This is a genomic window from Nonomuraea basaltis (assembly GCF_005893125.1).
In the GTDB taxonomy this organism is placed as follows: Bacteria; Actinomycetota; Actinomycetes; order Streptosporangiales; family Streptosporangiaceae; genus Nonomuraea; species Nonomuraea basaltis.
Map to the genome: position 1 here is coordinate 1 of NZ_VCJS01000097.1, position 46,541 is coordinate 46,541.

Annotated in this window: 41 protein-coding genes; 19 read left to right on the forward strand and 22 right to left on the reverse strand. The window is 67.8% G+C overall.

Going from position 1 to position 46,541, the window contains the following annotated elements:
- Nucleotides 1-128: 128 nt before the first annotated feature.
- Nucleotides 129-464, reverse strand: coding sequence for a hypothetical protein (locus EJK15_RS36245; protein ID WP_138714997.1), 336 nt, complete (start codon nt 462-464; stop codon nt 129-131).
- Nucleotides 412-1,041 (reverse strand): hypothetical protein, encoded by a 630-nt coding sequence (locus EJK15_RS36250; protein ID WP_138714998.1) that lies wholly within the window; start codon nt 1,039-1,041, stop codon nt 412-414. Before EJK15_RS36250 ends, EJK15_RS36245 begins: the two co-directional genes overlap by 53 nt.
- A gap of 670 nt (nt 1,042-1,711) precedes the next feature.
- On the opposite strand from EJK15_RS36250, the gene EJK15_RS36255 reads away from it, so the two are divergent.
- The 4 genes from EJK15_RS36255 to EJK15_RS36265 all read left to right on the forward strand — a co-directional run bounded on the left by EJK15_RS36255 (nt 1,712) and on the right by EJK15_RS36265 (nt 3,751).
- Nucleotides 1,712-1,942 (forward strand): hypothetical protein, encoded by a 231-nt coding sequence (locus EJK15_RS36255; RefSeq protein ID WP_138714999.1) that lies wholly within the window; start codon nt 1,712-1,714, stop codon nt 1,940-1,942.
- A 64-nt stretch (nt 1,943-2,006) separates the two neighbouring features.
- Complete coding sequence (locus tag EJK15_RS36260) at nt 2,007-2,369, forward strand: STAS domain-containing protein (RefSeq protein ID WP_171074719.1); 363 nt, start codon at nt 2,007-2,009, stop codon at nt 2,367-2,369.
- 170 nt (nt 2,370-2,539) lie between these two features.
- Nucleotides 2,540-2,713 carry a hypothetical protein gene (locus tag EJK15_RS71115; RefSeq protein ID WP_171074720.1) on the forward strand — a complete coding sequence of 58 codons (174 nt, stop codon included), beginning with the start codon at nt 2,540-2,542 and terminating at the stop codon, nt 2,711-2,713.
- Between the two features lie 546 nt (nt 2,714-3,259).
- Complete coding sequence (locus EJK15_RS36265; RefSeq protein ID WP_138715001.1) at nt 3,260-3,751, forward strand: hypothetical protein; 492 nt, start codon at nt 3,260-3,262, stop codon at nt 3,749-3,751.
- Nucleotides 3,752-4,187: 436 nt separating this feature from the next.
- Here the strand turns inward: EJK15_RS36265 and EJK15_RS36270 are convergent, their stop codons facing one another.
- The gene (locus EJK15_RS36270) at nt 4,188-4,751 is read right to left on the reverse strand and encodes an NADPH-dependent FMN reductase (RefSeq protein ID WP_138715002.1); all 564 of its coding nucleotides are present in this window, start codon (nt 4,749-4,751) and stop codon (nt 4,188-4,190) included.
- A 168-nt stretch (nt 4,752-4,919) separates the two neighbouring features.
- On the opposite strand from EJK15_RS36270, the gene EJK15_RS36275 reads away from it, so the two are divergent.
- The gene (locus EJK15_RS36275) at nt 4,920-5,852 is read left to right on the forward strand and encodes an AraC family transcriptional regulator (RefSeq protein ID WP_276615461.1); all 933 of its coding nucleotides are present in this window, start codon (nt 4,920-4,922) and stop codon (nt 5,850-5,852) included.
- A gap of 701 nt (nt 5,853-6,553) precedes the next feature.
- On the opposite strand, the gene EJK15_RS36280 is transcribed toward EJK15_RS36275, so the two are convergent.
- Nucleotides 6,554-8,023: a site-specific integrase gene (locus EJK15_RS36280; protein ID WP_138715004.1), complete on the reverse strand. Its 1,470-nt coding sequence runs from the start codon at nt 8,021-8,023 to the stop codon at nt 6,554-6,556.
- A gap of 263 nt (nt 8,024-8,286) precedes the next feature.
- On the opposite strand from EJK15_RS36280, the gene EJK15_RS36285 reads away from it, so the two are divergent.
- On the forward strand, nt 8,287-9,279 hold the full coding sequence (locus tag EJK15_RS36285) for a DUF4236 domain-containing protein (RefSeq protein ID WP_276615462.1): 993 nt from the start codon (nt 8,287-8,289) through the stop codon (nt 9,277-9,279).
- A 31-nt stretch (nt 9,280-9,310) separates the two neighbouring features.
- On the opposite strand, the gene EJK15_RS36290 is transcribed toward EJK15_RS36285, so the two are convergent.
- Together EJK15_RS36290 and EJK15_RS77810 are read right to left on the reverse strand one after the other, a co-directional pair.
- Nucleotides 9,311-10,291: a hypothetical protein gene (locus EJK15_RS36290; RefSeq protein WP_138715006.1), complete on the reverse strand. Its 981-nt coding sequence runs from the start codon at nt 10,289-10,291 to the stop codon at nt 9,311-9,313.
- Nucleotides 10,292-10,748: 457 nt separating this feature from the next.
- Nucleotides 10,749-11,333 carry a GMC oxidoreductase gene (locus EJK15_RS77810; protein ID WP_420847120.1) on the reverse strand — a complete coding sequence of 195 codons (585 nt, stop codon included), beginning with the start codon at nt 11,331-11,333 and terminating at the stop codon, nt 10,749-10,751.
- Nucleotides 11,334-11,368: 35 nt separating this feature from the next.
- Between EJK15_RS77810 and EJK15_RS36300 the strand changes: the two genes are divergently transcribed.
- From EJK15_RS36300 to EJK15_RS36310, 3 genes are all read left to right on the forward strand, one after another.
- Nucleotides 11,369-11,605: a FitA-like ribbon-helix-helix domain-containing protein gene (locus EJK15_RS36300; protein WP_138715007.1), complete on the forward strand. Its 237-nt coding sequence runs from the start codon at nt 11,369-11,371 to the stop codon at nt 11,603-11,605.
- Nucleotides 11,602-11,988: a type II toxin-antitoxin system VapC family toxin gene (locus EJK15_RS36305; protein ID WP_138715008.1), complete on the forward strand. Its 387-nt coding sequence runs from the start codon at nt 11,602-11,604 to the stop codon at nt 11,986-11,988. The genes EJK15_RS36300 and EJK15_RS36305 overlap by 4 nt, the downstream gene beginning before the upstream one ends.
- 511 nt (nt 11,989-12,499) lie before the next feature.
- Nucleotides 12,500-13,111 (forward strand): hypothetical protein, encoded by a 612-nt coding sequence (locus tag EJK15_RS36310; protein WP_138715009.1) that lies wholly within the window; start codon nt 12,500-12,502, stop codon nt 13,109-13,111.
- Here EJK15_RS36310 and EJK15_RS36315 read toward each other — a convergent pair.
- From EJK15_RS36315 to EJK15_RS36340, 6 genes are read right to left on the reverse strand one after another with little or no spacing between them, the layout of a single operon-like run.
- Nucleotides 13,096-15,927, reverse strand: coding sequence for an alpha-L-rhamnosidase-related protein (locus EJK15_RS36315; RefSeq protein ID WP_138715010.1), 2,832 nt, complete (start codon nt 15,925-15,927; stop codon nt 13,096-13,098). The genes EJK15_RS36310 and EJK15_RS36315 overlap by 16 nt on opposite strands.
- 9 nt (nt 15,928-15,936) lie before the next feature.
- Nucleotides 15,937-16,980, reverse strand: coding sequence for a glycoside hydrolase family 76 protein (locus tag EJK15_RS36320; RefSeq protein ID WP_138715011.1), 1,044 nt, complete (start codon nt 16,978-16,980; stop codon nt 15,937-15,939).
- A gap of 4 nt (nt 16,981-16,984) precedes the next feature.
- Nucleotides 16,985-18,886 (reverse strand): glycoside hydrolase family 76 protein, encoded by a 1,902-nt coding sequence (locus EJK15_RS36325; protein WP_138715012.1) that lies wholly within the window; start codon nt 18,884-18,886, stop codon nt 16,985-16,987.
- Between the two features lie 9 nt (nt 18,887-18,895).
- Nucleotides 18,896-20,185 (reverse strand): ABC transporter substrate-binding protein, encoded by a 1,290-nt coding sequence (locus EJK15_RS36330; protein WP_138715013.1) that lies wholly within the window; start codon nt 20,183-20,185, stop codon nt 18,896-18,898.
- 24 nt (nt 20,186-20,209) lie between these two features.
- Nucleotides 20,210-21,070: a carbohydrate ABC transporter permease gene (locus EJK15_RS36335; RefSeq protein WP_138715014.1), complete on the reverse strand. Its 861-nt coding sequence runs from the start codon at nt 21,068-21,070 to the stop codon at nt 20,210-20,212.
- On the reverse strand, nt 21,067-21,963 hold the full coding sequence (locus EJK15_RS36340; RefSeq protein ID WP_206061308.1) for a carbohydrate ABC transporter permease: 897 nt from the start codon (nt 21,961-21,963) through the stop codon (nt 21,067-21,069). The genes EJK15_RS36335 and EJK15_RS36340 overlap by 4 nt, the downstream gene beginning before the upstream one ends.
- Nucleotides 21,964-22,170: 207 nt before the next feature.
- Between EJK15_RS36340 and EJK15_RS36345 the strand changes: the two genes are divergently transcribed.
- On the forward strand, nt 22,171-23,316 hold the full coding sequence (locus EJK15_RS36345) for a GntR family transcriptional regulator (RefSeq protein WP_138715016.1): 1,146 nt from the start codon (nt 22,171-22,173) through the stop codon (nt 23,314-23,316).
- Nucleotides 23,317-23,369: 53 nt separating this feature from the next.
- Here EJK15_RS36345 and EJK15_RS36350 read toward each other — a convergent pair whose 3' ends face one another.
- Nucleotides 23,370-23,870 carry an alpha/beta hydrolase gene (locus EJK15_RS36350; RefSeq protein WP_138715017.1) on the reverse strand — a complete coding sequence of 167 codons (501 nt, stop codon included), beginning with the start codon at nt 23,868-23,870 and terminating at the stop codon, nt 23,370-23,372.
- A 385-nt stretch (nt 23,871-24,255) separates the two neighbouring features.
- On the opposite strand from EJK15_RS36350, the gene EJK15_RS36355 reads away from it, so the two are divergent.
- The 3 genes from EJK15_RS36355 (at nt 24,256) to EJK15_RS36365 (ending at nt 26,932) form a co-directional block, all read left to right on the forward strand.
- Complete coding sequence (locus EJK15_RS36355) at nt 24,256-24,762, forward strand: phosphorylase family protein (RefSeq protein WP_276615463.1); 507 nt, start codon at nt 24,256-24,258, stop codon at nt 24,760-24,762.
- A gap of 6 nt (nt 24,763-24,768) precedes the next feature.
- Nucleotides 24,769-25,437 carry a hypothetical protein gene (locus EJK15_RS36360; protein WP_240777440.1) on the forward strand — a complete coding sequence of 223 codons (669 nt, stop codon included), beginning with the start codon at nt 24,769-24,771 and terminating at the stop codon, nt 25,435-25,437.
- 274 nt (nt 25,438-25,711) lie between these two features.
- Complete coding sequence (locus EJK15_RS36365) at nt 25,712-26,932, forward strand: cytochrome P450 (RefSeq protein ID WP_206061310.1); 1,221 nt, start codon at nt 25,712-25,714, stop codon at nt 26,930-26,932.
- On the opposite strand, the gene EJK15_RS36370 is transcribed toward EJK15_RS36365, so the two are convergent.
- On the reverse strand, nt 26,933-27,274 hold the full coding sequence (locus EJK15_RS36370) for a hypothetical protein (protein ID WP_138715019.1): 342 nt from the start codon (nt 27,272-27,274) through the stop codon (nt 26,933-26,935).
- A gap of 31 nt (nt 27,275-27,305) precedes the next feature.
- Entirely contained in the window at nt 27,306-27,659 is a 354-nt protein-coding gene (locus EJK15_RS36375) for a hypothetical protein (RefSeq protein WP_138715020.1), read from the reverse strand.
- 87 nt (nt 27,660-27,746) lie between these two features.
- Here EJK15_RS36375 and EJK15_RS36380 point away from each other — a divergent pair, with 87 nt between their 5' ends.
- Nucleotides 27,747-28,481: a TetR/AcrR family transcriptional regulator gene (locus EJK15_RS36380; RefSeq protein WP_138715021.1), complete on the forward strand. Its 735-nt coding sequence runs from the start codon at nt 27,747-27,749 to the stop codon at nt 28,479-28,481.
- A gap of 212 nt (nt 28,482-28,693) precedes the next feature.
- Here the strand turns inward: EJK15_RS36380 and EJK15_RS36385 are convergent, their stop codons facing one another.
- On the reverse strand, nt 28,694-29,101 hold the full coding sequence (locus EJK15_RS36385) for a RidA family protein (protein ID WP_138715022.1): 408 nt from the start codon (nt 29,099-29,101) through the stop codon (nt 28,694-28,696).
- 143 nt (nt 29,102-29,244) lie between these two features.
- On the opposite strand from EJK15_RS36385, the gene EJK15_RS36390 reads away from it, so the two are divergent.
- Nucleotides 29,245-29,625, forward strand: a complete 381-nt coding sequence (locus EJK15_RS36390) for a winged helix-turn-helix transcriptional regulator (protein ID WP_138715023.1) — start codon at nt 29,245-29,247, stop codon at nt 29,623-29,625.
- Between the two features lie 262 nt (nt 29,626-29,887).
- Here EJK15_RS36390 and EJK15_RS36395 read toward each other — a convergent pair whose 3' ends face one another.
- Both EJK15_RS36395 and EJK15_RS36400 read right to left on the reverse strand, forming a co-directional pair.
- Nucleotides 29,888-30,769 (reverse strand): alpha/beta hydrolase, encoded by an 882-nt coding sequence (locus tag EJK15_RS36395; protein ID WP_138715024.1) that lies wholly within the window; start codon nt 30,767-30,769, stop codon nt 29,888-29,890.
- On the reverse strand, nt 30,766-31,617 hold the full coding sequence (locus tag EJK15_RS36400; protein WP_138715025.1) for an MBL fold metallo-hydrolase: 852 nt from the start codon (nt 31,615-31,617) through the stop codon (nt 30,766-30,768). Before EJK15_RS36400 ends, EJK15_RS36395 begins: the two co-directional genes overlap by 4 nt.
- 75 nt (nt 31,618-31,692) lie before the next feature.
- Between EJK15_RS36400 and EJK15_RS36405 the strand changes: the two genes are divergently transcribed.
- The 3 genes from EJK15_RS36405 to EJK15_RS36420 all read left to right on the forward strand — a co-directional run bounded on the left by EJK15_RS36405 (nt 31,693) and on the right by EJK15_RS36420 (nt 34,751).
- Nucleotides 31,693-32,019, forward strand: a complete 327-nt coding sequence (locus tag EJK15_RS36405; protein ID WP_138715026.1) for a winged helix-turn-helix transcriptional regulator — start codon at nt 31,693-31,695, stop codon at nt 32,017-32,019.
- A gap of 1,077 nt (nt 32,020-33,096) precedes the next feature.
- Entirely contained in the window at nt 33,097-34,218 is a 1,122-nt protein-coding gene (locus EJK15_RS36415) for a helix-turn-helix domain-containing protein (RefSeq protein ID WP_138715028.1), read from the forward strand.
- Nucleotides 34,215-34,751: a hypothetical protein gene (locus EJK15_RS36420; RefSeq protein WP_138715029.1), complete on the forward strand. Its 537-nt coding sequence runs from the start codon at nt 34,215-34,217 to the stop codon at nt 34,749-34,751. The genes EJK15_RS36415 and EJK15_RS36420 overlap by 4 nt, the downstream gene beginning before the upstream one ends.
- Nucleotides 34,752-34,842: 91 nt before the next feature.
- Here EJK15_RS36420 and EJK15_RS36425 read toward each other — a convergent pair whose 3' ends face one another.
- From EJK15_RS36425 to EJK15_RS36440, 4 genes are all read right to left on the reverse strand, one after another.
- Nucleotides 34,843-35,919, reverse strand: coding sequence for a WxL protein peptidoglycan domain-containing protein (locus EJK15_RS36425; RefSeq protein WP_138715030.1), 1,077 nt, complete (start codon nt 35,917-35,919; stop codon nt 34,843-34,845).
- Between the two features lie 65 nt (nt 35,920-35,984).
- Nucleotides 35,985-36,611 (reverse strand): hypothetical protein, encoded by a 627-nt coding sequence (locus EJK15_RS36430; protein WP_138715031.1) that lies wholly within the window; start codon nt 36,609-36,611, stop codon nt 35,985-35,987.
- A 96-nt stretch (nt 36,612-36,707) separates the two neighbouring features.
- Nucleotides 36,708-39,854, reverse strand: coding sequence for a family 43 glycosylhydrolase (locus tag EJK15_RS36435; protein ID WP_206061311.1), 3,147 nt, complete (start codon nt 39,852-39,854; stop codon nt 36,708-36,710).
- Nucleotides 39,855-39,918: 64 nt separating this feature from the next.
- The gene (locus EJK15_RS36440; RefSeq protein ID WP_206061312.1) at nt 39,919-44,658 is read right to left on the reverse strand and encodes a discoidin domain-containing protein; all 4,740 of its coding nucleotides are present in this window, start codon (nt 44,656-44,658) and stop codon (nt 39,919-39,921) included.
- A 690-nt stretch (nt 44,659-45,348) separates the two neighbouring features.
- Here EJK15_RS36440 and EJK15_RS36445 point away from each other — a divergent pair.
- Nucleotides 45,349-46,500: an NAD(P)/FAD-dependent oxidoreductase gene (locus tag EJK15_RS36445; RefSeq protein ID WP_240777441.1), complete on the forward strand. Its 1,152-nt coding sequence runs from the start codon at nt 45,349-45,351 to the stop codon at nt 46,498-46,500.
- The last annotated feature ends 41 nt before the right edge of the window (nt 46,501-46,541 follow it).

Genomic DNA, 46,541 nt, shown 5'->3' on the forward strand with positions numbered 1-46,541 from the left:
GTGGCAGAACGGCCGTTCTCACGCGCAACGCGTTACGCGATCGCTACCACCCTCCATGCAGCCCCGGCCTCACTCGCGCCTGGAAGTCGCACTCCGTGACCGCTCCCCGGCAAATGCACCAGACCCAATTATCGCTGGAACTCACAGATGGTGTCACTGTAGGCATTCCACCTTCTCGCGCTGGTCTTCATGCCGCTGGCGCGGTAGGCGTCGGCGATGTCGCGGCAGACGTCGCTGACGATGGCGCCGCACAGCCGGTCGCGGACGGTGAGGTCGGGCAGGGTGAGCCTCAGCTTGCTGTTCACGCGGGCGGCGCACTGGAGGAACAAAACGCCTTCTTGGGGGGCGTCGTTGTTGATGAGCAGGATGCCGAGCCTGAAGGCCGCCAGGGCGTCCTGGTCGTCCTGGTCGTCATCGCAGGCGCTGAGAAGTTCTGGGCCGCGCGGGCCGAACCAGCTGCGCATGCGATCCGCTGCGGCCTGTCCGGGGGGGCGAGCTGCCCATGAGGGCCAGGGCGGCCTCCTTCTCCACGGGCTGAGTGTCGTCCTTCAGCCGGCGAGATGGGTCAGGCCGGTGCTGGGTGTGGCGGGCAAGGTCGGGCGTCGCCAGGTTCTCTGTTCCACGAGGGGCCGGGTTCGGCGCAGGCTGGTCCGTGCTCGGCATCGGCCCGCTGGGGATGTCCTGCGACGCGGGCCAGGGCTTGTCCGCCGGGCCGTTGGGTTGGGGCAGCGTGTCCAGCCCGTCCAGGGGCATCGCCGGTGCGGGGCTGAGCGAGGTGCAGGCGTCGGGGGAAGGCACGGGTGGCGGGATCGTGAGCGCCGTGCCGGGCGGGAGGCCTCCGGAGGCCTCCGGGGTGCAGGCCTCCGGGGTGGAGACCGGCGGCGGGGAGGGCGAGGCCCTCGGTTCCGCCGGGGCCTCGGTCTGCGCCGCGTCGACGGCCTGCTGGTGGAGCAGATACAGGTCCTGCTTGGTGCCGAGACTGTCGGCGCTCACGCCGGTGCTTTGCAGCTCGGCGTGCAGGACGTCGTACACGCTGGCCACGCTCTCCCAGCATGGAGGCCCCTTACGGCCCTGGCCGGTGAAGATGCCGCCACGGTGGTTTTGCTCAGGCCAAGCGTGTTCTTCTTGGCGATGCACCCGTAGGAGACATTGCCAGCCTTACGGCGCAACCGCCGCAGTTCTTCATAGAGCCGCTCCAGGGGAGCGTCGACCGCACGGCCAGTCATCGTGGCGGTCACCGCCAATCACAGAGTGCGCCTTGAGGTAAACGGAAAGCAAAAGTCTCTCGCACTGCGCGGAGCGCTGAAGCCCACATGCTCGCGGCCGCCGCATCCGGAACGACACGGCACGACATGGTCATCTCCCCAACTTTCGATCGGGCTTCCGCGCAGGCCTCCATCGTTCCGGATCGTTCCGGAACGGTCCGCGCGGGCCGTTCCGGAACGCCTGCCGGGAGACGTTCCGGAACGACGCGGGACGCGATGTGGGGGCAGTCCGGCGAGCCTTCGGAGGGCGTGGCACGCCGCCGAGGCCGAATGTCCCGCAGTGGACTTGGGAAACCCGTTCGACGGCACGGGTTCGTTCCGGAACGACCCGGTTGTGATCTGTCCGGCCGGCTGCGGAAGGGCGAGGCACTAGGCATGGAGGGGACCGCATGCCCGGGGGGCACGGGCACGCTCCGGCGCCGCTGTACACCCCCAAAGGGGTGCGTGTGGCCGATGACCTTGACCCCCTTCACAACGCCGTGAGGAACGCCATGAACAACAACCGGGGACTGTGGGTGGCCGTGATCGTCACCGCCGGTCTCTTCGTCGCCTTCGCCGGCGGCGGCCTCGCCTGGCTGGGCGGCACCCCGGTGCCGCTGGCCGTCCTGGCCGGGGCGGCCGGCTTCGCCGGCCTCGCCCTGGCCGTCATGACGTTCCTGACCCGCGCGCAGGACTGAGCCCATGGCCACCCTCACCCGTTCCCGTCCCGCAAGAAGGTCCACCCGCTGCCGGGGAGCCACGATGACCCCGCCCACGTTCGCCTGCCAGCACATGCCCGGCGTCACCGTGATCTCGGTGGCCGGAGACCTGGACACCGCCAACGCCGACCAACTGGACGCCTTCATCAGCCGCGCCCGCCAGCAGCCGGGCGACCACGTGGTGCTCGACCTGAGCGAAGTACCGCTCGTGGGCCACTCCGGCCTGCGCGTCCTGCTCAACGTCCGGGCCCTGACCCGCCAGCACGGCGGCGACCTGCACCTGGCCGCCCTGCAGGAGTCACCCACCCGCCTGCTGAACAACACCGGGGCCAAGCCCGTCCTGACCGTGCATCACAGCGTGGAGCAGGCCATCCTCACAGCGCTGCACGCGTCCTCATCGCGGTGATCGGTAGTGGGTTGTCTACCGGCCGCCAGCCCGGGACAGCCCGACCACCGCGGCGGTCACCCGGGTCTGGCTGGTGCGGAACCGGGGCTCGGCGTACCGTCGCGGTCGTGACCGCCGCCTGGCCGGTGACCCGGTCGACGTCGCCGGCGTCGCGAAGGGAGTCTCCCCCGATGAGTGAGATGCCGCCGAGCGAGTCGAAGTGGGGACGGCGGGTGCGCCTGGCCGCCGAGGCTGTGCTCATCGCGCTAGGCGCGTTCCTGCTGGTGGGGCTGTCGTTCACACAGATGCTGGCGTGGGCCCAATCCCCCGAAGGCCCACAGACCAAGTACGCCGGAAAGGGCTAGTGGGTCGACATAAAGTCTGATATTGAGCATCGCGACCTGCGGAAACGCTGCGGTGATCGTTATCGCGCCGGACTTATCCCGCCATGTTCGAGCCGTAACTCTCGCCCGCACACCCGCCGTGACCAGGGGACTGTCCCTTTCGGCGTTACTTGGTCTGCGCCCCTACCCGGCCGCGTGCGCGGCCGCGCCTCGCCGCGTGGTGAGTCTGGCCCCGGCGGTGGCGGGGTCGGTTCCGAACAGCAGCCGCGCGGCGGCGGCCAGGTCGCGGTGCTCCAGCCGGTCGAGCTGTTCGCGCAGCAGCGCGTCCAGTGCCCGGACCCGGCTGTCGGGGTCGTCGCCGTGGGCGCGGGCCCGGTCAGAGAGATTTGGAACGGAATCCGGCGTTAACGGGGTTCCCGCTGGTCAGTGAGTCCCTGCCGTTGCGGTCCTCCGGACATGGTTAACGCCGGATTCCGTTCCATCGCACATGGTGTGGGAGGCAGTCCAGGGTCTCGATGTGGTGAAGGTGCGGCGGGCGGCCGGCGGGGCTCTGGGACGATCTGAGGCATGGCGCGTGGTGATGGTGGCGGCAGGGACGGCCGGGGCGAGCCCGAGTGGCGGCCGGTGAGCGACATGGACATGATGACCGCGGTCGTCCTGGAGCAGCTGGGCGCCAACCGCGATCAGTTGCGGACTCTGGAGCCGGCGCGGCGCGCTCCGCATCTGCTGGACGACCACACCGTCGGGCGGATCAAGCAGGTGTTCGGGCAGCAGCGCGATGACCTGTGGCTGTGGGTCGAGACCGGCGAGCGCCGGCAGGCCCAGGACCTGACCGCGGCCGAGGCCGCGAAGGTCGATCAGTACGTGGCGGCGGTGGAGGCGTTCGCGGCGAGCAACACGGTCATCCTGGCGCTGGCCGACGAGCTGGCCGCAGGCACGATCAACAAGACGCTGGCCAAGTCGGACCTGGAGCTGGGCGTGGGGACCTTGGCGGGGGCGCTGGCCCGGCAGGCGAACCCGTTCCCGGACGCGTCGCCGGTGCGGTCCGCCACCCGCTGACGGCCGACGACACCGATGAGAGGTCGTGGCCGTGGCTGACGGGGCTGGTGGTGGCCATGGTCGCCCCCGGGCGAGTGGGAGATCGTGGTGATCGATGACCGGCTGGTCGTGGGGCTGGACGCGGGCGGGAACCCGGTGTACCCGGTCTGCCGCCGCGCGGCCGAGGCGATCCGCCTGCTGAGAAATATCTCTTGAGTTCCGCAGGGCTTTTTCAGCCTCCCAAGCCGCAGGACCTGGGCTTATCCGCTAGCGCTCGGGCCAATTGGGATGTTGATGAGATTTCAGGGATCGTGAAGGTCTATCAACCTGGTCGTTCAGCTTGCGGTGATGGTGAAGGCGCTTCGTGCCGCTTGCAATCAGATCAATACTTGCCGAGATGAGCACGTACAGGCGGAGACATGCGGCCTCATCAAAGGAACCAAACGGTCGTCGGTGGTCAGCTGTCGCGCAGGGGCTTCAGCGCGCGGCCCCAGGCGATGACGTCTTCCAGCATGGCGCTTACCGCGTCGTCCTGGTGGGCCTGCGGCTTGAGCTCGGTGAAGTCGACGAAGTCGTGGTGCATCTGCAGCGCCACGTGGTGGCGGACGTCAGCGATTCCGAGCGCGGCCATGGTGCTGCGCAGGTGGTGGATAGCCCGGCTCGCGCCCTCCATGCCGTATCCGACGAAGCCCGCCGCCTTGTTACCCCACTCATGGTAGATGAAGTCAAGCGCGTTCTTCAGTACCCCGGGAAAGCTGTGGTTGTACTCGGGGGTGACGAAGACGAAGGCGTCCAGCGAGTCGACTTTCTCGGCCCAGCGGCGGGTATGCGGCTGGCTGTAGTCTGCTGCCATCAGCGCGGGTACCGGCTCGTCGAGTTGCGGCAGCTCGTAGTCCTTGAGGTCCACCAGCTCGAACTGCGCACCGCCCTGCCGCTTCGCGCGGTCGAGGACCCAGCGGCCCACCGCGTCACCGACGCGTCCGGGGCGGGTGCTCGCGACGATGATACCAATCTTGATCATGAGATCACCCTTCGTTCAAGGTGCCGTGCGGGTCCGGCGTGCTGACGTCGGCGGCAGCCAGCGTACGGAGAGCCACCGAGATGATCCATGCGTCAGAATCCTTCATGGATACGTCATCGTCCTCATTGATCGCCTGGCGAAGGACTCCGGTAGCCTGCGCTGGTGGACGTGCTGAGTCAAGTGATCGATTCCATGCGCTCGGGTCGACCGCGGTTTGCTCGCGTCACGGGGCATGCGGTGTGGGGAGGCCGGTTCCAGCCCGTCGCAGGCGTGACGTTCCATGTGGTGCTGCGCGGGGCCTGCACGCTGATTCCCAGTGCGGGCGATCCCGTCGCGCTGGGTGTGGGCGATGTCGTGCTACTCGCCAACGGGCACGGCCACGGGCTGGCCGACAGACCCGGGATGGAGCTGGAAGATGTCCCTCTGACACGGAGGGACGAATTCCGGCTCGAACCGCGGACGGTCTCGCTGGGACCTTCCGGCCAGCCGGTCTCCGCCGTGGTGCTGAGCGGAATGTTCCCCGTTGACGACAAGCGCTGCCATCCGATCATCAACGACCTGCCCGACATCATTCACCTTCCGGCCCAGTTGGGCCACGAGCCACCATTGCGCAATGTGATCGACCTTCTGGGCGGGGAGCTGGACAAGCCAGGCATCGGAACAGAGTCGGTGATCGGCTCGTTGCTCGACGCTCTGCTGCTGTTCGCACTACGCGCCTGGTACGGGTCACGTGGCGCCTGGGTCGGCTGGGGGCCGGCCTTGAACGATCGAGTGATCAGCCACGTGCTGTGCCGCATCAACAACGACCCTGGCCGGTCATGGACGGTTCACGACCTCGGCGCGGAGGCGGGGTTGTCGCGGTCCGCGTTCGCCCGCCGCTTCACCTCGCTCGTCGGCCGGCCGCCGCTCGGCTATCTCACCTGGGTGCGGATGAACGTGGCGGCTCAGCAGCTCCGCGAGTCCGATGAGCCGCTGGAGGCGGTGGCGCGGAAGGTCGGCTATGGCTCGGAGTATGCGTTCGCCACCGCCTTCAAACGGCACTTCGGCACCGCTCCCGGCACTTACCGCCGACAGAACTCGGCGATCTCGAAAGGGGCGTAACGCCAGCCCTGCGATCGGGAGACCGGACACCTCCCGCCCTTTGGGAGGAGGCTGGAGCAGTCATGGGCACATAACACCAGAACAGTCCTGACGACCGCCGCCGAAGAACACCGCCCTTGGGTTCACGAGAACCCAAGGCGCGGAATGGTCCATGAAGAGCGAACAGCCTCGGGTTCCTCCTGAACGCCCATCAGTTCGCCGGAACTCTGGGATTTCAAGGGGTCTTGGGACTATCTAGCCGGAATTGAACGATAAGCCTCCCGCCGCAGGTCAGGCAGGTTGTGAACGGGCGTGGGTGGATGAGGCCGCCCACGATGCGATACGCCTGTCCTATCTGTAGGTGATCGGCCTGGAAACGACCGCTACGATCGGGAGAAGATCACGAGCTGTCACGCGGGCGTGGCACGAGGAGACTTGTTGAGCGGCCCGATGGCTGGCCTGACTGGCTCCGGGTGCTGGTCATATCCGGCCGGATTTTCCCGCTTGCTGTCCGGCCGCTGTTCTCTGAAGTGCTGAGCTGGTCGTACGTCGCGCCCTGGACCTCCGTTCTCAGAAGTCCGCGCGTCGAGAGCTTCCGGGAACACGGTCTTCTCGGAAGCTGCTGGCCTGCGGAGACAGCCGGTAGCGGGAGTTTCGGCCGGATATGACCACGACCCCGTTATAGATGGCCCGGTGGGGATCGGTGGAACGTCAGGCAGGGCTCAGGTGGTGCTGTACTGCCAGGGACCGCACGAATCCCCGAGGATCTTGTTCTCGCTGTAGTCCCCTAGGCAGGTGTAGAAGGCGATCGCCCGGCCCTCGGCGACATCGCCGTACGAACGTTCGGTGCATCCTCCGCCGCCGCCCGTGTGCCACTTGTCGGACTGGGAGTCGCCCCCGATCCAGGCCTTCGTCACGATCGAGTAGCCGTCGGCGGCCCGATCGCAGACCCACATCTTGTCGCCGTCGGCCACCCAGCGGGAAAAGCCGGAGCCCCAGCCGTCTCCGGTGTAGCAGCCGAAGGCCGTGCAGGCGTCACCGCCCGCCATCGATTCGCTCGGGGGCGCCGGATCCTGAGCGTGCGCCGGGGCGGCGGAGAGACCCAGGGCGAGCACGCAGGTAAGGGTAAGGAGAACTTTCTGCACGGATCCACCTCTCGTGCGCAAGGCTCCCCTCTCGGTATTGGGAGCGGTGCTCCCAGTCTCGGCGAGGGGAACAAGGTGACCATCAAGGTGCTGATCTCGGTGGACATGGAGGGCATCGCCGGCATCGTCCACCACCCTGAGCGGCAGCTGACCGCCTGGGAAACGCCCGAAACCCTGGGCCGGCTCACACAAGACCAGCCCATCATCGGTGTGCACCGGCTGATGCGCCACGGTGAGCTCACGCCGCCCCAAGTCGACGTCCAGCCAGCGCAGCCCGGCCACCTCGCCACGCCGCAGCCCACGCAAGGCGACCAGCCACCACAGCACGAACAACGGGTCTTCGTGTGCGAGACGCAGGAAGGCAGCCAATTGCTCCACCGTCCACACCGCCACAGGCGGCCGCTCTCCTCCGTGCCGCCAGGCCGCCTCCCGCCGAGCCGTCCACACCACTGGATGGATTCGCACCGGCGCAGGCAATCGCAACTCCTGCGCGGGGTTGGCGATGATCAGGTCCTCGCGCACCGCATGGTTCAAGGCCGCCCGCAGCGTCGCCCGGATCCGCTCCAACGTGGATGCGCTGATCGGCTGGCCGTACCGATTCCGCCGCCGCCCCAGCGCCACGAACGTCCGCGTCACGTCCCACCGCAACAACTCCGCCAGCCTAATCCTGCCCAGATACGGGACCAGATGCAGCCGCACGTGATCCCGGTAGGCCCGGTGCGTGGTCGGCCGTAACCGCGACTCCACCACCGACAACCAGTACCGCAACCACTGCCCCACCGTGCACCCAGCAGAGAGCGGCCCCTCTTCCTCCGCCAGCAGCAGTTCACCGCCCGCACACCGCGCCGCCTCCGCGCTTGCGAACCCACCGCGCCGAACCCGCTCCCGCCGACCCGGCGCCCCCACAACCTGGACCGCGAAATACCAGCTCCCATGCCCCACCTCGGCCAAACGGCCACAGCGACCACCTAACCGCCTGCCGCTGACCTCGTCGCTGCACCCGCACCGCTTGTAAACCACGCAATGCCTGTCGTCGCTGCCCGTCATCGCTTACCTCCAGCGTCCGTTCAAGAGCAACGTACGAGTCGAGCAACGACAGACCCAGACAAGAGGAACATTTAGGTAGGTAGCCCAGCAAGTGGGCACATCAAGTGCAATCAAGAACCGAAGTTAAGGCAGGGCCATAGACCCACGGTCAACGCGCCCTAGGTTCACACGTGTAGGCCCAGTGGGCTTCGGCCGTCCGACCTCTCGATCTGCCGCGGTAACGGGCACCCGGGTCGGAAGGATTCCTCATCGTGGGTTTCTATGTGCGCACCAGCCTCAGGGTTGGACCGTTCCGTTTCACCCTCAGCCAGGCCGGGATGGCAGTCTCGACCGGAATCCCGGGCCTTCGGGCGGGGATGGGCCCCCGCGGCAACGTCGTGAGCATGGGACGCGGAGCGATCTCCTACCGCACCATCGCGCCCGACCATGTGGTCATGCACGATGTCGTCAGCCTGGTCCCGGCCCAGCCGAGTGACGTCGTCCAGCAGTTGCAGAAGGCCGCCGAACGCCGACCGTACTGGCCGTTCGCCCTGGCCGCCCTGCTCCTCGCGGGGCTGGTGACAGGACGCTTCGGCCTGGTCATCATCGCTGTCGGGCTGCCTTGCGTGCTCTGGGTGGCGTTGCGCGATCGGGCAGCACGCGCGGTCGTCGTCATGTACGACGTGACCGACGAGGCCGCTTGGCGCTTCGATCACCTCGTCAGCTCGATCACCGACCTCCAACGAGCCCACGGGTTCTGGCTGATCACCGCATCCGGCGCGATCACCAGCACCTACCAGTTCAAGCTGAACGCCGGCGCCTCCAGGCTGCTGCGCAGGATGACCGCCTCGGCCCGGTTGACGGGACCGCGGATACTGATCACCAACGTCGCCGTCCCAACCCTGACCGCAGGCAGCCTGTCGGTGCACTTCCTCCCCGACCGGGTCCTGTTCCGTGACGGCCGCCACGTCGCCGACCTCGCCTATCAGCACCTCCAAGTCGGCGTGGAACACGCCCGCTTCATCGAAGAAGGCCCGGTGCCACCCGACGGTACGGTCGTGGACTCCACCTGGCGCTACGTCAACGTCAAGGGCGGCCCCGACCGCCGTTTCAAGAACAACGCCCGCCTGCCCATCCTGCTGTACGGCAGGCTCATCCTCCGCAGCCACAGCGGTCTCAACCTCGTCTGGGATGCCTCTCAGGTCCCGCTCGTCCACGCTGTGGCGAACGCGCTCCACCAGTCCATCGCCGCTCGCCCACCTGTGATCCACCCCTGAGTGACATGCGGCGGGTGCCATCGCAACCCGGTCAACGGGACGACGTCATGACGCTGGCGATCGCGGCATGAACCAAAGCTTCCTCATCGCCGGTCAGGTCCATGGGGCGGTGTGTGAAGGTGTTGTCCGTGTGGACGTGCACCTGAAGCCCCGACAACCTGGCACCGGCGCTCAGGATGTCGGTGAGGCCGAGCAGGAGGGATGCCGACTTGGTGGCGGAGTCCACGTCCTGATGCTGATCGAACTCCGCCGCGAGAGCACGCAGACCTTCGGCGAGGTCCGGCTCTGGCACGGTGAAGGCTCCGGCAACCCGGTGTGCCTGCTCGGCGGACCTGTCCCTCCAGTTCGTCCAGTGCCAGCCGGGCCACCGCTGCTCGGCGTCCAGCAGAGCACCACGCAACGTCGAAGAGGTCCAGACGCCGGCGGTCTGGTCATCAAGGTCGAGGTGGACACCGGCGACGACCTTCTCGGGGCAGGTAGTGATTGTCGGCCAGGCAGAGCGGTAGTCGTCGAGGAACCTCGCCCCATTGCAGATGACCGATTCGGCCGAATCAACGAGGTAGGCCCGCGTCCAGCCTTGGTGGATCATGGTGACCAACACGTCGCACCATACTTCGCCCGCCTGCGGAGCGCGAGGGGATGATGGGGTGACCTCGGCGGCGTGGCCGACTGCCACCTGAATCTGCTGAAGGCCGTCATAGGCCCACTCCACACGCCAGCCGGGCCAGGTCCGGGCGAGTGTGGCCAGGGCCGCGAGCCGGTAGCTTTGATCACCGTCGCAGTGGCAGAAGAACAGCAGTCGCCGTTCGTCATGGTCAATCAGGCATGCGCCGTCACATTCGGCCTCCCACATCCATGAGCTCTCCTCGCGCTGGCGGCGGGCGAACCGAGTTGCCGGTTCAGGGCCGGGCAAGAGGTCGAGTTCGAGATGGTGGGCGCCCCATTGCGAGCAGTAGAGCCCGAAAGTGCCGTCCTGCAGAGTGGCATAGTGTGCACGACTCCCCATGGCCATACCGTATTTGAGGCGCCACTAACTGTGATGGCCGTTCTGAAATCTCGTGCTGGGATATCGCGCCGCGCCCGAGTCCCCAGGATTCGGGGACGGCAGAGATACATCACGACATCGGCCGCCGCCCAGGTGGCTTGGACATCGGCGGCACTGTTCGCCTATGCCCGAACTGTACGGCCCGTCAGAAGTCGCGCAGGAAGGCGGTCAGCTCGCGGGCCACCGTCTCTGGGCTTCCACCCTGGCTGGGCCGCTGATGGGACCGGTGGCATCGTGGCCCCCGGGAACGCAATGCGGATCACTAAATATTGCTCTCAGCTCATAAATAACGCGATAAGGCCAAGCGGCGGGACACATAAGCACCATGCCGACATGAATCACACGCTCGGCGTCGGCCTCAGAATTGATCGGTCTGGCCGACTCCGGATAAGGGGAAGGCGCCCTCAGGATCGGCCCATGAGCTCTATGATCTTGTGGTTCTGTCCGAACCCCGCATGGAGGACGGCTCACGATGAAATACAAGATCACCACGGCGGCCGTGTCGTCGCCGGACGCTCCGATGCGGCAGGTGCCGGAGGGGTAGTAGACGGTCTGGTGCGTCGCGCGGGCGATTGCCGAGAGCTCCTCGTCGTCGGTGACAGTGGGGCCGGGAAACACGCTTGACCCACGACTTCATCGGTTCGACCGACGCGATCCGGCGGGCGAGACGAATGCCTGCGAGCAGCATCGCCTCGTCGTGCCCGCCGGGGTCGGTGAATGAACGGAAATCGATGGCCGGCGGCGCGTCGGGGTCGCCGGAGCGAACCCGGACTCGACCTCGGCTGTGCGGACGGGCGACGTTGGGGGCGATCGCGACCGTCGCGGTCGGCAGCGGAGGGGCTCCCGTCTCCTCGAGGAAGCGTTCTGCGTGCACCGCCCACGGTTCGACGGGGAAGTGGATGAGAATGTCTGGACGTCCGTCGCCTTCGCCGGGTTCTCCGTTGCTGTCGAGGCCCCCAGCTTGTGATGGAGATCCTGCGTGACCATGGCCGGCAGTGGCTGTCTGCATATCTCACATGGACGAAAAGCATTATGCTTTACATCATGGATGCCACCTTGCAAGTCAGAGGGCTGGACGCGGAAGTGGTCGCCGAACTGAAAGCGCGGGCCGCACGTAAGCGCATGTCGCTGTCCGCGTACGTGGCCGACATCCTCACCGAGGTCGCCGCTACTCCCGCCCCGGACACGATCAGAGAACGGCTGGAGGCGCTCCGGTCGCTCGGCGGCGGGGCGAGTCACGACGACGTCGTAACGGAGATACGGAAGATCCGCGAGTCGTGATCGTCATCGACAGTTCGGCCCTCGTCGAGGCCCTGGCCGGAGATGCCCCCGCAGACGAACTGCTCGCGCGCGTCGCCGAGAACCGGCTCCACATCCCTCACCTGCTCGACTACGAGTTCCGCAACGCCATGCGCGGTCTGCTCCTCGGCGGGAAAATTAGCGAGGCCCGCGCCGAGGGAGCCCGGATCGTCAAGGCGGGCCTGCCCTTCACCCGTCACGCGGACGACCTGACCGCCGATCGCGCCTGGGACCTGCGAGCCAACTTCAACGGTTACGACGCCACCTACGTCGCCCTGGCCGAAGCGCTGGACTGCACCCTGGTCACCACGGACGAGAAGATCTACAAGGTGGCCCGCAAGTACATCGACGTCGATCTCTGCTGATCTCTCGACCGATCGTGAATCTCCGCCGCGAAGCTCATGCCCGCGGCCTCACCACCTTTGGTCCGGCTGCCTCGGACCCGCCTGCCGGGCGTGATCGAGCACGTCGAACGTCGTCCTGGACTCCCAGGGGCTGCTGGGCCTCGCCACTAACGCGTCTACGATAAGCGGTTATGCCCTCTGGAATCCCGAGTCGCGAAGGCGGCCGAGGCCGCGCTGGACGAACAGGGGTTCGTGGACCCCATCGGCGTGCTCGTCGGGATGGGCCGGCTCACCCCCGCGGGGATCGAGAACTGGCGGCGCGCCCGCGTGCCGTACCTGGAGAAGATCGTCGACGCCAACCTCGGCAAGCTGTCCAGCGCGTTGCGCATCCTGCGCTGCTGGGCTCAGGCCCGTGAGCTGAGACCGTCTACCTTTCACGCACCCGCGATCGCCGTCCGCTGCGCTTCTCCAAGACCGGAGATCGAGGTTTGGAGCGCGCTTACCGGACCCATTGGGTGCCGGCACGCCGGTGATGCCGTTCATCGCCCTTCTCGACCTGCTCGAACGGCAGTGGGCCGCGCAGCTGCGCCAGGTGTCGCTGGTGTCGGAGGCCGACGTTCCCGAGGAGATGTCGACGGCTGCGGCCGAAGCGCTCGGGCACGTCTACGGCCATGAAGAGGTCGCCGTCCGCTGGCCCGCCTGCATGGCGATCTCGCTCACCCGCATGGCGGCGGCCCGCGAGGCGTTCTGGCCTCGCTGGAGGGTGGCCACCAAGCGCCGGGGCAACGCAGCGGGCTGGGGCAAGGCGTTCCTGGCCGCGCTGGAGGTCTTCGGGCTGCCGCGTGAGGCCACCGCCACCCAGTCGATCATGTTGCATGACATCGGCGGGGCGAACGGCCGACAGCGGCCGACCGTTCACCCCGCCGACGCCCACGCCGCCATGGAAACTGGGCGCGAGCGGGAAATTCGTTGTCATCACCTGACCTTGCGATCCCGGGGCGGAGCGAGCGTTGTGCTCGGGGGGCCGGTGCTGTCCAGGGCTGGAGGCGGCGGCCGTCTCGTGCTGGTGGCCGGAGACGAGCGCGGCCCATCGGTAAGCTTCCCCCATCCCGTTTCAGGAGCAGGTGGTCAGGGCGTGAGGTAGCACGACTTTTGGACGCCGGGGAGTGGATCAGAGCCGAACGCGGCCGTGGTGCAGGGTGTGGCGCCGGTGAAGGATCTGAACAGATAACGACCTCGGGCGCCCATGGCGACGGTCCTGGTGCCGGTGAAGGCGCAATTGTTCCCTTCGACGGCGCAGGCCGTGCTGAAGCCGTTTGGCCCGCCCGCCTTGACGTAGCAGGCCTTGACCTCGCCGGGGACGGCCTCGCCAAAAGTCTGGTTGTTACAGGTGACGGGGCCGGTCACCGTCTTGTAGACGAACGATCCGAACGCCCCGTAGGCCACCGGCTGGCCGTTGGCTGCGGTGCAAGTGCCGTTCTCCGCCGCGCATTGGGTCCATCCGCCGGGGGGTGGTCCTGCCGGTGCCACGTGGCAGGCTTTCCCGAGCCGGTCGATGGGGTCGCCGAACACGGCGTTCGTGCAGGGCGTCGGACCGGACGCGACCTTGGTGTAGAAGGCGCCGTTGGCGCCGTAGGCGATGGTCCTGCCGTACCCGGTGAAGGAGCAGGTCTGGCCCTCCTCCGCGCACTGCGTGTAACCGGGCGGCCCGCCCATCGGGGCCACGTAGCAGGACTTCAGCACCCCGGAGGCGGGGTCGCCGCCGAACGCCGCGCTCGTGCACGCGGTGCCCGACCCGGCGATCTTGTACGTGTAGGCGCCCGCTCCGTAGGCCACCACCCGGTTGCCGCTGAAGGCGCACTGCTCCCCTTCACCGGCGCACTGTGTGAAGCCCGGTGGCAGGTCGCCGTCGGCCGTCGGAGGCGGCGGCGGGTTGCCCAGGCCGGTGGCGCTGATGTCGTAGGCGCCGGGCGCTACCTGGTCGAGGTAGACGTACCTGGCGTCCTGTGTGGCGCCGCCGATCCTGGTCCCGCCGAGGAAGGTGCCGTTGTTCCAGACGACCGACCCGTTGACGGTGATCGTCAGTGCGGTGCCGCCCAGCTTGGGGACGCCGATCCTGCCGACGGTTCCGCCCGGACTGGTCAGGCGGGCCGTGTACGTGCCGTTGGTGGGGTGACGCGACCAGGACGCCCCGACCGAGCCCTGCGGCATGGTGATCCGGCCTTCGACGCTGGTCAGATCTCCGGGGTGGGGGACGAACCGGTACCGGCCCGGGTCCGGCTCCGGCGACAGGCCCAGGACGTAGAACGTCAGGGCCGACGTCGGGCCCGTGGACCAGCCGTGCGCCAGGCTCATGAAGGCGCCGCCGTACGGGAACCCGCCCTGCGGGTCGATGCCCTCCCAGAAGGTGCTCTTGGTGCCGATCGGGCTGTCCAGCATGTAACCCCAGGTGCGGCGGATCTGCGCCAGCCCGGTGTGGTCGTCGTTCGCGGTGAAGTGGGCGTTCACCTCCATGGAGCCGGTGAACGGGTGGGCGCCGCGGACGTCCCATTCCGGGGTGATCCCCCCAAAGGGGCCCCAGCGCGCCGCCAGCTTCCTGGCGATGCTCGACGACTTGCTCTCCGAGTCCGTCAGGCCGTACCAGACCGCCAGGGCGTTGCCGTCCTGCGGGTAAAGGTCGCTGGTCGGATTGTCGCGATACATCCCGGCGCCCGGCACCCACAGCCGGGCGTTCACCGCCGCCTTCAGTGTCGCGGCGCGGCTGGAGTAGCTCGCCGCCAGGGCCGTCTCGCCTTTGATCGTCGCCAGCCGGCTCGCGCCGGCCAACGCGGCGTAGAGGATCGCGTTGGCCTCGATGTTCTCCCCTCCCATCCCCTGGCGGGCCCAGTCCTGCGTGGCCGTCACGTTCAGCAGGCCGTTGCCGTCGATCTTGCCGATGATGAAGCTCATGCCGAGCTTGAACTTCGGCCACACCGAGTCCAGCCAGGTCCGGTCGCCGGTATAGCCGTAGTACGTGGACGACATCAGCAACGTCCAGGTGTGGTAGGTATCCGACCCGGTCAGGTTGAACACCGGACCCGACCACGGGATCTCCCCAGAGCTGGACTGCACGCCGAACATGGTCGTCAGCGCGTTGCGCGAGGCCACCAGGTCGTTGGTCGAGACATACGCCGTGGGTACGGCGATGCCCAGGTCGCCGGGCCAGACGGTCCTGTCCCGCTTGGCGCCGTCGACGAGCACGCTGTCGCCGACGCCTACAACGGCGCTGTTGTCCCAGAGCGACGACGGCGGCGGCCAGGCGCGGCCCTGGTCGGAGGCGATGGTGTTCGTCTGCACGGTGTAGGCGCCCGCGTACCAGATGCGGTTCAGCAGGTCGTCGTTGGAGGAGAAGTAGTTGGCGTAGTCGGCCGGGTTCGCCTTGCCCGGAGCGGGGGTGAAGGCGAGGCTCACCCCGGTCAGGTCGATCCAGCCGCCGGTCCCCATGAACACGGTCAGGTAGCGGAATCCGCCCCTGAGCCGGGCCGTCGGCATGGTGTAGGAGCCACCGGCTGCCGCCGAGGCGGTGAGGGCGCCGTCAGGAGGGGTGTCGTAGCCGGCGCTCTTGTCGCTGCCTGTCCCGACGTACAGGGACGACTCGGTGAAGGCCAGGCCCACCTGCTGCCCTGCGGCGCTCGTCGCACCGAAGGAGAGCGTCGCCACTCCGCCGACCTCCTTGCCGAAGTCCAGCGTGAGGCTGGAACCGGTGCCGGACAGGCGGGTGGCCTGGTTGGTGAGCACGTTCTGCGGGTTGCTCACCGAGCCGGTCGTACGGAAGATCGCGGTCGGCCGCACCGTACGGGAGGTGGGTGAGAAGTTGGGCACCGCAGGATCCGCCGCCGCGCCGAGAGGAGCCGCGACGAGATGGCCGGTCACCGGCAGCACCACGGTGAGCAGAACCAGGAGTTTCCTTCGTAAGGACATGTCGCACCGTCACTCTCGATGCGCGATGGCCGCGCACATCTCGGTGGCCATGATCGCGCTTAGCTGGGTGGAGTAAGCGATCTTTCCTTGAGGAGGGCTGCGCCAGTCGTCGTTGGCCAGCAGGGACTCGCCCCGCAGGCACGATTCCCACAGCCGGGTGGTGCTGGCCAGCAGGAAGTCCCGCAGCCGCGGCTCATCACCGGCCCTGACGAGCTCGGCGGCGTACCGGTAGAAGATGCCTTTGAACAGGCCTTCGTCGCCGCCGTCCCCCTCGCCGGCGAAGACCCCTTCGTCGGTCAGCTCGGTGATGGCGGTGCTCGCCGTACGCGAGGCCCTGCGCAGGTAGCCGGTGTCGCCGGTGACCCGCGCCAGCTCGACGCAGGCACCGATGTAGACGCCCTGGTTGTAGGTGAAGCGCCACTGGGTGTCGACGGCGTGGTCACCGAGCCGGTTGATGCCGTCCTGGACGAACCCGTCCGGGCTGACCAGGACCTTCTCCAGCCACCCCATCGTGCGCTTGGCCGCGGCGAGGTGGCCGGGGTCGCCGGTGCGCCGGTAGAGCCGCGCCGAGAGGATCACGAAAGGCCCGTTGGCCGGAGTGTTCTTGTAGGCGGGTTGTGAGGCCCGCCAGGCGATGCCGCCTCCTTCGTGGTCGTTCCAGCCGTGCTCGAAGACGTGCGCCCATATCCGCGCCGCCTGCGCCCGCAGCTCGTCGTCCCGGGCGGCTTCCGCCAGCCGGTCGGTCGCCAGGGCGAGCCACAGCATGTCGTCGAAGTAGTCGTTGAACAACGAGCCGCTGTTGCGGCGGCGGATGTTGTCGTAGATCACCCGCGCCTGCTTCAGCCACCGCTCCTCGCCGGTGCGGTGGTAGGCGTCGATCCGCACGTCCATGACGTGTGCCAGCCACCAGAAGTTGAACACGTCGTTGTCACCCGGCTCGCACGGATGCCAGTTGTTGAGCAGTTGCCCGCCCGGGGCGCCGAAGTACCGGTCGAGGCTCTGCTGCAGCAGGTCGGCACGTGCGCCCCAGGCGCCGAGGTCGGCGGTCGTCATGTCCTCACCCGGATCCGGTGTAGCGCAGGGTCAGCTCGTCGAAGTTGAGCCAGTTGGTGCTGCCTCGGGAGCCGTTGAAGATGACCGAGATGGTGTTGGCGCCCGCCTGGAGCTGGACGTTGGTCAGGGTCTGGGTGCCCCACGTCGTCCACGCGCCGGTCGAGGGGAAGGCGAAGTTGCCCGCGACGCCGGCCGAGTTGACGTAGATGTAGCGGGAGGCCGCCCCGGCCCCGGCGGCGTACCTGAACGTGAGGTCGTAGCGTCCCGAACGGCTGACGTTCGCGTTCAGGTCCACCCACTGGCCGTCGGCGTTCCACCCGGCGAGATAGCCGCTTCCGGTGTATCCGGCGTGCAGGGACTCGGTGTTCAGGCCGTGCAGCGTGCCCGCCTCGGCCTGCAACTGCGCGAAGACCTGGAGGGAGTCGAGGTTGAGGTAGTTGCCGTTGCCCGCGGCCTGATCGAGCTCGATGCGGATCGTGTTGTAGCCCTGGTTGAGTGCCACCGCGTTGAGGGTGACGGTGCTCCAGGTCGCCCAGCTCGCGGTGCCGGGGAACGTGCGGTTGGCGGCGATCACGTTGCCGTTGACCACGATCTTGCGTCCGGCGTCGCCCGCCGCCCCCGCGTACCTGAGCTGGAGTTTGTGCGCGCCCGCCGACGGGACGTTGACGTGGAAGGTCACCGCCTGCCCCTGCGCTGACCAGCCGGCCAGGTAGCCGCGCCCGGTGAAGCCCGAGTGGATGCTTTCCGCGCCGAAGCCTGCGACGGCGTTCTCTGCCTGGTAGAGGCCGTTCTCCGGCTGCAGGCCCGGGTATCCGTCCGGTGGGACGACCTGCAGGGCGCTCACCGCGGCAGCGGCGGTCAGGCTCTGGATGTATCCGGAGCCCGTGGGCGCCGACCAGTCGGGGCCGACCAGGTTGTCGCTGGTACGCCGGTGGTTCCAGGCCTGGGTCGCGTTGCGTTGCAGGTACGGCAGGTACTGCGCCTGGCCGTATCTGGTGACCAGGCGGGCGAGGCTGCGAACGAGGACGGTCTTGAAGCCGCCGGCGTCGTTGACGCCCTCGTAGAGGGGGGTTCCGCCGTTGGTGAGGTAGGTCGTCGCCCAGTCGGCCGCGCCCGTCGCGTCGGAGAGGTAGGTGTTGTCGCCCGTCGCCGTGTGGAGCGCGGCGGCCGCGCTGATGTAGTTGCCGAAGTTGTAACTGAAGTCCCACTTGACGAGGGTGCCGGAGCCAGAGCCTTCGAGATGGTCGTAGACGTGGCCGGCGGACTGGAGGTTGGTCTTGATCCAGGAGAACAGGCTCTGGGCGCGAGTGAGGTAGGTGGTGTTCCCCGTGGCCGAGTAGAGCCTGGCCGCCGTCGCCGCCGCGACGGCGTTGGTGGCGACGTTCTTCTGGTTCTGCACGCTGCGCCGCCACCAGATCCCGCCGCCGTAGGTGGCGTCCTGGTAGGCCCAGATCGAGTTGAAGAGGTTCTGCGCCGTGGTGAGGTAGGCGGTCGTTCCCGTTATCTCGTAGGCCCTGACGCTGGCCTGTGCCCACCAGGCGAGGTCGTCGTTGAAGTCGTTGCTGAAGGTCGGGTAGTACGCGACGAACCCGGTGTAAACGTCATCGATCATCTGCCGGTACGTGGAGCTGCCGGTGCGCTGATAGGCGTCCATCACCAGCTCCCAGAGCTGGGCCTCCCACCAGAAGTCGGTGTACCTGCCGCCCTCCGGTCCGTGGGCGTGTTCGGCGTGGATCTGATGGTCGCTGTTGACGTAGAAGTACTTCTTCGCCGGGTCCCAGAACGCGTTGACGTAGGCCGTCATGGCGGCGTCGGCGTTGGCCGCGGTGGCCGCCTGCGCGGGTTGCTGAAGCCCGGCCACCAGTAACAGCAGCGACAGCAGGGCCGCCGCGATGCGTGGTTTCATGATCCTCACCTACTGGGTGATGTTGTTGCTCGTCAGGACGCTGTCGCCCTGCTCCTGTGCCTTCGTCAGCGTCTGCTGGGCGGTGGCCTTGCCGTTCAGGAACGACTCCAGGGCGGGGATCAGCGCGTCGGTCTCCATCGGGGCGTAGCCCGCGCAGGTCGGGCGGATCTTGGCGTACTGCAGGGTGTCGAGGACCGGCTTCCAGAAGGGGTCGGCGGTGAAGAAGGGGTCCCGCGTCGCCGTGACGGTGCCTGGGATGTTCAAGCTGGTCTTGGCCCAGGTCAGGGCGTTGTCCTTCTCGGCGGTCCACCACTTCACGAACTCCCACGCGGCGTCCTTCTGCTTGGACGCCGTCGGGATGACCAGGCCGAAGCCGCCCATGACGCTGCCGGTGGCGCCGCCGGGTCCGGTGGGCGGCGTGACGATGCCGAAGTCGAGGTTCTTGCCGTACTTCTTGAAGGTGGTGATGTCCCACGGACCGGTGATGGTCATGGACACCTTGCCCGTGGCGAACGCGTTCGTGCCCTCGCCGAGGCCTTCCTCGAAGCCGGGCTGGTAGACCCCCGCCTTCAGGAGCCGGTCCCACAGGCCCAGGACCTGGAGGCCCTGCGGGGTGTTGAACGTGGTCCCCGCACAGTCGGCGGAGACCATGTCGCCGCCGGCCTGACGCAGGTACATGCTGAACAGCCCGGCGTCCTTGAGAGAGAGCCCGGCACGTTCGAGCTTGCCGCCGCCGTCGCGCTTGGTCAGCTTGATCGCGGCCTGCTCCAGTTCGGCCCAGGTCATGGGCGGCTCGATCCCGGCTTCCCGGAAGTGGGCCTTGTTGTAGAACAGCGCGCGGGCGTCAACCGTCAGCGGCAGGCCATACAACTTGTCCTTCCACGTGAGCTCTTTGAGCGCCTCGCCGTAGAAGCGGCTCTGCTCGATGGCGTCCTTTTTCAGCAGGTCGTCGACGGGCTGCAGGACGCCCTTGGGGGCGTAGCCGGCCGTACGCCACCGATCCCAGAACATGACATCGGGCGCCTGGCCCGCGGTCGACGCGGTGAGGAACTTGGTGAGCATGTCCTTTTGAACGACGTATTCGACCTTGATGCCGGGATGAGCCTTGTTGAAGGCGTCGGTCATGGTCCGGAACTGCTGCTCGCCCTCTCCCGACCAGTCGCCCCAGAACTTGAGGTTCACCACGCCGCCGGACGCGGTGGTGCCTGACGGAGTGGATCCGGTCGAGCAACTGGAGAGGACCACGGCGAGTGCGGCGACTGCCGTAATGATCAACCGCCTGGGGGGTGCGGGTCTCATGGGCGGTTACTCCGTTTCGTAAATTCAGCGGGTCCCGGTGAAGGCGATCCCCCGAGTGAGGTAGCGCTGCGCGAAGACGTACAGCAGCACTGTGGGGAGCATGGCGACGATCGAGCCGGCCATGAGCGGCCCGTAGTCGGTGCTCTTGTTGTAGGAGAAGGCCGCGAGGCCCATCTGGACGGTGCTCATCTGCGGGTCGTTGAGGACGATCAGCGGCCAGAGGAAGGCGTTCCAGCCAGCGAGGAAGGTGAACACGGCCAGCGTGGCGAGCGCCGGTTTGCAGAGCGGGAGGTAGATGTTCCAGAAGATGCGGAACTCCGGGCAGCCGTCCACCCTGGCCGCCTCGCCCAGTTCCCTGGGCAGGTCGAGAAAGAACTGCCGCATCAGGAACACAGCGAACGCGCCCACGGCACCGGGCAGGATCACCGCCCAGTACATGTTGAGCAGGCCGGTCCCGCCCTGGCCGAACAGGTCGTTCCCGCCGGTCAGCGGCATCGAGCGGACGATGAGGAAGGACGGCACCAGGGTCACCACCGGCGGCACCATCATCGAGGCGAGCAGGAGCCGGAACAGCATGCGGTTGCCCCTGAAGGGGAGCCTGGCGAACGCGTACCCGGCCAGGGCCCCGAGCAGAACGTTGGTGGCGACCCCGATCAGGGCGAACGCCATGGAGTTGGCGATGTAGCGCCCGAAGGGCACCGAGGTGAAGGCGTACTGGTAGTGCTCCAAAGTGGGGTGGCTGGGAATCCACTGGATCGGGATGGAGACGATCTCGTCGTCCGGTTTCAGCGACGTCGACAACGACCACAGGAACGGAAGCAACATCACCACGCCGAACAACGTGAGGACGCCGTAGAGGGCGGAGCGCCTGACCAAAGCGATCATCGGCTGTTCTCCTCCCTGTTCACCCGCATGTTGATCACGGTCACCGCGACGATGACCAGGAAGAGGCTGAACGCCTGCGCCGAGGCGTATCCCATCTGCAGCCGGTTGAAGCCGGTCTCATAGATCTGGTAGACGGGCGTCAGCGTCGACTGGGCAGGGCCGCCCTTGGTCATCACGTACGCCTGGTCGAACAGCTGGAACGCGCCGATCAGCGAGAGCGTGGTGACGAAGAACGTGGTGGTCCGCAGGGAGGGCCAGGTGATCCGCCGGAAGGCCTGCCATCGGCCCGCCCCGTCGATCGCGGCCGCCTCGTACAGGTAGGCGGGGATGCCCTGCAGCCCTGCCAGGTAGATGAGCATGTTCCAGCCGACGCCCTGCCAGAGCGTGACAAGCACGATCGAGGCCATCGCGGTGTCGCTGTCCCCGAGCCAGGCGGGCCCCTCGATCCCGATCAGCCGCAGCAACTCGTTGACCGGCCCGTAGTGGCCGTTGAGCATGAACCCCCACACGGTCGCCGCCGCGACCGGCGAGGTGACCACGGGGACGAAGAAGACCGTCTTGTAGATCACCATCCCGGGGAGCCGGAGGTTGAGCGCGAGCGCGAGCAGCAGCGACAACACGATCATCGCCGGCACGAACATCAGGCAATACAGCAGGATGTTCTTCATCGCGGTCATGAAGACCACGTCGTCGAGCAATCGGGCGTAATTGCCGAGCCCGGTCCACTCGGGCGGGGTGAGGATGTCGTAGTCGGTGAAGCTCAGGAAGAACGCGCCCAGCACCGGCAGCACCATGAACACCGCGAACAGCACCATCGCGGGAGCGACGAACAGCGCGCCCGCCCGTGCCTGCTCGCGGCCGAGCCGCACGGCCGTCACGGCGGCGTGTCGCAAGTAAGCCTGGAATGCACAGCCACGTCCTTCTCCGTTACGCAACTTGGCATGCGTTGTAACCTGTCTGAAAAATAAAGACATAACTTGATATAGGTCAACATGATCTAAGTCTCAGCTCGATAACGAGGCGGGAGAACCTGACGCCACGCCTGGCATGCTTGTAATATCAGGCATATACCAAGTTGCCAACCAAGGGATCGAGGCCCGTTGACCGCCGACGCTCCGCTGCTGTACGAGCGGATCTGCAACTACCTCCTGACCGAGATCAAGCGCGGGGCGCTCGACCCTGGTGCCCGGGTGCCGTCGGAGATGGAGCTGGCCAAGCTCTTCGACGTCAGCCGCATCACGTCGAAGAAGGCACTGGAGGTCCTCCGGCAGGCCGGTGTGGTGGAACGGATCCGCGGCAAGGGCTCCTTCGTCGCGCGCGAGCTCCCCGACCTCGACCGGCTCGCGGCCGACTCGCCCACGCCGTCACCCGTCCGACCCCGGCCCCGCGGCGGCTCGGCCTCGGCGATCGGGCTGGTCATCCCAGATCTCTCCGAGGTCTACGGGCTCGAACTCTTCTACGCGATCGAGGAGCAGTGCGCCCTCCATGACATCAGCCTCCTGATCCGGCGTACGCGCGGACACCAGGACGATGAGGAGAAGGCGATCGAGTCTCTGGTCACATCAGGCCTCGTGGAAGGGCTCCTGGTCTTCCCCGTCCACGGCGAGTACTACAACGCGAGCCTGCTCCGCGTGATCCTCGACGGCCACGCCGTGGTGCTGATCGACCGCTACCTGTCCGGAATCGCCGGCTGCGCCGTGCACACCGACAACGCGGCCGCCGCCAAGGCGCTGACCGAACACGTCATGGAGCGCGGCCATCGCCACCTCGCCTTCGTGTCGCCGCCGCCGGACAACACCTCCAGCATCGAGGCCAGGCTCGAAGGCTTCCGTGCCACCTTCGCAGACCGCGACCCGGCGTACGGCAGCAGGCACTTCCTGACGGACATGCGCAGCACCCTGCCCGACGCCTTCACTCCCGACAGCGTCGAAGCCGATGTCCAGCGCGCCGTCGCGTTCCTGCGCGCGAGGCCGGACATCACCGCGCTCGTCGCCTGCGAGTACAACCTCGCCCGGGTCCTGGCCAAGGCCACGGACGTCCTCGGCGCGCGCGACAAGTACCTGATCGCCTGCTTCGACTCGCCGCCCGACCCGGTCACCGGGTCAGCGTTCCTGCACGTCCGGCAGGACCAGCGGGAGATGGGCAGGCGGGCCGTCGAGCTTCTCCTCATGCAGATTCGCGGCGAGCCGGTGCCGAAGCAGTCCACTGTTCCGTTCACTGTGGTGGACGCGGGAGCGGTCTGCTGACCCTAGGAGCGTCCTGAAGATCTTGATGGCCTTTTCAGACTGGGATCGGGGATTCAGACTCGGGCCATGATGGGCCGTCGGATGGTTCTGGCCGGGCCTGAGGTGTGGGTCGTGTGTCGGGAGTTGATGCCGGCCGGGAGCGCGACGGCCCGGCGCTTGTTCCCGGGGCGCGACAGCACTGGGAAACTCGAACGCAGAAGGCTCAGGGGAAGAGCGCGGACTCCCTTGATGGGCGCGGGTGAGATCGCCACGGCCGCCGCGGCCAGTCCCCTGCCGAGCAGTTTCTGGGCGATCAGCCCACCGAAGGAGTGACCCACGAGAATCGGCGGCTCGGCCAGCCCTGCGATGATCTTCGCGTACGATTCTGTGACCGCGTCCACGCCGACGCCAGCCATCCGCTCGGCCATGGTCCGGGTCTCCGCCACGGATTCCGCGTCCCCCGGCCAGCCCGGCGCGAGTGTCTGATAGCCCTGCTTCTCGAAGAGATCCTGCCACGGCTGCCAGGACAGGGAATGAATCCACAAGCCATGGATGAAAACCACAGACCTCTTCATCGGGCGACCTCTCGTGCACAGGTTGACTGACCATTCGCAGGTGAAATTACGCAGGCCTGGTTGAACGGAAGTGAAGACATCGTGGATTCGTTCTCCGCGCGAGTCACCGATTTCCCGCTCGGCCGATCAGCCGGCTCACCAAGTAGTCACTCGGACGCTGCAAGATGATGACCGGACCAGTTGTGAAGGAGAACCGTATGAGTTCCGAGGACGGCCTGCGCGCCGCTTTCCGGCGTGGTGACAGTGCCGAGGTCATGCACCTTGCGGAGGTCGAAGTCAGGCGGGCCCGGGCGGCTGGCGAACCGGCCGGCGAGGTGGAGGGGCTGTACGCGATGGTGCGCGTCGCGCTACGGCAGGACGACCTCCCGAGCGCATCGGTGGGGGCATCCACGCAAGCACCAAGATCGGTGATGTTGTCGTGGCCACCCGCGTCGTCTACTACGACCTGCGCAAGGAGACCCCGGAGGGTACCCGGCGCAGAGGCGAGGAACGGGAGGCGCCATCTGCCGTGGGCCATGCCGTGAACGCGTTCTTCAACGATCACGGCGAGCCGGCCACCCTCCAAGCCGCAAACGACGAAGGGGACTTCCTCACCCACACCGGGCCGATCGGATCAGGGGAGGCGGTGATCGCCGACGCGAAGTCGGAGATCATCCGCTATCTGAAGGCATACAACGACAAGGTGCTGGCGGTCGAGATGGAAGCCGGCGGTCTCACCCAGGCCTTCCACGAGCAGGATGGGCCGCAGGCCGTACGCGGCTGGGTGGTGGTCCGTGGCATCTCTGATGACGCCGACGACGGTAAGAACGACACCTGTCACGACGTCGCCGCACGGCACGCGGCAACGGTCCTGCGCAGCCTGCTCCCCTATCTCCCGATCGGGAGCTCATGAGATTCCTTGGAGGAGATCGGGTATGGACGCGTTCGTTCTCGGCGTGGTGAGCTCGCTTCTGGCCACCGCGATCACGGTGGCGGAGGCTGGACCTTCTCCATCCGTTCCCGCCAGTGGCCGGTAGCGCTCCTGTCCCGGCTGACCGGATTCGGGGTTCACCGCGTCTTTCCGCGCCAGAACATCGCCAATCAAGACCTGGCCGAGGAGCTCAAACGGGCGCGGTGGGTACGCGTTCTGGCCGGACGCGGCAACGAGCTGACCCGCGACGGCTTCACCACCGTCTGGCAGGCCGCGGGCAAGGGGCTGGAATTCGTCCAGGTTCTCCTGCCCGACGCCGAACTCGGCCCCGAATCCTGGCTTGCCAGGCGGGAAGCGGAGATGCGCCGCATCGACCTGGGCTTGTCCCTTGGGCTGCTCACCGAGCAGGTACGTGTCAACGCCGATTACGTGCGCGAAGTGGCACGGCAACATGACAGCGTCTCGTTGCGCTTCTACGACCTGCCCAACCTCCACCGTGTCGTCATCACCGACAACGTCGCTTACCTGACCATCTACCGGCAGGCCGAGCATGGCCGCAATTCCCCATGCCTTCTGGCGCACCGGCCAGGGCTGATGTACGACTACGCATCACTGCTCTTCACCACCGCCTGGGAACACAGCCGCCCAGCAGCCTGACCGGCTTTTCTACCCGCCGCTCTCTTTACTAGCGAAGATTTACTCGCTCATGCGGCGTTGTTCCGCGGCTGAAGCACTCACGCATCCCACCAGAGTCGCGCCTGATCTGAGGTGTTGGCTCCCTCCTTTGGCTCCCCGGCTCCAGCGAGCCCCGCCAACCGCCGAGTCGTATTCGCATGGCCACAACTCAAAAGAGTGCGTAGCGCGTTACTTTATTTTCGCTGCGATGCCGGGAGAGTGAGAACAGTACGCCCATCATCGCAGGGAGGATGACGTGTCGCTATCCGTGGACCAGGAACCCACTCCCCAGAACGTGCCATTCCTCGATGTTCTGGATCCGGCTTTCGACTTCGGCGCCCCCGAGGTCTTCGCGGCCCAAGCGGAAAGCTGGTACGCGACAAGCCCCATGGGCCTGCTCGTGCTGCGATACGCGCAGGCCAACGACCTCTTACGCGACCGGAGGCTGGACCACAACGGCAAGCGGTTCCTGGAGATGAACGGGATCTTCGACGGTCCGATTTACGAGTGGTTCGTCCCGATGATCGTCAACCACGACGGAGAGGATCACCGCCGCCTGCGCCGCCTGACGAGCAAGGCGTTCACCGCGCGCACGGTGGAGAGTCTGCGGCCGTTCATCCGGGCGCAGGTCGAGCAGCTGACCGAGGGCCTGGCATCGGCCGAGGAGTGCGAGTTCGTCGAGGACTTCAGCACCCGGCTGCCGCTGGCGGTCATGTGCCGGCTGCTCGGCGTGCCGCCCGAGGACTACGACGTCTTCGGCACCTGGACCAGGGACATCGGCCTGGTCTTCAGCCTCGCGGCCGGGGGCGATATCGCCACCAGGGTGGAAGCCGCCGTACGCGGCCTCAACGGCTACGCCGACTTCCTCATCGAGGAGAAGTCGGCCAGGCCCACCGACGACCTCAGCTCCGCCCTGGTCGCGGCCCATCAGGCCGACGACAGCCGCGTCAGCAAGGACGAGCTGCGCAACCTCCTGGTCACGCTCGTGTTCGGCGCCCAGGACAACACCCGGCACCAGCTCGCCAACGCCATGGTCGTCTTCTCCGAGCACCCCGGCCAGTGGACCCTGCTGGGGCAGCGGCCGGAGCTGGCTGCCCAAGCCGTCGAAGAGGTGATGCGCTGGCTTCCCTCGGCGGGCACCATCTACCGCTTCGCCGCCGAGGACTTCGACTACGAGGGACTTCACATCGCGCAAGGCACGTTCCTCACGATGTGCGTGAACGTCGCCCAGCGCGACCCGCGCGCGTACAAGAACGCCGATCAATTCGACATCACGGCCGTCAGGGACAATCCCCCGCTGCAGTTCGGCGCGGGCCCGCACCACTGCCTGGGCTCCGCTCTCGCCCGCGTCGAGATCGGGGAGGCGCTCCCCATCCTCGCCGCCCGGCTGGGCCCGCCCTCCGTCGTGGGGCCGATCACCTGGCAAGGCCCCATCGGTATCCAGGGCCCGGATATGCTACCGCTGCGCTTCGGCTGATCAGTGCCCGCAGCCCCGCCCTCCACCGAAGTGAGCGAGCGGGAGCTGCATGCTCCCTGCGCGGAGCATGCGGGGTCGAGGCCCTCGTGTCAGCCACTCCTCGCGGTAGCGCTTGTAGTTGACGTCGCGGATGTTGACGTCGCGGGTGGTGAACTGGCCGGAGCGGACGTCGGCGGCGGTGACGGCGATCTGCTGGAAGTCCAGGTCGAGCCCATTGCCGTCGCTGTAGCGCGCGATTGGGTCCACTACGGAGCGGGGCACGGCGCGGCCGGTCGGGTCGAAGTCGCCGGCGAAGAGCACGCTCACGGGCTTGCCCGACCCGGCCGCGAGCACGACACCCACGTTCTACCTGTTCGGCAGCGCGTATGGCTTATCAGCCGTCCAGCCGGACGGTGACGGTGACCTGACCCGCTTCGTCACGTCTGGCGACCGCATGCCCGGTGCGGTCGATCCCATCCAGCTGCAGCGATATCGGACCGCCCTCGGCCAAGAAGTTGCGCCACCACAGCTTGGCGTCGGGGAACTGAACGCCGATCGTGACGGTGCCGGCCGCGCGCCGGAAGGCGACGGGTGTGCTGAAGGTGCGTCCCGAGCGGCGCCCCACGTAGGTGACGACCGTGAGGCGTCTGCTGATCAGTCGGCCCCATCGAGGAGAGGAGCGCAACGTCAGGACACAGGAGTTGAAACGGCCGATCGCTCGCTTCGGAAGCGGCCCCTGGTATCGCACAGTACCTCCATCACGACGGGCATCTCTTGCCGGCCAACGTAACACCATAAGTGGAGAGCCTCGTCCGGTTGACCTAAAGTGAGAACCATGAGCGCTGAGACGTCTCGTATGCCGACCGGCCCCGGCGCGGCCGCAGGGTTGCGCGCCGACGCGCGACAGAACCGCGACCGCATCGTGGAGGTCGCCCGCGAACTGTTCGCAGACCACGGACTCGACGTGCCGATGGCCGCGATCGCCCGGCATTCCCACGTGGGGGTCGCGACGCTCTACCGCCGTTTCCCCACGAAGGCATCGCTGGTCACCGAGGTGTTCGCGGATCAGTTCAAGGCATGCGTGTCGGTCGTCGACGACGCACTGGCCGATCCGGACCCGTGGCGCGGGTTCTGCACGGCCATCGAGAAGGTGTGCACCATGCAGGCCGCCGACCGTGGCTTCAGCACGGCCTTCATCGCAGCGTTCCCCGATGCGGTCGACGTCGAACAGGAACGTTACCGCGCCATACAGGGCTTCGCCGAGCTGACGCGACGCGCCAAGGCGACCGGGCGGCTGCGCGCCGACTTCGCGCAGGACGACCTCGCCCTACTGCTCATGGCCAACGGCGGCATCATCACCGAATCCACCGAAGCGGCCCTGGCCGCGTCTCGACGACTCGTCGCCTACATGCTCAGCGCCTTCCGCGCCGAACAGGCCGAGCCCCTTCCACCACCCGCCCCACTCGACCTGCGTGACGTCCTGAACACACCGACCTGCACTCCTCGTCCCGTACCACGGGCCAGCAGGGGACCGACAGGACGTCAAGGAACCAGCGACCGGATTCCCTGAGGCCAGAGCAGGCACGAAACTGCTGAGTGCTCGCTCATCGGCAGAGTCGCGCGGAAAGCGGCACATCCGTACGCCTCGGTGCCATCTGCGGCGGGCGGCCTGCTCTCCCAGCACCTGGCGGCGATCACCATCCGTGATCTTCGGTTACGCGGAATGCCTCACTGAGCGCTGCAGTTGGCCGCTTCGGTGCTCAGTAGGCGAAGAACATCGGTTCAGCCGAGGATCGCGGTGGCCTCGATCTCGACTAGATGGTCGGGGACGTCCAGTGCCGCAACGCCTATCAGCGTGGCCGGCGGGACCGGGGCGACCCCCAGCTTCGCGGCTGCCCGGGAGATGCCTTCCAGGAGCGGGGGCATCTTGTCGGGCGTCCAGTCGACGACGTAGAAGGTCAGTTTCGCCACATCGTCGAAGGAGCCGCCGACCTCGGCCAGGGCGGTGCCGATGTTGAGGTAACTCTGCTCGACCTGTGCGGCGAGGTCGCCTTCACCGATCGTGACTCCCTGGGCGTCCCAGGCGACCTGCCCGGCGATGAAGATCAGCTTCGACCCGGATGCGATCGACACCTGCCGGTAGACATCGATCTTGGGCAATCCGCTGGGGTTGACAAAGGTGATGGCCATGATGCCTGTCTCCTCGTTCTGAGCGCCTGTGGGCTCGCGTCCGCGCCAGCCAAGACGCTCATGCTCTCTTGTGGTTACTCAGAAACCATAGGAGAGTGAATCCTGACATGGAAGAACGCACTTTTCAGTGACTGGAGCACCTTATGGTGACCAAGCAGTTCACGGGCTCACCCGAGGATGCAGACATAGCGCGCGCGGACTCTTTGGCGCGGGAGATCTTCTCGGACGTCGCCAACAAGTGGGCGTTCCTGATCGTCGAGGGTCTCGCTGATCGCACCCTGCGCTTCAGCGAGCTGCGAAACGAGATCGAGGGCATCAGCCACAAGATGCTCACTCTGAACCTGCGCATGCTGGAACGCAACGGCCTGGTCGAGCGCACCGTGCATCCCACCGTCCCGCCGCGGGTCGAATACACCCTCACCGAGCCGGGTCAGGCCCTACGGGCAACGGTCGACAGCATGTGCGGCTGGACCCGCCGTTACATCGGTCACCTCGAGGCTTCCCGCCGCCGCTTCGACGCCTGACCCCTGCGGCCAATCGATCCTTCAGTTCACCTGGCCGATTCTCGGACAAGGGGACAGATGCCGACCGGCTTGTCCTGTTTGGGCCAACTGCCTCTCATCAGAGTTGGCGATTCTCAAAGGATCAACCACGTTGACCTCGGCGTCCTGCGCGACTTGCGGCATGAGGGACGCGTTCGACGCAATGCTCACCAGGCCAGTTGCGACCAACCGACAGGTTCCTAGGCAGCCCAGCAGGCCCGCGGGGCGCTCATCTTCCCGGCTGTCATGGCCTGAGGTAGCGGTGGAGAAAGTCGGCGGTTGCCTGGGCGGCTTGGGTCACGTGCGGTTCGACGTCATAGAGGTCGACGTGCTGATCGGCGTCCAGCCAGAGGATCTCTTTGTCGCCGGGCTTGCGTTCGTAGAGCTCCCGAGCCAGCGTCGGCGAGCAGTAGGCGTCGGTCTTTCCGTGGACGATCAGTAACGGGGTGGCGGCCAGGAAGTCCGCCGCGCCAAGGGCGTCGAAGGTCATCAGGGTGTGGAGCGATCCTCTGGTGACCTCGTTGCGCCAGAAGGGGGAGGCGGACCGGGCGGTGCCGTAGTAGGCGTACGGCTCATCGCCTGTCATCGCGGCCTCGCCGCCGTCAGGCGCCACGGCGGGTACGTACTCGTCGTACCGGTCCAGGAAGCCGCTGATTGCGCAACGGTAGGCGTCGATGCCCATGGTCTGGGCGATCCGAGCCGGGCTGTTGTAGGCGCCCGCGATTCCTGCCACCGCCTTCACCCGGGAGTCCGTGGCCGCGGCCCGTACCGCGTAGCCGCCGCCGAGGCAGACGCCGACCACTCCGATCTGGGCCCGATTCACCTCGGGTCGGCCGGCCAGCACGCCGACTGCGGCCCTCAGGTCGGCCAGTTTTCCCTGACTGTCCTCATGTTGGCGGCGTCCGCCGCTTTCCCCGAAGCCCCGGTGGTCGAAGGCGAGCGTCACGAGCCCAGCCTGAGCGAGGAGCTCGGCGTAGGTACCGAGGACTTGCTCTTTCACCCCGGTGAAGGGGCCGGTGAGCGCGATGGCGGGTAGCGGGTCGTCCGCGTCTGGAACCCGGAGCTCGCCTACCAGCTCGATGCCTTCGCTGCCGAAGGAGATGCGCTCGGCTTTGACAGTGGTCATGAGCCCTCCCCTGCGTCGATTGGTGATGAGGCCGCGAGCTCGGCGGCAACGGCGTCCGCACCCAGGCCGACCAGCCAGTTCAGGGGCGCCCCCGGTAGGAAACGGGTCAGGGTCTGCGTCAGCTCCAGCTTCTGCGCTTCGCTCAGACTCGACGCACCGGCCGCCAAACGCCCCACTGCCTGTCGGTACGTGAGCAGGTACTGCCGCTGCCGGATCAGCAGGCCAGTGTCGCCGGGCGCGCCGTGGCCGGGATAGAGCGGCACCCCGGCCAACTCGTCCACCAGCCGATCGAGCGCACTCAGCCACGCACCCGAATGCCCATCTGCCGTATAGGAGTGCACGCCGTCGAAGGCCAGGTCACCGATGAAGGCATTCCGCTTCTCGCCGGCCTCGACGAGGAGGTAGGAGTCGGCGTGACTTTCGGCGGCTCCGAGGTCATGCACGTGGATCCGCAGCCCGGCGACGTCCAGGGTGCCGCCACCGTCCAGCGGGCGGTCCGGCACCCGGAACCGGTCCGGCCATTCCTCGCCGTAGGTGGGCTGCCACTGCTCCCGCTTGGCGACCGCGGTCTGCTCGATCGTCTTGGCGACCAGTGCTGTCGCATAGACCGGCACGTCGTCGCCCACCACGTACGGCAGCCCGTTGAAGTGATCCGGGTGGGCATGCGTCACGAACGCCGCCACCAGTGGCTTACGCAACGCCACGAGCCGCGCAGCCAGCGCCCGCGCGTCGGACACCAGCAGTCCGGCATCGACAAGCACCACGCCGTCCGCCGTCTCCAGCAGGTAGCTGTTGACGAAGATCCCAGGCTCTGCCGCCGTGTACGTGTGGACCTTAAACTCTGTCATGGCCGAAACACTAGGCGCCCTGATCTTGAACCGGCCAGAAGGCACTTTGAGGTGCCCCTCCACACGGGAGACCCCATGGCACTGGTGATACCCGACGTCCTGGAAGAGAGCTGCGCGACCCGGCAGGCGCTGGAGCGACTGGCCGCCAAGTGGCGAGTCCTGCTGATCTACGCGCTGCTCGCCGGACCGCAGCGGCACGCCGAGCTGCGCCGCAGGCTACCTGGTATCACCCAAAAGGTACTGACCGAGACCCTGCGGGGCATGGAAAGTGACGGGCTGGTCGAACGACGGGTGCTCAAGGACACCGCCCCACAGCATGTCGAGTACGCCCTGACCATACTCGGCCAAACCCTGCGGGAGCCGTTGTCCGCCATCTGCGCCTGGGCGCTGGAGCACCCCTAGCGGCTCCCGCAACAGCGACGTCCGCTCATCGGCATGAGCGCGCGTCTTGCGCGCTGATCTGCCGTTTCGGCCGACGCCCGCCAAATGTCAACACGAGTCGAACCTGCAAGGTTCACCGAGACTTCGGCAACCGCCGTCGCACGACAGTTGTCGCGCCGCTGCTCCCGGGCCTACGCGATTGACATGATCCCTGGGACATCGACGCACAGCAGAACACGTGATGCGATGACCTGGATGTCCGGCACGTCCCAATCGTCTCGACCAACCTGGCGAACGCCGGATCGCAGCTTGATCGACTGACATGATCATTGAGACCGGACAACGAGGAGGCGCACCAATCGATGGGGGCCTAAGGAAGCACACCGAAAGTGCAGAGTTATTCCGGACGGATGCGGCTTCCATCGTTCGGAACTACCTGACATCTTGCAGGTCAGACACTAGCCAGTACGACGATTTCGCCCTGAACGAGACATTCATTGTCCAGTCTGCGCGAACCTCCGGTCCCCGAGGTCATCGCTGGCGTCCCAGACGCGGAGATCCCGTACCTGGTGACACGCTTCGTGTCGGGTGAGCCCGGGGTCGCGACGCTCAAGGCGGCGTCCGAGGTGGGACGGTTGTTGCGCGTCGTGCACTCCCTCCCCGTCAAGGGAGCGGGCTTCTTCGAGGAGTCATCTGGCTTGCCGCCATACGCTGATGAAGAGACATGGGCTGAGCGAGTCGCGGGGCTGGCGGATCGGCTCAACTCGGTCGCCGACGCCGGAATCCTGCCCCCGGCGGTGCGCCGGTTCGTGGCCGACGCCGCCGCCTGGAGGTCCGAACGAGGAGCACGGATGCGGGCTCGCGATCGTCGCGGCATACTCCGAGCGATGGAGCGTCGATCCTTCGCCGGACGGCAAGATCATCTGGTTCGTCTGGTTCGTTTGGTTCGTCTGCGGGAAGCCTAAGCCTTTGAGCGAGCCGTCCGGCGCAGGAGCGCTGAGGTACTTGGGTTTCAGCCGGATCCCGACAGCCGCGCCGATGAGACAATCCCGAAGCGACTCCGTTGCGATTTTCGCAACTGGAGCTTAGAGTGGAGGCATGTGCGGGGAGATCGTGGCACAGCGCGTCCGCCAGCTGATCACAAGAAGTGGCCGGAGCCAAGGCGAGTTCGCGACGCTCGCCGGACTCGACCCGTCGAAGATGTCCAAGTCGCTATCCGGCACCCGAAGGTTCACCTCCCTCGACCTGGCGCGGATCGCCGAACTCGGTGACGTGACGGTTGACTGGTTGCTCGGCGCCGATGAGACTCCTGCGTTGGCGGGGCGGCTCTCGTCCCCGCTGGGCAGTTCTGTGGAGAGTGCCATGCAGGAGGCCGATCGGCTCACTCAGCTCCGCGCGGACCTCGCCTTCCTCGGTTACAAGCAGCACGTCACCCTCCCCCAAACCACACCCGTGGGCAGTTGGTGGGTAGGGCAGGGGCAACAACTTGCCGCTTGGGCCCTCGACCAGGCATGCGCTGCCGGAGCCGATCCCAGCCACACACGCGATCTCGCCGAGTTGATCGAGACCGTTTTTGGGATCGATGTGGCGATTAGCGAGCTGCCTGATGGTTTCGACGGTCTGGCCTCCAGCAGAGAGCACCGCCGGCTCATTGTCGTCGGGACCTCGACGGTCCCCAGCCGTCAGCGTTTCACGCTCGCGCATGAGCTGGGGCACGTATTGGCCGGCGACGATCAAGGCCTGCTGGTAGAGGCCGACGTTTACGACAAGCGTCATAGCCGACAGTCCTCCGAGATCCGAGCGAACGCCTTCGCCACCGCCTTTCTCCTACCGGAAGCGCTGCTGAAGTCGGAGACGAGCGGCACGGCCTGGACGGATGAGTCCTTCGCCAAGCTCGTCTTCCGATGGTGGGTTTCACCCAGCGCGCTGGCCTGGCGACTGCACAATGTGAGCCTGATTTCCAAAGATCTCCGCGACCGGTTCCGCGGCATGACCACCGAGTCCGCGGCTCTGCTCGCCGGCGAGCTGGGTTCGTTCACTGAGTGGATCGACGCCGCCTCCCGCTGCCGGATTCCGCAGTTGCTGTTGCGCGACACATTCCAGGCCTACCTCGACGGCACCTCGACCCTGCGCCCTTTCTCCAACCTGATCGGCGAGGATAGCGAGACCATCCGGCAGGCTCTTGAACAAGCCGGAGAGGAACCTCCCCTGACGTCATGACCTGGTACTGGTTCCCCGACAACACCGTGCTGTGCAACTTCGCCGCAGTGTCACGCCTACGGCTCCTGGAGGAGATTCTCCGCGGCAGGGGACGCTGGGTTGAGGCCATCGAAGCCGAGGCGAGCAAGTCGAAGGCCGTCTTCCCGGAACTGAACACGGTCGCTCAGGACGGTTGGCTGGGCGAACCTATCGAGATCAAGAATCTGAACGAAAGCCGCCAGGTCGAGCAGGTACGCCGTGCGGTGTTCGGCGGTTCGCTCCATAAGCCGACGCAGCACCTGGGCGAAGCACAGACGTGCCACGTCATTCTCAACTGGCCGCAGTTCCGCGGATCCTTCTGGATCACGGACGATCGGGACGCCGGGGAGTATGCCCGCAGGCAGGGCATCACTACACGGGACACCATGGACCTGTTCTGCGAAGCGATCGTCGAAGGGCTCTGTACCACCGACGAGGGCTTCAAGCTGCTGCATGAGATGGTTCGCCTGGGCCGCCATCTCCGTCTGCCGAACCGCCCTGCTGATCTGCGCTAGCGGGGGTGTCGGAAGCCCCGATCCCACGTGGGGCGCTTCGGCCGGGACACGCGCCCAGGGCCGGGCCGCTCGGTGCCGGGCGAGCGTGCGATCACGCTCGGCGATCATCGGCGTTCTGGGTGGACTGCTGACGAGTGTCCATTTCCCGGCCCTCGGCGCGCCCCTCGTCCCGGGCGCGGGCGAGGAGTTCCGCGAGCCGCCGCCGGCGTCGCCGCGTGATGGCTCGGAAGGCGAGGACGAGGGCTCCGAGGGCGGCCACGAGGGCCAGTTGCGGCCAGGGCGGGGACCAGACGGTCACGGTAGCCGACGTGTGCTGGATCGCGGCGCCGGCCGGGGCGCCGTCGCGGACGGAGGGCGTCACGTCGACGCTCGTGCGGAGCGGTCCCAACGCCCAGACTCCCTCGACGCGGGCCTCGACCGCTCGGCTGCCGCCCGGGAACATCTCCTCGACGTCGGCCCCGGCATGGCGTTCGAGGAGGCCGAACAGTTCGGTGACCGTCACCCGGCCGGTGCCGGTCACCGCCACGTTGCCGGCGCTCTTCGTGGTGTACCTGACCCGGATGGTGCCGGCCGAGAAGGGGTTCCAGGAGTGCTCGTACGTGGCGGTGAGATCGTTGACGGCCACAGTCGCCGTGATCGTGCCGGTGGTCCGCATCATGACCCGGAACCCGACCCGGCCCTCGACGGCGACCGTCCCCTGCGTGCTGGTGACTGCCGCGGCGATGCCGGCCGGGTGGTCTCCCGGCATGGCGTCTCGGGGCACGGTGATGGTGAACGGCACCACTTTCGTCTCATTGGCCCCGACGGTGACCTTGTCCTGTACCTGGATCCAGGTGCCGCCGTCCACCGACGGCCGGTTGGACGGGAGCATGTTGAAGCGTCCCTTGTCGGTGAGGTAGCCGTCGGCCGCCTTCAGGGAGAAGTCGGCGGCGCCGTCGCTGAGGTTCCGCACCGCCAGGTGCTCGGTCACCACCTGACCCGGGTCGAGCGTGAGCTCGATCCAGCGGCGGCCGTCCGGGCCTTGCTGGCCGGCCGGCTGGACCGTCCAGGTGAGCGTCGGCTTGGCCGGTTCCGCCACGGCACCGGTGGGCGCGATGGGCACGGCGAGGAGCACCGCGGCCAGCACGGCGAGCAGCCGCGGCAGCGCCCGCGGCAAGGTTCGAATCATGGCGAGGTCCTTCGACGTAGGGGGTGCGGTGGGGGGCCGCGGCGCCGCGGCCCCCCACCAGTGCGTCATTCGAACAGGGATAGGGTCAACGTCGAGGTGTACGAGCCGGCAGCGACGTCTGCCGGGGTGCGCAGGAACAGGTTCGCGTTGACGGAGAACGAGCCGCCGGCGACGGTCCCGGAGTCGAACGTCGACACCAGCAGCTCCTGGTCGACCAGACCGACGTTGTTGCCGGGCTGGGTCGGCTCGTCGAGGACGGTCACCACCTCCTCGCCTTCGGTGACCAGACCGGTGCCGCCCCCGTCGAGCAGGCGCGGCTTCCAGCCGAGGTGGCCGGCGCTGATCGGCGCCTGACCGGCGTTGCCCGCGAATTCGGTCGCGCTGCCCAGTACGGCCCACGCGGCGCCGCCGGGCACCTCCTCCCGCGTACGGGTGTCGGTGACCGTCACCGTCGGCAGGGTGCCGGCGAACTGGCGGGCCTGCAGCGTCGAACCGTCCTCGGACAGCGCGACGGAACCGTCGGCGATCGACAGGGCGAGCACGCCCGGTTGCTTGATCTCCTCGATGTCGACCGTCACCTGTACGTCGGCGCTGTTGTCGGGATCGGGATCGGCCAGGGCCGGCGACTGCAGCGCCGTCGTCGCGGCCAGGACGGCACCCGCCGCGACCAGCCACTTGCGATAAGTGCTCATGCGATGCTCCGTTGTCCTTCATGGTTGGTGGAATGGGTGGAAGTCAGGCGGTGCGAGTGACGCCGAGAAGTCAGGTGGTGCAAGTGACGCCCGAAATCAGGCGGTGCAGGTGGCGGCGGGGAAGTCCGCGGGGTGGACGGTGGTCACCTCCTTGCCGTCCACGGTCCCGGTGGCGCGGACGGTTACCGAGCCGGCCGCGACCGAGGCCGCCCGGGTGGCGAACGACTGGTAGGCGTTGGCGCCCGGCGCGACGTTCGCGAACGTCCGCTCGCCGTACGCGGTCTCCAGCGCGAGCGTCACCGGCGCCTCGTGGTCGTTACGCGCCTGCACGCTGACGTACGCCTTGCCGGCGAGGCAGCGCGCCTGGACGGTGACCGTGACGGGCACCTCGGCCGGCCCGGTGCCCGGGTCGTCGGCGAAGACCCGCCATTCCGTGATCGCGACCGCGGAGTAGGTGGTGCCGTTGCCGTTGGCCTGGACCACGGCCCGCACCCGGGGCGTGGTGACCGGGTCGAAGGTGACGTTGTTGAACGCGGTCGTGCTCGTGCCGTACGCGGATGCGCCGGTCACGTCGCGCCAGGCCGAACCGGCCTCGTCCCAGTACTGCAGCACCCACCCGTCGGGTTCGGCGACGCCATCGCCGGTGCCGGGGCCCGAGTCCCGCCAGAACTTCAGTTCCGTTCCGGTGATCCGCACGGGGCGGGCCCATGCGTACTGGACCCACTGGGTCGCCGGCCGGGTGCCGGACCAGGTGCCCCAGATCTGAGCCTGGCTTGGGTTCGACGGGTCGGCACCGTCGTTGAGGGCGGTGAGGCTGTTCCAGCCCGCCGTGTAGGAGGCGGTCGGGGTCGCGATGGGTCCGATGTTGCCGGTGAGCGGCCCGGACAGGTCCGCCGGAATGGTGACCGTCTTGGCGGTCTCCAGGTTCCCTGCCACGTCGAGCGCGCGGAACGACACGGTGTGCCGGTTCGAGTCGGGCGCCGCGACGGCACCGGTGTACGCGGTCCACGCACCCGTGCCGATGGCGTACTCGATGCGGCCGATCCCGGAGGTCGCGTCGTTCGCGGTGACGGTGACCGCCCGGGTGGTGCCGTTCACGGCGGCCGTGCTGACCGGCGCTGTGGCGTCGATGCGTACGGAGAGATTCGCGGCCGCCGAGACGTTGCCCGCCCGGTCGGTCGCGGTCGCCGTGACGGTGTGCCGTCCGTCCTCGGAGACGTTGACGTCGGTGTGCCGCACGTCCCGCGCGACGACCGGCTCGCCGTCGTCCACCGTGGACTCGATCGTCAGGCGGCCGCCGCGGTCGTCGGCACCGGCGACGCGCACCCGCACCGCGGAGCGGAACCAGCCCGCGCCACCCGCGCTGCCGCTGGGCGTGAGCGTCACCGTCGGCGGGGTCTCGTCCCCCTCGGTGTCGCCCGGCGAGACGACCCTGACCTCCGCGGAGACGCGGCCGGCGGCGTAGCCGAGCACGGTGCCCCGGAGCGTGAAAGTGCCGGGTTCCGCGACGTGCTCCGGCTCCACGGGGTCCCAGAAGACCGGGACCTGGAGCGTTTCGCCGCCGAAGGACACGGCGACGGTGCCGGGCACCTCCTGCTCGCCCACCTCGACCGTCATCGCCGGTGGTGTGACGGACTCCGGCTGCGCGGCGAGGATCTTCCACTCCTCGACCGCCACCGCCGAGTAGGTGCTGCCGTTGGTGGACGCGTCGAACACCGCGCGGACCTGCGTGGTGGTGACCGGGTCGAACGTGGTGTTCTGGAAGCCCTGCGTGCTCGTCGGGTAGCCGCTCGGGTCCGGCACGTCGGCCCACTGCCCGGTGCCGAGGTCCCAGTACTGGATGCGCCAGCGGGCGGGTGCGGCGACACCGACGCCGCTGCCCTGCGGCTGGTCGTTCCAGAAGTCGATCTGCGAACCGGAGATCCGCATCGGCTGGTCCCACGTGTACTGCACCCACTGCTGCGGCGGGTTGTTGCCGGTCCAGGTTCCCCACATGTCCGGCGGCAGCGGGTTCGACCGGACGATCTCGTCGTTGAGCGCCTTTACCCAGTACTGCGTGGGCACGGGCTCGTTCGAGACGGTGACCTTCGCCTCCTGCGCGATGTTCGGCCGGGGCGTGAGGTCGCGTCCCTTGACGGGCGTCGGCGTGACGAGCTTCATCCGCGGCGGCGTCTGCGTGTCGTCCCACTCGACCCGGTCGATCGCCACCGAACGGCGGAAGTGGCCACCGCCCACGGCGTCGGCGGTGTGGTATGCGAGATACCACTCGCCGTTGAACTCCAGGATTCCCGGGTGGCTCGTCGTCGAGGAGACCGGCCGGAGCACGGTGTCCCGGTAGGTCCACGGTCCCTCGGGCGACGAGGCCGTCGCGTAGGCGATGCAGGCATGGTAGTTCGCCGGAGTGCACGCCGAGGTCGGGCCGGCGTTGTTCCCGGCGTACGCCAGGTAGTAGGTGCCGTTGCGCTTGAAGATCCAGGGCGCCTCGAAGAAGCCGGTCAGGCCGGTGACGGAGCGCTGGGTGCCGACCGGGGTCTTCATGTCCTGCTGGAACTCCAGCATCCGCGCCTGGCCGAACGTGCCCCAGTAGACGTACACGCGCTGGTTGGGGGCCTGGCCGTCGATGAGGATGGTCGGGTCGATGTTCTGGATGGTGTTCGACGTGGGCACGCGCTGGGAGATCAACGGCCCGCCCACGTGGTCGGCCCACGGTCCGGTCGGTGTTTCCGAGACGGCCACCCCGATGGCGAACCGGTCCGGCGCGGTGCTGTCGCGCTCGCTGACCGAGACGTACCAGTAGTAGCGCCCGTCCACGCCCTGGATCACCTGGCTCGCGTACGCGCGTCCCGGCGTGGCCCAGGAGAAGACCTGCTCCGGGCGCATCAACGACGGATAGTGGGTCCACTGACCGGCTTGCACGTCCGTGGTACGGAACGCGCCCCACTGGTTCATGATGAAGTCGTTCGTGGCCGGCCCGGCCTCGTCCCGGCCGGTGTAGATGTAGAGCTCGTCGCGGCCGCTCTCGTTGCCGGGAGCGCCGGCCGGCACGACGACCGGCGCCGGGTCGGCCGAGTAGTAGCTGCCGTCGCCGAGGATGGGATTGCGGGTGTTGGTGAACGTGTGCGAGTCGGCGGCGTAGGCCGGCGCGGCCAGGCCGCCGACGAGGAGGCCGGCGGCCGCCACGGCGGCGGCTGCCCTGCGTAACCGTCGGCGCGGCGCGGCGCCGCGCCCGATGAGGGTGTTCACGGTGGTGAAGTCCTTACTCGTGCGGGTGGTTGCGGCGCCGGTGCGACGCCGCAACCACGAAGGGCTAGCGACAGCTGAGCGCGCTGAACGGCGCCTCGAATTGCGCGGTCACCGGCTGCCCGTCGACGGTTCCCGTGGCCTTCACCGTCGCGGTGCCGGCCGGCACCGTCTTGGCGCGGGTGTTGAACGCCTGGTAGGCGGACTTCCCGGGAGCGACATCGGACACCGTCCGCGAGCCGTACGGCGTGACCAGCTCGATGGCGAGCGGCACGTCGTCGTCGTTGCGGGCGTTGACCGAGACGTAGACGTTGGTGCCGGTGCACTGCGTGCGCGCCTGGACCTCGACGTCCCACGTCGGTGCCGAGCCGCCGTCGCCGACGGTCAGGGTCAGCGTGGTCCGGGTGGCGCCGGCCTCGCTGACGTAGTCGGGCAGGATCAGGTCACCGATGACGGTGTAGCGGCCGGGGGTTTTGACGATGTTCGCGTCGAACCGCCAGTTGACGCCGATGGCCTGGTTGTCCCGGGACCCGTCGTTGTACGAGACCTCCACCTTGTCCGGCAGGTAGGGCAGCTCCCCCACCTCGACGGTCTGCTGGAACGTCTCGGCGCCCTGGATCGAGATGCCGCCCTGGGACATCTCGGGCCGTACGTAGATCCGGGCCTCGGCGATCAGGCCGTAGGCGTCGTTCGTGCCGTAGACCACGAACGGGTCGACGTTGGGCTCCGCGACCATCTCCGGCGTGATCTCCTGCCAGGTGAACCCGATGGTGCCGCGGGCGCCGCCGGCGTAGACCCCGTCGAGCACGCTCGGCAGGGTGGGCACCTGGCCCACGCCTGTCCGCATGAGCACCGGCGAGCGCACCGAGTCGACGGTCTCGCCGTTGGCCCGCCAGCGCAGCACGCCCGTGCCCGCGCCGCCGCTCATGACGCCCCAGATCCGGATGCGCAGCCGGTTGGTCGTGATCGGTTCGAAGTCGAAGTGGTTGTAGGCGTTGGTGACCAGGCCGTCGGCGTACGTGGACCCGTTGGCGAGCGTGACGGGGGTCCAGTCGGTCCCGTTCGCAGAGGTCTCGATGGCGTACGTCGTGGCCGTGGGCCGGCGGGTGCCGCCGTTGTCGTCGTACCAGTAGATGTCGGTCGACGACAGCCGCACCGGCGAGGTCCACTGATACTGGATCCACGCCGCCTGCTGCGTGCTGGTGCCGTTCTGCGTCTGGCCCCAGGTGCCCCAGCCGTTGCCGGCACCCGGGTTCGAGCTGCTCGGGTTGGTGGCCTCGTTGACCCGCTGATGGTTCTCCCACGACGCGGTGCCGCTGGTCGTGATCGTCGCCGAGGAGCCGAACTCCGCGACGACCTCCCGCTTGGCGAGCGTCACCGCCACGGTGGCCGCCGACCGCTTCTCGCCGTCGTCGGCGAAGAACCGGAACACGTAGTCGCCGGCGACCGTGCCGGTCACCCGCGTCGACAGCGCTTGCGGGTCGGCGAAGATGACGCCCGCGCCCTGCGGCGCCGAGACGGTCTCCCAGCCGAACGTGAGCTCGTCGTCGTAGGGGATGCCGTCGTCCGAGGCCGTGCCGATCAGCTTGGTGGACAGGTTGCCGTCCGCGGAGCCGTCGCGCGCGGCGGTGACGACGGGCGCCTGGTTGGTGACGGCGGGCACGTCGCGCCCCGAGTCGAACACCTGGATCTCGGAGATCGCCGTGAAGAAGGTCGGGTTGTTCGTGAACGCGATGCGCAGCTTGTCCGACGTCACGGTCTGGAAGAGCGCCTCGTTGAACTTCGCCGCGGGCACGGTCGGGTTCTTGAACTGGCCCGGCACCTCCTTCCAGCCGCCCTTGCCGTCAGGCACCTGGATCCACCAGCGCGCGGGCTCACGGTAGCCGCCGGCCTGACGGTCGCTGACGAAGTACACCTTCACGTTGTCGAAGGACTTGGCCGACTTCAGGTCGAGCTCGACGTAGCCGTTCTTCTCGGTCGTGCCGTAGTTGCCCCAGTACGGCTCGTTGGCGGTGGCGCCGTCGGTCACGGCGGCGAGCGACGCCGGCCGCTCGGTCTCCTTGATCGCGCCCGGCGTGTAGTTCATCGAGGTGGTGCTCCAGCCGGGCGTGTGGAACTGCCGCCACGGCGTCGGCCGCACGCCCTGCTGGGTGTACGACGAGCCCAGGCCGGCGCCCGCCGCCAGGTTCGGCGCGTCCTCGGTGAGGTCGATGCCGGCCGTCTTGAGGTACTCGACGACGCGGTCGTCCTGGATCGGGGTGTCCACCGCGCTCGGGAAGTCGGTCCCGCTCGTCGCGGTGAAGGTGACGGTCAGGCCGTTCTCGGCTTGGACCTGGTTGGTCTTCGGGTCGTAGGTGAGCTTGCCGAGCTTGTCGGTGCTGACCTTCTTCGCGCCGTTCATGAACAGGCTGTAGCCCGCGCCCAGGCCGTACTTGCTGCCGTCGGGGTCCCAGACGATCGTGACGTCCTGCCCGTGGTAGCGAAGGTTGTTGGCCATGAAGTGGTCGTAGCCGAGGTTGATCGGCCACAGCTCGATCTTGTCGTCGGACCGGGGCTGGAGGCCGGCCATGTCCTCGACGAAGATGTGGTTCATGTTCCCGAGCATCACGTGGTTCGGGTTGTTGCGGTTGTACGCCTTCGTGGTCGGGTTCCAGTTGGAGTAGTACTCCGCCTGGTTCGGCACGCGCAGGTCCGCGTCAGGGTAGGTGCTCCAGGCCATCCAGTTCAGCAGGCGCTTGGCGTATTCCGGAGTGATGTACTTGTGCTCCGGGTCGTAGTGGCGCAGCGCCGAGCGGACACCGCGGTACTGCACGGTGAAGTTGATGTTGGAGAAGTTGTTGGAGCCGCCGATCCCGTAGGCCGACCGGTCGTACTGGTTGGCCGTGTAGAACGGGAAGATCGGGAAGTTGTCGCCATAGGTCAGGAAACGGAACCCGTCGACGTACTTCTGCCACTGGTCGAACGGGATGAGGTTCTGGGCGTAGACGTCGTAGAGGTTCGACTCCTTCGCCGGGATCAGGGTGCGGGCCGACGCGGGCAGCGGGTTGGGCCGGCCGTTGGAGCTGGCCGCGCTGGTGGCTCCGTGCGACGTCCCGGCCAGGAACATCCGCATGTCGGGGCTCCACAGGCGGTTGAGGATCGCGTCGCGGACGCCGTCGGCGCTCGCCTTCATCTGGTCGGCCTTGGCCGGGTCGGCGCCGGAGATCTGGTAGAGCTTGCCGGCGGCGTCGAACGCGCCCCACACGTACGCCGACTCGGGACGCTCGATCGTCCGCGCGCCGGGTTCGCCGGCGTCGGACTTCGGGAAGCCGAAGGAGATCGCGTCGGCGTCGTTGCCCGGCATGTAGTTGGTGTCGTACGCGATGAGCTTGTCTTTGTTGCCGTCGTAGTGCTCGAGCTGCCCGACGCCGTCGCCCTCGAAGTAGCGGGCGAACCTGTTGGCGACCCCCTTGCCACCGCCGTGCACGTTGTAGGCCTCGAGCCCGGCGGTGCCGATGTACTGCGAGTAGTGGTTGTTCCAGCTCGTGTGACCCGGGCTGTCCAGGAAGGTGGAGGAGCCGGACAGCTCGCCGATGTTGAGGATCTGCCCGTACGGCAGGTAGGGCGTACGCAGCCACTTGGTGTCCTGCAGGTGCATCGGCTGGGTCAGCGCGACGGCGTTCTGGTAGAGGTTCACCCCCTCGATCGTCGTCGGATACTGGTACACGTAGCCGGGCGCGTGGGCGTCCAGGCTGTTGTAGCGCTCACCCCACCAGCGGTAGACGATGGCCTTCTCGATGGCGGGGTCGGGGACGTCGATGTACGGGACGTCCTGTGCCCAGCGGCGGTTGAACTCGGTGATGCCGGTACGGATCGCGTTGCTCGGCGACATCGCGGCGTACTTCTCGTAGCTCTCGACGGTCTTGGGCAGGGTGGCAGAGGAGACCGCGCCGACGACGGAGAGCGAGATCTTGCCCCCGGCGGGCACGGTGACCTGGCGGTCCAGGTTGGTCCCGTTGCGGGTGAAATCGGCGCCGGTGAGGCTGATGTTGACCGTGTTCCACGGGGTGTCGACGAGGCCGTTGTTGGAGCCGCTGGTGATCGTGCGGGTGCCGGTGAGTTCGGTTTCGCCGTTCCCGGCCTGCGTGGCCAGCGGTGACGCGGCGCGAACGGTGAACGTCGCCGCCGAGTCGCCCGGGTTGGTGAAGTCGATGGCGGTCACGGCGACGTTGTCGTACGTGATGAACTTGGCCAGGTCGGCGGTGACTCCAGTGGTCCCGATCGTGTACCGGCCCTTGGCGTGGCTCGGTGCGTTGAACCGGTCCGCGCCGACCTCGGCGACCGTCTGCCCCGGCACGGTGACGGTGTAGAGGTTGCCGAGGTTGTTGGGCCCGCCGACGAAGGCGTTGCCGGCGAACCCCATGACGGTGAAGTTGTTGTTGCCGGCGCCGCGCATGTACAGGGAGCGGCCCCGGGTCATCAGCACCGCCGCGCCGAGTGTGCCGCGGACGCCGAGGACGCGGTCGAGGTAGTAGTCCGTGCCCCCGGCGGCGAGATCCTTGTCGAAGATGGACTGGTGCATGCTCGACGCGGTGTACGGGACGCCGGGCTCCAGCCGCTCGGCCACCTCGGCGACGTTGGTGTAGACCGGATCCCCGATCTCCATGACGTGGTGTTGCCCGTCGGTGTAGACGCCCACGTCGCCCTCGTTGCCCGGAAGGACCGGGCCGTCGGCGTGCGCGGCGGACGGCAGGCCGACGAGCCCGCCCGCCACGAGAGCGGTGAGGACTGCCCACGTGGGCGCCCGTCCTAAGCGGCTGATGATCATTCACTCCTCCTTACAAAAATGGGATAAATGTGGGGCTTTGCCGGTATGTGCACTGGCGATCAATGTCCGTGGAGCTGTCGCTGGAGGGTCCTTGGGGTGGCCGCGACGGCCGAGGGCGGCGACTGCACTGGATGTGAGCGCTAACAAAGCGGATTGGGCAAGACGTCCGCGTACCGGGACCTCCTTGGCCCGTCCTCGGGGGTGTGCGGCCGTCCGGCGCCGGCCTGGCCGGCGCCGTCTCGACGTCGAGTTCGACGAGCCCGTCCACCGCGCGCTCGACCGGCTCGCGCGGCGGACCAGCGGTCCGCGCTCGAGGGCACGTGGCTTCATGGCCCCCCTTCCGATATGCCTCGACGTGAGGTCCGAAACTACCTAAAAGGTTTTCGAAACCTAGAAGAAACCTGCCGCGCTGTCAATGATCGAAGGCCCGGTCGACAGGCAAAGGCCACGCGGCATGCGGCAAGAAAGGGTTTTCGGCAGAGGATGACCAGGCGACCATAACCGACGTGGCCCCCTCACCGGCCGGTCCATGGCGACCGCGGCCGCCCGACGGTCTCGACCCGCTCAGCGCGTCACTTCCGTTCGCCATCCCCCATCCCCGTCACGATGCGACCGCACAGCCAAGAACGGCGCGAATTCCGGCGGGACGTGATGAGTTTCCGATCGTGCGTGCGGTGGGACAGACCTCGCATGGGCGACATGTGGGACGTGGCGATCGTGGGAGCGGGACCGGCGGGCTCGGCGGCGGCGCTGCGGGCCGCGCAACTACGCCCGGAGCTGCGCGTGCTCCTGCTGGACAGGGCCGACTTCCCCCGTGACAAGCCGTGCGGCGACGGCATCGCCGCCCACGGGCGCGACGAGCTGGCCCTGCTGGGGCTGCCCGCGCTCATCGACGACTACCGGCCCACTCCCCGCCTGACCGTGGTCTCGCCGGGCGGGGTGCGGGTCTCCGCCGAGGCCGCGCGGCCCAATCACGTGGTGCCGCGCCGGGTGTTCGACGCTCGCCTGGTGGCCGCCGCGCGGGCCAGGGGCGTCGAGGTACGCCGCCACCGCGTCAAGGATCTCGTCTTCGACGGGTCCGGGGTGATCATCGACGGGCGGCTGCGGGCCCGTACGGTGGTGGCCGCCGACGGGGCCGGCTCGGTCGTGCGCCGCCTGATCGGCCTGGCCGCCGCCGCCGAGAAGCACACCGCCATCGCCGTGCGCGGCTACGCCGACGTGCCCGAGGAGGACGATGTCCAGCTCATCGCCATGCAAAAGGCCGGCTGGCCGGCCTACGCGTGGTCGTTCCCCATCGGCGACGGCACCGCGAACGTCGGCTTCGGCATGTTGCTGCCCCGGCTGCGCGCGGCGGGGGCGCCCGGACGTCAGGTGCTGCACGGCAGGCTCGCCGAGCTGCTCCCCGACCGGCCCGCCCGCGATCTGCGCGCCCACCACCTGCCGCTCTCGACCGGCCGGCCGACGCCCGGTGCCGGCCGGGTCCTGCTCGCCGGTGACGCCGCGGGGCTGATCAACCCGCTCACCGGCGAGGGCATCTACTACGCGCTGCTGTCCGGACGGCTGGCGGCCGAGGCGGCGGTGGAGTCGCCGGGCGATCCGCTGGCGCTGTACCGGGGCAAGCTGCGCGCGGCGCTCGGACGGCACCTGCGCACCACCGACGTGCTGGCCCGGCTGGCCCAGTCCCCCGGTTTCATCGACGCGGCGATCGAGACCGCCGTGCGCCGCAAGGAGGTGTTCGACCTGCTGGTGGAGGTGGGGCTCGGAGCCGGGACGGTGCCCGCGCCGCTCGCGCTGGCCGTGGGGATGCGGTGGCTGCGCGGATCCCTGCGCGCCGGGCGGTGAGCGGTGAGCGGTGAGCGGTGAGCGGGGCGTGGGGCCTGGGG

Coding starts and splice junctions, on each gene's coding strand:
- EJK15_RS36245 (WP_138714997.1), bottom strand. CDS start 464: ATGCGCAGCTGGTTCGGCCCGCGCGGCCCAGAACTTCTCAGCGCCTGC.
- EJK15_RS36260 (WP_171074719.1), top strand. CDS start 2,007: ATGACCCCGCCCACGTTCGCCTGCCAGCACATGCCCGGCGTCACCGTG.
- EJK15_RS71115 (WP_171074720.1), top strand. CDS start 2,540: ATGAGTGAGATGCCGCCGAGCGAGTCGAAGTGGGGACGGCGGGTGCGC.
- EJK15_RS36265 (WP_138715001.1), top strand. CDS start 3,260: ATGGCGCGTGGTGATGGTGGCGGCAGGGACGGCCGGGGCGAGCCCGAG.
- EJK15_RS36270 (WP_138715002.1), bottom strand. CDS start 4,751: ATGATCAAGATTGGTATCATCGTCGCGAGCACCCGCCCCGGACGCGTC.
- EJK15_RS36280 (WP_138715004.1), bottom strand. CDS start 8,023: ATGACGGGCAGCGACGACAGGCATTGCGTGGTTTACAAGCGGTGCGGG.
- EJK15_RS36290 (WP_138715006.1), bottom strand. CDS start 10,291: ATGGCCATGGGGAGTCGTGCACACTATGCCACTCTGCAGGACGGCACT.
- EJK15_RS77810 (WP_420847120.1), bottom strand. CDS start 11,333: ATGCAGACAGCCACTGCCGGCCATGGTCACGCAGGATCTCCATCACAA.
- EJK15_RS36300 (WP_138715007.1), top strand. CDS start 11,369: ATGGATGCCACCTTGCAAGTCAGAGGGCTGGACGCGGAAGTGGTCGCC.
- EJK15_RS36310 (WP_138715009.1), top strand. CDS start 12,500: ATGCCGTTCATCGCCCTTCTCGACCTGCTCGAACGGCAGTGGGCCGCG.
- EJK15_RS36315 (WP_138715010.1), bottom strand. CDS start 15,927: ATGTCCTTACGAAGGAAACTCCTGGTTCTGCTCACCGTGGTGCTGCCG.
- EJK15_RS36320 (WP_138715011.1), bottom strand. CDS start 16,980: ATGACGACCGCCGACCTCGGCGCCTGGGGCGCACGTGCCGACCTGCTG.
- EJK15_RS36325 (WP_138715012.1), bottom strand. CDS start 18,886: ATGAAACCACGCATCGCGGCGGCCCTGCTGTCGCTGCTGTTACTGGTG.
- EJK15_RS36330 (WP_138715013.1), bottom strand. CDS start 20,185: ATGAGACCCGCACCCCCCAGGCGGTTGATCATTACGGCAGTCGCCGCA.
- EJK15_RS36335 (WP_138715014.1), bottom strand. CDS start 21,070: ATGATCGCTTTGGTCAGGCGCTCCGCCCTCTACGGCGTCCTCACGTTG.
- EJK15_RS36350 (WP_138715017.1), bottom strand. CDS start 23,870: ATGAAGAGGTCTGTGGTTTTCATCCATGGCTTGTGGATTCATTCCCTG.
- EJK15_RS36380 (WP_138715021.1), top strand. CDS start 27,747: ATGAGCGCTGAGACGTCTCGTATGCCGACCGGCCCCGGCGCGGCCGCA.
- EJK15_RS36385 (WP_138715022.1), bottom strand. CDS start 29,101: ATGGCCATCACCTTTGTCAACCCCAGCGGATTGCCCAAGATCGATGTC.
- EJK15_RS36390 (WP_138715023.1), top strand. CDS start 29,245: ATGGTGACCAAGCAGTTCACGGGCTCACCCGAGGATGCAGACATAGCG.
- EJK15_RS36395 (WP_138715024.1), bottom strand. CDS start 30,769: ATGACCACTGTCAAAGCCGAGCGCATCTCCTTCGGCAGCGAAGGCATC.
- EJK15_RS36400 (WP_138715025.1), bottom strand. CDS start 31,617: ATGACAGAGTTTAAGGTCCACACGTACACGGCGGCAGAGCCTGGGATC.
- EJK15_RS36405 (WP_138715026.1), top strand. CDS start 31,693: ATGGCACTGGTGATACCCGACGTCCTGGAAGAGAGCTGCGCGACCCGG.
- EJK15_RS36415 (WP_138715028.1), top strand. CDS start 33,097: ATGTGCGGGGAGATCGTGGCACAGCGCGTCCGCCAGCTGATCACAAGA.
- EJK15_RS36420 (WP_138715029.1), top strand. CDS start 34,215: ATGACCTGGTACTGGTTCCCCGACAACACCGTGCTGTGCAACTTCGCC.
- EJK15_RS36425 (WP_138715030.1), bottom strand. CDS start 35,919: ATGATTCGAACCTTGCCGCGGGCGCTGCCGCGGCTGCTCGCCGTGCTG.
- EJK15_RS36430 (WP_138715031.1), bottom strand. CDS start 36,611: ATGAGCACTTATCGCAAGTGGCTGGTCGCGGCGGGTGCCGTCCTGGCC.
- EJK15_RS36440 (WP_206061312.1), bottom strand. CDS start 44,658: ATGATCATCAGCCGCTTAGGACGGGCGCCCACGTGGGCAGTCCTCACC.
- EJK15_RS36445 (WP_240777441.1), top strand. CDS start 45,349: ATGGGCGACATGTGGGACGTGGCGATCGTGGGAGCGGGACCGGCGGGC.